This is a genomic window from Nocardia sp. NPDC004711, assembly GCF_053601595.1.
This window is the reverse complement of sequence record NZ_JBSGCB010000008.1, coordinates 167635-225305: the sequence shown is the minus strand read 5'-3', so window position 1 is coordinate 225305 and position 57671 is coordinate 167635. Positions and strand designations below refer to the sequence as shown.

Genomic DNA, 57671 nt, shown 5'->3' with positions numbered 1-57671 from the left:
GTGGTAGTGGACCTGCTGCGCGCCCTGCGGTCCGGCTCGGCGGAGCTCTTCGCCAAGGCCGCCGTCGACGCCGACCACCGCGTCCGCATCCAGGCCGTGCACGCCCTGGTCTCCCTGGACGACTGGACCGCCCTGACCGCTGCCGCGCACGACGACAATCGCGAGGTCAGGATTGCCGCCGCGCGCGGTCTGGCCACCATCGGTCTCGGCGGCGCCGACACCGTCCGCGCGCTCACCACGGACCGCGACCCACTGGTCCGCGCGGCCGCGTTCACCGCGCTGTCGCGACTGGGCGCCGACTCCGATGCCGCGACACTGACCGCCGCACTGGGTGATTCGGCATGGCAGATCCGGGAGGGGGCGGCGCGCGGCCTGGCCGCGGTCGGACCGGATCGAGCGGTCGAACCGCTGAGCCGGGCCCTCGCCGATATCCACCCCGACATTCGCAAGGCCGCGGTGCTGACCCTCAGCACCTGGCCGGAATCCGCCGCCGCCCTGGCCGCCCTCGAATCCGCCCGCGCGGACAGCGATGCCGATGTGCGCGCCTACGCCCGGCGTGCGCTGGCGGTGCATGCCGGCGGCTAGGCCGTCGTGCGGGTCAGCGCTGGTCGGCGGTCCGGAACAACCCTTCGACGGCCGTGATGAAATACGGGAAATGCGCGCCGAAACGCTGCAGCGCGCGATCGCCCTCGAAGCCGCCGAACCAGTACAGGCCCGGGCTCCCGTCCGCTGTCGGATCCAGCTCGCGGAACGTGCGCACCCACTGGTCGCCGCGGCGCGCGGCCACCAGGAACGGCAGCGCCCGGGAGAACACCAGCTCCTGATCGGCGGCCGGAATGCGCTGCGGCGCAATCGCGTCCAGCCCGCGCTGCATGGCCTGGACCCGACCGGTCAGCTCCCGGCCCAGCGCCGTGCGGGCGGGCAGATAGCGCGGCAGCAGCAGCGCCGCCACCCCGCCGAGCGCGATGGCCGCGCCGACCAGGGCATGCCGCTGCGGGCCGAAGGCCAGCGCCACGGTCGCGATGACCCCGAGCAGGATCAGCCCGACCCCGAGCCAGAACTCGAAACCCCGGCGGGTCCGGTCGATGAAGACCCCGGCTGCCACGGCATCACCGATCAGCGCCGCCCGCACCGCGCCCGCATCCACCCGGCCCTTGCGCTCGGACAGCAGCACCGACTCGACGCCCTCCGGAATCAGCGCCGCGTACACCGCGCGCTCGTAGGCGGTCAACTGCCCGTCGGGCGGATTCACCCGGGAGAAACGCCAATCCGAATCGCCGACAGCGCTCACCCACAGATAGTTGCGCACCGCCAGATCCACCACGGTCGACGCCATATCCGGTACGTCGGCGTGGCCGTCGAGCAGCAGCCCGGCCGTGCTCGGGAGCATCCCGTCGGGCGAGGTGAACTGCACGTGGTCGCCTGCGCGCACCAGCGGATCGAGCACTTCGGTGCCCGCCGGCGCCGACCGGCGCGACCACACCACATACCCGGCCGCCGCCGCCAGCGCCGCCAGCAGCACGCCGAACGCGGCGAACACCGGACCGGTCAGCGAGAAGGCGCCGGGCGCATTGTCGTCGCGCACATCGGCATTCGCCTTGACCGTGCTCGGCGGCAGCTGCAAGGTCACATCCAGGATGTCGCCCTTGTGCAGGTCCGTCTTCTCCAGATGCGCGAACCCGTCCGGCTCCACGCGAATATCCGCGCAGTCCTGGGGATTTCCGGGCGGGCCCACCGTGCACCTGGTGATGCCCATGCGGAAGCTCGGGCTCGACACCGTCGCATTGATCGACGCCACATCGGTATTCAGCACGCCGGTCCACTGGAACACCTGCGCGCCCGAAGCTTCACTGACGGTGTTGTGCACCGTGTACTTGAAGGTGGCCGAACCCGGCCGGGCCTCGATGGTGAACCGGTCGTCGGCGACCTTGGCATCGCCATCCCCGTCGGCGGACACGTCGGTCACCTGGAAATTGCGCTGCACGCCCGCGCCCACCTGCACCCGAAGCGGCAGCACCTGCCGAAACTCGCCGCCCTCGGGCACTTTCACGGTTTCGGTGATCCGCAGCAGACCGTCGTCGCCCAGATTCACCTCGGCGGTGATATCCACACCGGCCGGCTGCGCCACCGCGGCCGGCGCCGCCACACCCGCCACCGCGAGCAGCAGCGCGACCAGGGCGGCCCCCCGAAAAATCTGCATGACTGGCTACTCTAGCCAGCTTGCTATCCTTCCTCAGCGGCAAGTCGCAGGTCTATGGAGCCGGCAGGTTATCTCTGAGGAACGAGGGGGTGCGGGGGAGATGACTCGCCCACCGTCCGAACACGGACCGACACCCCCGGGCCGGCGTCCCGTGCCACCGCGCGGAACCCCGCCGGGCGGGTCGCAGCAGCCGCCCGGATACCAACGGCCGCCGGGATATTCGCCGCAGCCGGGCCGGCCCACTCCGCCGCCGCCCGGCTATCCATCCCCGCGCCCGGGATATCCGCCCCCGCCCGCTGCGGGTGCGCCCCGGCCGGGATATCCACCGCACCAAGGCTTTCCGCCGCCCGCCTACGGCCAGCCGCCCGCCTACGGCCAGCCGCCGGGCTACCCGGCCCGGCCCGCCTACCGCGCGCCCATGCCGCCGCCCACCGCCGCCCCGCCGACCGGCGCGATCCCGATGACCCGGCCCGCGCCGCCGCGCCGCGGCCGGATCGGTGTGCTGGTGGTGATCCTGGTCCTGCTGGTGACCGGCGTGCTGCTGCGCACCGCCATCACCACCGGCCTGAATTCCATCAATGCCGGCTCAACCGTCAAGACCAGCTACCCGGGGGATGCCGGTGAGAACCACGGCGTAGCGGCCACGGCCGACAACCCGTTGCTCACCGATGCCGATTACACGCTGCTGCCGGCCAAGTGCGCGTACACGCCGTGGGGCACCCAGGTCGAGGTGGCGCGCAAGTTCTTCGAAACCGCGGCGGACTGCCTGCACTCCACATGGAAACCCTTGTTCGACAAGATCAATCTGCCGTTCGAGGCGCCCAAGCTGAACGTGTCCGCCGACACCACCGGAATCACCACCCTGTGCACCGGGAACAGCACCAATTTCGCGGCCTTCTACTGCTCGGCGGACATGACCATCTACCTGCCGATCAGCCAGCTGCAAACCGATCTCTTCGGCAACAACTGGGTCGTCTACCTGTCCGTCTTCGCCCATGAATACGGCCATCACGTCCAGGCTCAGGCCGGCATTCTCGGCAAGGTGCACCAGCAGCGCCGCGACGCTGGTTCCCGCAGCGACACCGGCCTGGAACTGTCCCGCCGCACCGAATTACAGGCCCAGTGCTTCGACGGCATGTACCTGTCGTCCTCCAGCAATGGCGGCTCGCTGACCAGCGCCCAGATCGGCGTGGCCCGCAATGACGCCTATCACCGCGGCGACGGACCCGGCGACATGCGCGACCACGGCACCGCCCAGAACATGGGCGGCTGGTTCGAGATCGGGTACGACAAGGACCGCACCCTCCAGTGCAATACCTTCAGCGTCCCCGCGAGCAAGGTGAACTGAACCGGACCGCAAAAGCATTCGAGCCCCGCTGCGAGACGCAGCGGGGCTCGAAATATCGCACAGCTCAGTGCCCGTGCGGCTTGGCGATCCGGCTCGGCGCGTGCCCGTGCACGCCCTCGGCGTAGGCGGTCTCCGCGTGCAGCGCGAAGTCGATACCGCCGATCTCGTCCTCCTTGGTGATCCGGAAGCCGATCAGCTTGTCCAGCACCTTGCCCAGCAGGAAGGTCACCCCGAAGGCGAAGGCCGCCACGGTCAGCACGCCCACGGTCTGCTTACCCAGCTGACCCAGTCCGCCGCCGTAGAACAGGCCCTTCGGCCCACCGGTCATGACCGCCGAGGCCAGGAAGCCGATGAGCAGCGTGCCCACGATGCCGCCCACGAAGTGCACGCCCACCACGTCCAGCGAATCGTCGTAGTTGCCCTTGAACTTCCAGCTCACCGCGAACGAACACACCACGCCCGCAACCAGACCCACGATCACCGCGCCGATGGTGTTCACCTCGCCGCAGGACGGCGTGATCGCGACCAGACCGGCCACCGCGCCCGAGGCCGCGCCGAAGGTGGTCGGCTTGCCGTCACGCCGCGCCTCGACCACCAGCCAGCCCAGCATGCCCAGACAGCCCGCCACCAACGTGTTCAGGAATACCGCGGCGGCAATGCCATTGGCCGCCAGGGCCGAACCCGCGTTGAAGCCGAACCAGCCGAACCACAGCAGGCCCGCGCCCAGCAGGACGAACGGCAGATTGTGCGGCCGCATGGCATCGGTCTTGAAGCCCACCCGCGGTCCCAGCACCAGCGCCATGGCCAGTGCCGAAGCGCCCGAGGCGATCTCGACCACCAGACCGCCCGCGTAATCCAGCGCGCCCAGCTTGGCCAGCCAGCCGTCCGGCGTCCACACCCAGTGCGCGATCGGCGCGTACACGATCAGCGCCCAGGCCGGCACGAAGATCATCCACGCCGAGAACTTGGCGCGGTCGGCGATCGCGCCGCTGATCAGCGCGACGGTCAGGATCGCGAAGGTCAGCTGGAAGGTGACGAACAACAGCTCCGGCACCGCCGCCCCGCTCTTGGTGTCCACCACGTGCAGCGTGTTCGGATCGATTCCGGCCAGCCCGAAGTGCCCGAGATCGCCGATGATCCCGCCGCCCGCGTCATCCCCGAAGGCCAGGCTGTACCCGAACAGCAGCCACGCCACCGCGACCAGCGGAATCGAGATGAAGCTCATCATCAGCATGTTGAGCACACCGCTGGACCGCACCATGCCGCCGTAGAAGATCGCCAGTCCGGGTGTCATCAGCAGCACCAGCGCCGTGGCGGCCAGCAGCCAGGCCGTCGCCGCCGGGTCGAGATGAGGTGTCATGCGGTAACTCCTTCCACGCGGTGATCGCGTTGCGTGGAAGTTACCGAATCCTCACGTTAAGGCGCTGTTACAAAAATGAGGCTTCGGATACCTGCCGTTAACAGCCCTAGCTGCGACGATCCTTGACCTTTTTGGTCAGCGCGCGCAATCCGCGCGGGCCGGGGACCGGATTGCCGTCGTCGAGCGCCATCCATTCGGCGGTCACCAGCCACTGCTGCTGGGCCCGGGCGTCGGCTGTGTCGTTGAACACGCGCCGTCCCCGATCGTCGCGCAATTCGTAGGCCAGCACCGACCAGCGCGGCGGGCGGCCCTGCTCGGCCACCTGGTCCCGCAGATACGCCGCCACCAGCGTGCCGATGGTGTTCACCGGTCGCAGCGACACCCGGTTGCCGTACCGGGCGGCATGGAAGCGCCTTCCGGCACACAGGGATCGGGGCGCGGCGTTGTAGGCGATCCAGCCCGCGCGCTGGGCGCGCTCGATCAGCCACAGATGCTTGATGGCGGTCGGCTGGATATCGCCCACCCGATCGCGGATCAGGGCGATCGACGGTTCGGAGAGCAGAATGTCGCGCCGGGTCGGACCGGTGCCGTGCGCGATCCAATAGTTGTCGGTGAGTTTCGCCAGCACCCGTCCGAAATCGTCGATGCTGCGCTGCGCCCGCCGGCCCAGCCGCTCGATGCGCTCGGCCTCGGCCCGCATGTCGTTCTGCACGATGAGGGTGTGGATCGCCGCCAGGGTCGGCACCTGGCCGCGCTGCAGCAGTTCCAGAATCGCGCCCGCGGTGGCCGGATCGGCAGCGGCGGACACCGGTAGGGAATCGCGCCGGATGTCGTAATCGTGCGGGCTGATGGCGCGGCTGAGCAGTCCGACCGCGGCGGAATCGCCGGCGAATTCGGTACTGGAGAGCCAGGCTGCGGCGATGTCGTCATGCGACTGCACGAGGCATGTCCTCCGGGGGATTTGGTTGTGCTCCGGCCGGGATGAGGGACCGGCCGGGGCGACCAACCTGATGAAGGTTTGGCTACCGAAGTTGCCGTCGTCCACGGTAGCCAAGCGATTGCGATCTTGCCGCATCGATTGACTGGATCGTTATGTCGGATCTCTGGAGTTGAAACAGAACGTAAGTCTGTATCTGGTGACATAGCAGGTCAGAGGTCTTGGACAAATGGCCGCTATGGGCACGCTGAGAATTTGCTGTGGGAATTGTCGAGATGTCCGTTCGGGACGGTCGGTTCTGACCGGGCCTCAGGAATGAGTGTGATCTACGCCATAGTTCGAGTGGACGACCGGACACCAGCGGAGTACCGGACGACCGGCCCGGCGGCGCGGCACCGCCTGTCGGTGCGCCCCGGTAACCTCTCCCCGTGGCTCTGTACCGGAAGTACCGACCGGCAACGTTCGCTGAAGTGGTGGGTCAGGAGCACGTCACCGATCCCCTGAGTATCGCGCTCGACACCGGGCGGATCAGTCATGCCTATCTCTTCTCGGGACCACGCGGCTGTGGCAAGACCTCCTCCGCGCGCATCCTCGCGCGCTCGCTGAACTGCGTACAGGGCCCGACCTCCAAGCCGTGCGGCGTCTGCTCGTCCTGCGTGGCGCTCGGCCCGGGCGGATCCGGCAATCTCGACGTCATCGAGCTCGACGCCGCCAGCCACGGCGGTGTGGACGACACCCGCGAACTGCGCGACCGCGCCTTCTACGCCCCGGCCGAATCCCGGTACCGCGTCTTCATCGTCGACGAGGCGCACATGGTCACCACCGCGGGCTTCAACGCGCTGCTCAAGATCGTGGAGGAGCCGCCCGCCCACCTGATCTTCGTCTTCGCCACCACCGAGCCGGACAAGGTGCTGCCCACCATCCGCTCACGTACGCACCACTACCCCTTCCGGCTGCTCCCGCCCGCCACCATGCGCGGACTGCTCGGCAAGATCTGCGACCAGGAGGGGGTGCAGGTCGAAGAGTCGGTGTACCCCTTGGTGATTCGCGCCGGCGGCGGCTCCCCGCGCGACAGTCTCAGCGTGCTGGACCAGCTGCTGGCCGGCGCGGGCCCCGAGGGCGTCACCTATCCGCGTGCGGTCTCGCTGCTCGGCGTCACCGATGTCGCGCTGATCGACGACGCCATCGAGGCGCTTGCCGTCTCCGACGGCGCGGCCCTGTTCGGCACCATCGACCGCGTGGTGGAGGCGGGTCACGACCCCCGCCGCTTCGCCACCGACCTGCTCGAGCGGCTGCGCGATCTGATCCTGCTCCGCGCCGTCCCCGACGCCACCGACCGCAACCTGGTCACCGGCCCCGGCGACGTCATCGACCGCATGCGCTCCCAGGCCGAGCGCCTCGGCGCCGCCACCCTGGCCCGCCACGCCGAACTCCTGCACGAGGGCCTCGGCGACATGCGCGGCGCCACCAACCCCCGCCTGCTGCTCGAAGTCGTCAGTGCCCGCATGCTTCTTCCGGCCGCTTCGGACGCCGAAACCGCCACCCTCCAGCGCCTCGAGCTGCTGGAGCGCCGAATGGCAAGCGGCGCAATCCCCGCCGCCCCGCAGCAGGCGCAGGCCGCTCCGGCCGCATCCGCGTCCGCCGCTCCCGCCGTGCCCCCGGCCGGCGGTGACAACCGCCGGCGCGGAGCCGCGGCCCTGGCCGCGCTGCGCGCCGAAAAGTCCGGCACGCCGGCAGCTCCCGTCGCCGAGACGGCATCCGCGCCGATCGCTCCCGCGCCGGCTGCCGATCCCACACCGCAGGCCGTCGCCGGCGGCACCGCGGTCCGGCCGCCTGAACTGAGCCCGGTGGGCAGTGCCGCACCGCAGGTTGCGGCGACCCCGGTAGCGGAAAGCCCTGCACCGCAGCAGGTTCCGGCCGCTGCGGAACCCGCGCCCGCGCCGGTGGCCCCCGAGCCGGGGCCGGTGGCGATCGAACCCGTTGCGCCGGTTGCCGATCCGATCGCGGCCGCGCCGGTCGTGGAGCCGGTGGCCGCGCCCGAGCCGGTCGTGATTCCCGCGCCGGAGCCTGTCCCCGCGCCCGAGCCGGTTGCTGCGCCTCGACAAACCGCCCCGGCCGAGCCGGTCGCGGCACCGGCCGAGGTCGCTGCTCCGGCGGCCGCGGCGCCCGTGGGTGACGCCGTGCTGCAGGAGATCGAGGCGGCCTGGGCGGATATCCGGGCCAAGGTGCGGGACTTCGGTGCCGCGGTGCAGGCCCTGCTGACCGGCGCCAGCGTGGCGCGGGTCGAAGGGGAGACGATCGTCTTCGCGCACCTGCACGCACCGCTGGCGCAGCGGTTGTCGCAGCCGCAGAACCTGGACGCGGTGCGGTCGGCGGTCCGGGCCGTGCTGGGGCGCGACCACGATGTGCGGTGGGAGGTCGGGGGACCGGCCGCCGGTGGCGGATCGGCGGCCACGGCGGCGGGGCGGGCCCCGGCGGGCGGGCAGCCCGCGCCCAAGAAGGCCGCACCGAAGTTCTCGCGCCCGAGTCAGGCCAAGGCGGCCGCGGCCGCACCGGTCGCCGAGCCCGCGGCGGCCGCTGGGTGGGGGAGCACCACGCCCGCGGCGCCCGCCGCTCCGGCGCCGGCCGATCCGGGGCCGGCGGGCGGGGATCCGTTCGATGCGAACAGTGCCCGTTTCGCGCCGCCGGAGGACGATATTCCGCTGCCTGACGGGCCGGATCTTCCGGACGATCCGGGGCCGGGTGACTACTCGCCGGTAGGTTATGACGGCGTCCCACCTGCTACTACGCCGGAGGAGGAGCGGGAGATGCTGGCGGAGTCGGCGAAGCCGGTGCCTCCGGAGGAGCGCCGCGACCCGGATGAGGTGGCGCTAGCACTGCTGAGGTCGGAGTTGGGGGCCACACCTCTCGAGGGTTGACAGTTCCCCTGCGGGGCAACTTAAGTTAACCGGAGTTCGCATAGTTCGGTACTATGATCGGGTGGCCGTGAGTATCGGTTTCGCGAGGTTCTAAGGTATGGCCCGGGCGTACGGGCTACCGGAGCGTCAACGAGCCTGCTCGGGACGTTGTTTGTACAGCGTCTAGGCGATCGGTCGTGGGGCCGGTCGGCGAGGTTATAGCCATGGCACTGCCCGCACAACGCGGTGACGGCGCACCCAAGAGAGGAAAACTCCGATATGACCACAGAGGCCTACATTTACGAGGCCATCCGCACCCCGCGCGGCAAGAACCGGAAGGGCTCGCTGCACTCGGTCAAGCCGATCGACCTGACCACCGGTCTGGTCGAGGAGCTGCGGAACCGGTTCCCGAACCTGGACGAGGACCGCATCTCGGACATCATCCTGGGCGTCGTCTCCCCGGTCGGTGATCAGGGCGCCGACATCGCCCGCACCACCGTGCTCACCGCGAACCTGCCCGACACCGTCGGCGGCGTGCAGATCAACCGCTTCTGCGCCTCCGGCCTCGAGGCCGTCAACATGGCCGCCCAGAAGGTCCGCTCGGGCTTCGACGACCTGGTGCTGGCCGGTGGCGTGGAGTCCATGTCCCGCGTGCCGATGGGCTCCGACGGCGGCGCCATGTTCATGGACCCGTGGACCAGCTACAACGCTTACATTGTGCCGCAGGGCATTTCGGCCGACCTGATCGCCACCATCGAGGGCTTCTCCCGCGACGACGTGGACGCCTACGCGGTCCGCTCGCAGAACCTGGCCGAGCAGGCCTGGAAGAACGGCTACTTCTCGCGCTCCGTCGTCCCGGTCAAGGACATCAACGGCCTGACCGTCCTGGACAACGACGAGCACATGCGTCCCGGCACTACCGCCGCCGACCTGGGCAAGCTGAACCCGGCCTTCGCCGGCATCGGTGACATGGGCGGCTTCGACGCCGTCGCCATGCAGCGCTACACCTACGTCGAGAAGATCGACCACGTCCACACCGGTGGTAACTCCTCCGGCATCGTCGACGGCGCCGCGCTGGTGCTGGTCGGCTCCGAGGAGGCCGGCGCCGCTTCGGGTCTGACCCCGCGCGCCCGCATCGTCGCCACCGCCACCTCCGGCGCCGACGCCACCATCATGCTGACCGGTCCGACCCCGGCCGCGCACAAGGCGCTGGCCAAGGCGGGCCTGACGGTCGATGACATCGACCTGTTCGAGATCAACGAGGCCTTCGCCTCCGTCGTCCTGAAGTTCCAGAAGGACCTGAACATCCCGGACGAGAAGCTGAACGTCAACGGTGGCGCGATCGCCATGGGCCACCCGCTGGGCGCCACCGGCGCCATGATCACCGGCACCATGGTCGACGAGCTGCACCGCCGCAACGCGCGCTACGCGCTGGTCACCCTCTGCATCGGCGGCGGCATGGGTGTCGCCACCATCATCGAGCGCGTCTGACGCCCACCGACTTTCATCTTCAGGAGAATCGAAAACAATGACCGAGAACATGATCGGCTGGGAAAAGGACGCCGACGGCATCGTCGTGCTGACCATGGACGACCCGAACCAGGGTGCCAACACCATGAACCAGCTCTACAAGGACTCCATGCGGGCCACGGTGGACCGCCTGGTCGCCGAGAAGGACGACATCACCGGTGTCGTCATCACCTCCGCGAAGAAGACCTTCTTCGCCGGCGGTGACCTCAAGAACATGATGCAGACCACCCCGGCGGACGCCGCGGCCATCATGGAGGAACTGACCTTCATCAAGGACGACCTGCGTCGTCTGGAAACCCTTGGCAAGCCGGTGGTTTCGGCCATCAACGGCGCTGCCCTGGGCGGCGGCCTGGAGATCACCCTGGCCACCCACCACCGCATCGCGGCCGACATCAAGGCCGTGCAGCTGGGCCTGCCCGAGGTCTCCCTGGGCCTGCTCCCGGCCGGTGGCGGCGTCACCCGCATCACCCGCATGCTCGGCATCGCGAACGGCCTGATGGGCGTGCTGCTGCAGGGCCAGAAGTTCAACGCACAGAAGGCGAAGGCCACCGGCCTCATTCACGAGACCGTCGCCTCCGTCGAGGAGCTGGTCCCGGCCGCCAAGGCGTGGATCAAGGCCAACCCCGAGGCGGGCGTGCAGCCGTGGGACGTCAAGGGCTACAAGATCCCGGGCGGCACCCCCTCCACCCCGTCGCTGGCCGCCAACCTGCCGGCCTTCCCGGCCAACCTGCGCAAGCAGCTCAAGGGCCAGAACATGCCCGCCCCCAAGGCGATCATGTCCGCCGCCATCGAGGGCGCGCAGGTCGACTTCGACTCCGCCTCGCTGATCGAGTCGCGCTACTTCGTGTCCCTGCTGACCGGTCCGGTCGCCAAGAACATGATCCAGGCGTTCTTCTTCGACCTGCAGCACATCAACAACGGCGGTTCGCGTCCGAAGGACGTGCCGAAGCGTGAGATCAAGAAGGTCGGCGTGATCGGCGCGGGCATGATGGGCGCGGGCATCGCGTACGTCACCGCCAAGGCCGGCATCGACGTCGTCCTGAAGGACGTCACCATCGAGGCCGCCAACAAGGGCAAGGACTACTCGGTCAAGCTCGAGGAGAAGGCGCTCTCGCGTGGCAAGACCACCGAGGAGAAGTCGAAGACCCTGCTCGACCGCATCAAGCCGACCGCCGACGCGGCCGACTTCGCGGGCGTGGACTTCGTCATCGAGGCCGTGTTCGAGAACCCGGAGCTCAAGGCGAAGGTCTTCGGCGAGATCGAGGACATCGTGGACGCCGACGCGCTGCTCGGCTCCAACACCTCGACCCTGCCGATCACCCTGCTGGCCAATGGCGTGAAGCGGGCCGAGGACTTCATCGGCATCCACTTCTTCTCGCCGGTCGACAAGATGCCGCTGGTCGAGATCATCAAGGGCGAGAAGACCTCCGACGAGGCGCTGGCCCGGGTGTACGACTACACCCTCGCCATCCGCAAGACCCCGATCGTGGTGAACGACTCGCGCGGCTTCTACACCTCGCGCGTGATCGGCAAGTTCATCAACGAGGCCATCATGATGCTCGGTGAGGGCGTCGACCCGCAGACCATCGAGCAGGCCGGTCTGCAGGCGGGCTACCCGGCGGCGCCGCTGAAGCTGTCGGACGAGCTGAACTTCACCACCATGCAGAAGATCTACAAGGAGACCGCCGAGGCCATCGTGGCCGCCGGTGGCGAGATCGACGCCGCCTCCGGCGCGACCGCGCAGATCCTCGACAAGCTGGTGGACGAGTTCGACCGCAAGGGCAAGGCCGGCGGCGCGGGCTTCTACGACTACGTCGACGGTAAGGCCACCGGCCTGTGGTCGGAGCTGCGCTCCACCTTCAAGACCTCCACCGAGCTGCCCGAGGGCGTCTCGCTGCAGGACCTGAAGGACCGCATGCTGTTCGCCGAGGCCATCGAGACCCAGAAGTGCTTCGACGAGAACGTGCTGACCTCGACCGCCGACGCCAACATCGGCTCGATCTTCGGCATCGGCTTCCCGGCCTGGACCGGTGGCACCCACCAGTTCATCGTGGGCTACCCGGGTGGACAGCAGGCCTTCGTGGCCCGCGCCGACGAGCTGGCCGCCAAGTTCGGCAGCCGCTTCGAGGTTCCGGCTTCGCTGCGCAAGTAACAACGGCGCTCCAGCGCTGAAACACCCGGCCCGGGTCGCGAATACGCGGCCCGGGCCGGGTGTTTTACAGGTGTGTGAAGAGGACCGCACGGGACGCCCGGAGCTGAGTGAAAGGTCCACACGCCCGTGCGGTCCGCGCTACGTTGGAAGATGCGCGGGAGAACACCGGAGGCAGGTCCAGATGAATCCACAGGCGCGCCCGGGCGGCTCGCGGAGTGAGCAGGCCCCTCCCGAAGACTCCACGCAGTCCTACCTTCCCATGACCCTCGACGACGAGCTCGAGGCCATGGGCCTGTTCGACGCGGAGGAGATCGGCCGGGGCGGTTTCGGGGTGGTGTACCGCTGTGCCCAGCGCGCCCTGGACCGGGTGGTGGCGGTCAAGGTGCTCTCCACCGAGATCGACGACGAGAGCCGGGAGCGGTTCCTGCGTGAGGAACACGCCATGGGCCGGTTGTCGGGGCATCCGAACATCGTCGACATCCTGCAGGTGGACGTCACGCCCAGCGGGCGGCCCTTCATCGTGATGCCCTATGCCACCCGCGGTTCCCTGGAACAGGTGGTGCGGGACAGCGGGCCGCTGTCCTGGACGGATTCGGTGCGGGTCGGGGTGAAGCTGGCGGGGGCCATCGAGACCGCGCACCGGGCCGAAGTACTGCACCGGGACGTGAAACCGGCGAATGTGCTGCTGAGCCGCTACGGGGAACCGCAGCTCACCGACTTCGGAATCGCCCGTATCCCAGGGGGTTTCCGCACCTCGACGAGTCTGATCACCGGCTCGCCCGCGTTCACCGCGCCCGAGGTGCTCAAGGGTGACGAGCCGACCGTGCGCTCGGATGTGTACGGGCTGGGCTCCACCCTCTTCGCGCTGCTGACCGGTCACGCCGCCTTCGAACGGCAGGCCGGGGAGAAGATCGTGGCGCAGTTCCTGCGCATCACCAGCCAGCCGGTGCCGGATCTGCGGGAGCTCGAGATTCCGCCCGACGTGGCGGCGGCCATCGAGGCGGCCATGTCGCCGGATCCGCGTGACCGGCCCGGCAGCGCCGTGGAATTCGGGGAGCTGCTGCGGACCGTGCAGGGCGAGCACGGGCAGGTCCCGGACGAGATGGCGCTGCTCGAGAGTGAACAGCCCGGGGTGGACGGCACGGATTCCACTGCCACCCGGACATATTCGCGCCGGCGCACGCACACCGTGGTCACCGCCCCGCGTGCCCGCTCGCTGACGCTGCGGCCGCAGGGCAATCCCAGCGCCGTGTTCGCCGCCTCCGGCACCACCGAGTTCGGGGCCGTCGGCAATACGCTGCCGCCCACGGCCGCAACGAAATTCCTGCCCCCGACCCCGGCCCGCGAGCCGATCCCACGCCCCCGGCTGCTGGAACCGCTGCGCGCGGGCGGTCGCCGCCGGCTGGCGGTGATCCACGCCCCGGCCGGATTCGGCAAGCGCACCCTCGCCGCGCAGTGGTGTGCCGAGCTCACCGATCGCGGGGTGGCGGTCGCCTGGATCAGCATCGACAGCGACGACGACAACGAGGTATGGCTGCTGGCCCACATCATCGCCGCCATCCGCAAGGTGCGGCCGGAGATCGGCGTGGGGCTCGAGCAGCTGCTGGAGGAGCGGCCCGCCGAGGCGGTGCCGTACGCGGTGTCGGCGCTGATCGACGAGGTGCACGCGAGCGGGAGCCCGGTGGTCGTGGTGGTGGACGACTGGCATCGGATCACCGACGCGGGGGCGCAGCGGGTAATGGAGTCGCTGCTCGACAACTGTTCGCACGACCTGCGTTTCGTCATCACCAGCCGGGAGCGGGCCGGGTTGCCGCTGAGCCGTCTGCAGGTGGCCGACGAACTGGTGGAGATCGGATCCGGTCAGCTGCGGCTGACCGAGGCGGAGACCCGGCAGATCCTGGTCGAGCGCATGGGGCTGGAATTGAGCGAGCGGCAGGTGGAGCAGATCCACACCGCCACCGACGGCTGGCCTGCCGCGATCCAGCTGGCCGGACTGTCGCTGCGGTCGGCCGATCGCGACGTGGACCGGCTGATCACCGGACTCTCCGGCGACAACAAGGCGATTCGCGAGTACCTCGCCGAGAACGTGCTCGACACCATCGAGCCGCACATGCTCGAATTCCTCAGTGCCATAGCGGTTCCCGAACGCGTGAACGCCTCGCTGGCCGAGGCGCTGTCCGGCGCGAAGGACGCCGCCGATCTGCTGGATCAGGCCGAGCGGCGGGAACTGTTCGTGCACCGGCTCGCCGACGATCCGAATTGGTACCAGATGCAGCCGATGGTGGCCGAGCACCTGCGCGCCCGCTTGGACCGGGCCCAGCCCGGGCAGCTGAAGAAGCTGCACGGCAAGGCTTCCCGCTGGTTCGCCGAGCACAATCTGATCAAGCAGTCGGTCGATCACGCGCTCGCTGCTACCGATCTGAAGTACGCGCTGGACCTGGTCGAGAAGGGCGGCATGGACCTGATCGACAGCGCTCGGCTGGCGACCCTGTTCGGCACGGTGTCGAAACTGCCGGTGCAGCAGGTGACTTCGCGTAGCAAGCTGCTGATGGCGTTGGCCCGGGCCAATGTGAACCTGCAGCAGTCCGGTGCGGCCCGGACCGCACTGGGGCGGTTGTCGAACATGCTGGCGCGCAGTGGCACCGACGACGCCGAGGCGGTGAATCAGCGCTGTCAGGCGGCGGTGCTGGCCGCGGCCGATCAGGTGGCCCGCGACCGCACCGAGGGCGTGCTGGACAAGATCACCGAATGCCTGAAGCTGGCCGACGACCTCCCGGCGTGGACGGTGTCGACGGCCGCGAATCTGGCCTCCTTCGTGCGCCTGTGCGACTTCGACTTCGAGGGCGCCCGGGACATGCAGGAGTGGGCCGCGCCCTATCACGTGCGGTCGGCCGATCCGCTGGGCGAGGTGTTCGGGCGCTGCGCGCAGGGCGACGCCGCCTACGAGCAGCTCGATATCGACACCGCCACCCGGTGTTTCGAGCAGGCCTGGCAGATCGCCCGCGACCGCGCGGGGTCCCGCTCGAACTCGGCGCGGGTGGCGGCCGCGCTGCTGGGCGAGGTGGCCTACCGGCGCGGTGACCTCGACAGCGCCGAGCGGCTGCTGGATCAGAGCCACGAACTGACCGCCCGGGTCGGCCCGGTGGACTTCCTGGTCACCATCTTCGTGAGCGGGGCCCGGGTGAAGGCGGTCCGCGGTGACCTGGAGACCGCCGCGGCGCGCCTGGACGAGGGCGCGCGCATCGCCGCCGACCGGCGGCTCACCCGCCTGGCCGCCCAGGTTCGGGCCGAGCGCCTGCGGCTGGGCCTGCCCGCCGATGCGCTGACCGCGGGCCTGGTCACCGATCCGATGGCCCGCGCGTTGCGGCACGCCACCGGCGCGGCGGCGCTGGCCGCGGAGGCGGAGGAGATCGCCACCATCCGTGCGCTGCTGGCCCGGCACTACCGCGGCGAGGACCGTGCCACCGACGACCTGGCCCCGCTCGGCGCCGACGACACCGCGGTCAAGCGCGCCCGCGCCCTGTATTCGCGCATCCGCGAGCAGCGCCGGCCGCGCGCCGAACTCGACGCGGCGCTGCTGCTGGCCGAATGCCTGTCGGTCTCCGGCTGGCTCGGGGAGTCCATCGCGGTGCTCACTCCGGTGGTGGTGCGCTGCGCCGGGCTGGGCTGGTCCCGGCCGCTGCTCGACGCCGGGCCGGGCGTGGTGAACATCCTGCGCACCATGCGCCACGAGATGCCGCTGGACGCCGATACCGAGGCGCCGGAGCTGCCCCGCCGTTTTCTCGATTCGCTGCTCTGAACAGCGGATTCGGCGGTACGGCCAGCGAATTCGGGCGAGTTCGCCCAGCATCCAGGCTTCATGCAGCCTATTCACAGGGTTTCTCGAGGAATGGTGTCGAGAATCGCCGACGTGCCTGTGACGACGATGCTGCAGTCCCCGCCCGCCGTGCCTCCGGCACCGCAGTTGCCCGCACAGACCCAGACCGGGTTCGGGGGCGGCTTCCATCACGGGGTTTCGCTGCTGCACGGCTGGCTGCCCCAGGTGATCACCTTCGTCGCGGTCTTCCTGCTGGTGGTGGCGTTCGCGCGATTCACCCGCCGGTGGTGGCTGCTGTGGGTGCCGGTCTGCGTGGTGTTCGCGCTCGGGGTGGTGTGGGCCGCCTGGATGTACACCAACGACGAGGGGCTGGCGTCGGATCCGGCGCCGGTGCTGCTGTGGATCGCGATCGGCTTGGCGGGGGCGGCGCTCGCCGCCGCGGTGGTCGGTATCCGAACCGGTGGCTGGTGGCAGCGGATCGTGGCCGTGCTGGCGGTGCCGGCGGCGCTGCTGAACGTGGGTGTCGTGCTGAACCAGTGGGTGGGGTACTACCCGACCGCGAACGCGGCGTGGGCTGCCATGACGGCGGAACCGCTGCCGCATCAGACCAGCCTGGATTCGCTGGCGTCGCTGCGGAACACGAATGTGGGGACCGGGCGGATCGTGCCGGTGGATATTCCGGAATCGGGTAGCCACTTCAATCACCGCACCGAATACGTGTACCTGCCGCCGGCCTGGTTCCAGGGCGACAAGCCGCCCACCCTGCCGGTGGTCATGATGATCGGCGGCGAGTTCAACACCCCCGCGGACTGGGTGCGCAGCGGTCAGATCATGCCCAGCGTGGACGATTTCGCGAAGTCCAACAACGGCCAGACGCCGATCCTGGTGTTCGTCGATTCCGGCGGCAGTTTCAACAACGACACCGAATGCGTGAACGGCCCGCGCGGCGATGCGGCCGACCACCTCACCAATGATGTTCCCGCCTACGCGGAATCGACCTTCGGCGCGTCCGCGGATCCCGCCAAGTGGGGGATCGTCGGGTGGTCCATGGGCGGGACCTGCGCGGTGGATCTGGCGACCATGCATCCGGAACTGTTCGGCACCTTCGTGGATATCGCGGGCGATCTCGGTCCGGCCGCGGGCAACAAGGAGCAGACCGTCAAGCGGCTCTTCGGCGGCAGCGAGCAGGCCTGGGCGGCCTTCGATCCCACGACCGTGATGCAGAAGCACGGCCCGTATGCCGACACGGTCGGCCTGTTCGACGATCTGACGCCGCCCGCGTGGCAGAAGAAGATGGCCTCCGACCCCAAGGCGAAGGCCTACATGCAGCAGCAGTCGATCGACGAGAGCAAGGTCGGCATGGGCGGCAAGGACGGCGTCTACGACACCGGCGAGGTCGGCGCGGCCGAGGCGCTCTGTGCCCAGGGGCAGCAGGTCAATATCAACTGCACGGTGCACACCACCGAGGGCGGGCACACCTGGCAGTTCGCGGCGGCGGCCTTCACCTCGTCATTCCCGTGGATGACCGCGCGCCTGGGAATTCCGGTGGCGGGCCTGTCCTCGTAGCAACGAGAGCAGGCGTGCGGCGAAAGCCGCGCGCCTGCTTCGTGTTACGAGGGTTCCTATGCCTTCCACCAGGGGCGTAGCGGCACGGTCCAGGCCTGGTCCGCGCCGAGCTTGACGCCCAGGATCTGGTGCAGCTGCACCACATTGCGCTCGAAGCCGAGCTGACAGCCGGCCATATAGAGCCCCCACACCTTGGCGGTGCCCTCGCCGACCTCCTCGACGGCGGCATCCCAGTTCTTCACCAGGTTGTCGCACCATTCGGCCAGGGTGAGGGCGTAGTGCCGGCGCAGGTTCTCCTCGTGCAGCACCTCGAGGCCGACGTTCTGGACCTCGGAGATGATGCGGCCGGAGCCGGCCAGTTCGCCGTCGGGGAAGACGTAGCGGTCGATGAAGTCGCCCGCCTTGGTGATGCGGGTGTTGTCCGGCCGGGTGATGGAGTGGTTCAGGAACAGGCCGCCGACCTTCAGCTTCGACTTGATGAATTCGAAGTAGGCGGGGTAGTTGTGCACGCCGATGTGTTCGGTGAGCCCGATGGAGGAGACCGCGTCGAACTCGCCCTCGTGCACGTCGCGATAGTCGCTGTGGCGCACCTCGGCGAGGTCGGACAGGCCCTCCTCGGCGATCTTGGCCCGCGCCCACTCGGCCTGCTCGGCCGACAGGGTGGCGCCGATGACCCGCACGCCGCGCTTGGCGGCGTAGCGCACCATGCCGCCCCAGCCGCAGCCGATGTCGAGCAGCCGGTCGCCGGGCTTCAGGTTCAGCTTTTCGAAGACCAAGCGGTACTTGTTCTCCTGGGCCTGCTCCAGTGTCCAGGCCGGGTCCTCGTAGGCCGCGCAGGTGTAGGTCATGGACGGGCCCAGCACGTACTCGTAGAACGCGTTGGAGACGTCGTAGTGGTGGTGGATGGCCTCGGCGTCGCGAGACTTGCTGTGCCGCAGGCCTTCCAGCGCGATGCGCCGCCAGCGCGGCATGGCCTCCTGCGGCGGCGGGGGCACCGGCTTGAGCAGTTCCCAGCCCAGCGAGCGGGCGATGACCACCAGCTGCAGGGCGGTGGGGCGGCGGAACTTCATGCCCGCCATGGCCTTCAGCAGCTCGTAGGGGTCGCCGGGTTCGACGCCGTGGGTGATCAGGTCACCGGAGATGTAGGCGCGGGCCATGCCGAGGTCGCCGGGCGCGGTGGCGATGAAGTTGACGCCGCGCGGGGTGGTGATCTCGAGACCGAATTCCGAGTCCTCCGGTCCGGCGCTGCTGCCGTCGTAACAGGTCAGGCGGATCGGTACGGGTCCGTCGAGGAGGGTCTCGAAGATCTCGGCAATGCTGAGTTTGGTTCCCAGCTCGGCGAATACGTCGGAACGGTCCTTGTACGTGGTCACTTGCGTTGCACCGCCTTCGAATACAGATCCAGTAGACGAGAATCCGGGTCGTAGCGTTTCTTGAGGGTGAGGTAGGTATCGCCGCCGTAGTAGAGGGAGGCGAATTCATCCTGGTCGTAGAAGGAGTCCGAATACAGGGATTTATGACCGTCGAGTTCGGACACCTTGTGCTCGATGGCACGGTTGGCCGCGCCGCCGGGCTGTCCCGGCACCGTCGGCACGGCCGACCAGAAACCGACATTGACATAGGTGCGGCCGGGCTCCAGCGGATAGAGCGGCCAGGGGCGTTCGGCCGCGTCCTGCGCTTCCGCGCGGTTGTCGCGCAAGCGCAAGGGGCACAACCAGATCGGCTCGATGGGAACCTCGCGCAGGAACCATTCCACGAAATCCGCGGTGTGGTCGATGGGCACCTCGATGTCCTGCACCACTCGTTCGCGCGGCGGATTCCCGTGCCGCGCCTCGATCTTGTCGCCGATCGCGTACCGGTGATCCAGCGCGATCAGCTTCCAATAGAAGCTGGAGCGCCGGTACTGCTGGGGCCAGAAGCGCCGGATCCGCGGGTTCTGCGCCCCGAATGCCCGTGAGCACCAGAACCAGTCGGTGTCCCAGCGCCACAGGTAATCGTGGATGGTCAGCCGATCGCGCTTGGGCCGCGCCGAATCGTGCTGGATGGATCGGTAGTAGATGTCCATGCCGGTGTAGTCGCTGACCGGGCCGGGCTCGTCGGTCTGGCGGCCCAGGATCAGGTAGCTCTCGTCGGCGGTGAAGACCACGCCGTCGAGGTAGTCGACCGGTTCGCCGTCGTGGGAGCGGTCCGCGATGATCTGTGTCATCGTCGCCTCCAGCTCCCGCAGATCGTGGAACCGTATGTGCCGCAATGCCACGTAGGGCAGCACCGGTTCGAGTTCTATCTTCAGCCGGGTCGAGTACCCGAGCGTGCCGTAGGAATTCGGGAATCCGCGGAACAGATCCGCGTGTTCGCCGTCCCGCGTGGCGGTGACGATCTCACCGGCGCCGGTCAGTACGTCGATCTCGAGCACGGATTCGTGCGGGAGACCGTTGCGGAACGAGGTGGATTCGATGCCCAGTCCGGTGACCGCGCCGCCCAGGGTGATGGTCTTCAGCTGCGGCACCACGAACGGGGCCAGCCCGTAGCGCAGGGTGGTGGCGACCAGGTCCTCGTAGGTGGTCATGCCGGCCACGTCGGCCGTGCGGGCTTCCGGGTCCACCGCGATGACCTGCGTCAATCCGGACACATCGAGGCCGGGCGCGGTGCTGCGCGCCCGGGCCCGGAAGAGGTTGGAGGTCTTCTTGGCCAGCCGTACGTTCGCATCCGGCGGGATGGCGCGGTACGAGGCCAGGAGGCGATCGACTCCGGCCCGATGCGCGGCGAAACCTGATTCCTGTGCGGCCGGTGCGCGGCCGGCCTTCCCCAACAGACTCACTGCCACCTTCGGAAACCTAGCGTGCACCGACCGGTACGGCCAGCAGGGGAGCACCGGCGGGGCGGGTTTTCACGCACAGTTTGCATGCGTGTCGGCGGGTACGACCTGCCGTGTAGCGAGGGTATTCCCGTCCCCGGCGTGATGATTGTTACTTCAGCTAACAATTGGGTTACGGTGCGGCCGAGCTCTTTACAGCGGGTCGTCGAGCTCCAGCTGCCGGATCTGCGGCAGATACGGATCCAGTTCGCCCGCCTCGAAACGGCACAATCCGATCACGTGCCAGAACTGGCCCGCCGTCAGGCCCTCGGTCTTGTAGCGGCCGTCCGGTGTGAAGGCCACCCAGCCCTTGGGCAGCCCGAGCAGGGTGCCGCGCGGCTGCGGAGCCGCGGCCGGATCCGTCAGCGACCACAGCATGATCGAACCGTCGTTCCCGGCGCTGGCCAGCAGCCGGCCCGACGGGGCGAAAGCCAAGGACCGCACCCGGTTCCGATGGCCGTAGAGGGTGTGCAGGTGCCGGCCGCCGGTGATGTCCCACAGGTTGATGACCAGATCGTCGCCCGCTGTGGCCAGCGTGCCCGACACCGGATCCACCGCCACGCACCACAGCCGCCCGCGGTGCAGGTCCAGCCGATGCAGCGGGGGACCGCCGGTCAGACTCCAGATCCGCACCGTGCCGTCCCAGGAGATGCTGGCCAGCCGGTCGCCATCGAAGACCACCCCGTAGACCCGGTGGCCGCTCGCGCCGTCGCGGACCGGGTCCGACAGCGTTTCCAGCAGCTCCCCGGACGCCACGTCCCAGAGCCGGACATGGCCGTCGTCGCAGCCGGTGGCCATGGTCGCCCCCGCCGCGTCGAAGGCGATCGAGCGCACCCGGCCGCGATGCTCGGCGCAGACGGCGTGCTCGCCGCCGGTCTCGCGGGTCCACAGGGTGACGGTGTCGTCGTCATTGGCGGTGGCGATGTAGCGAGCGGTCGGGTCGTAGGCGATGGCCCACACCGGGGCGGAGTCGACGGTGATGTCGCGTTCCGCGGTGGCGGCGTCGATATCGAACACCCGCAGCCGCCCGGCATTGCCGACCGTCACCAGCTGGGCGGGGTGGGCCGGGCTGAAGACACCGGACTCCAGGGTGATCAGCCCGTCCGCGGTGCCCTGCAGGCGCTGCGCCAGCCGTCCGGTGGCAGCGTCCCAGAGCCGCACGCTGCCATCGTTGCCGCAGCCCGCGAGCAGGGTGCCGTCGGCATTGAAGGAGACCGCGCGGACATGGCGGCCGTGCCCGTTGAGGGTGTGCAGGCGCTCGCCGGTGGCGGGATCCCAGATGCGCAGCGCGAACTGGTCGTCGGCGACGGCCAGCTGGGTGCCGTCGGGGCGGAAGGCGAAGGGCCAGATGGATCCGGTGTGGCCGGTGAGCCGGTGCAGCGGCGCGCCGGTGCGGCCGTCGCGCACGTAGACCGCGCCCGTGGTGTCGCCGGAGGCGAGCATGTCACCGGCCGGATCGAAGCCGAGCCAGTGGATGCGCGCACTGCCGTGTTCGGTGCGGGTGTGCACCGTCTCGCCGGTGCCGGTGTCCCACAGGCGAATTCCGCCCGCGGTGTCGCCGCTGGCCAGGATGGGCTCGACCGGGTGGAAGGCCATGGTGTACACGACGTCCCGGTGCCCGGCGAGGTCGCTGATCCGCTCGCCGGTGGCCGGATTCCACAGGCCCAGTACGCCGTCCGCGCCGCCGGCGGCGAGCAGCGCGCCCGCGGGATCCCAGCAGATGCGGCGGATCGGGCCCGGCGCGCCCCGGAAGCCGGCGACCTCGGCGCCGGTCGAGAGCTGCCAGATGCGCACCGCGCCATCGTGATACGCGGCGGCCACCCGGTCGCGGTGGAAGGCGATGCTGTAGATGCGTTGGGGTCGGCCGTCCGGCGGCGGGAACTCGTGCAGCTGTTCGCCGTCGGGGAGCTGCCGGATGCGCAGCACCCCGGCCGCGTCACCGGTGGCGAGCAGCGTTCCGGCCGAATCGGTTTCCAGCGGCCACGGCCAATTCGCATGGCCGGACAGAATCTTTCGCACCGCCCCGCTGGCCGCGGCCCAGATCCGGACAGTGCCGTCGGCCGAACCGGTGACCAGGACCTGCTCGGTGTAGGCGACCGCGAAGGTGCGGGCGCGATGTCCGTGCAGGGTGCGCAGCGTGCGCCCGGTGTCGGCGCCGTAGACGACCACACTGCCGGAATCGCAGCCGACGGCGACGGTGCCGCCGTCCGGACTGTAGGCCAGCGGGCGGGGCAGCCGTCCGCTCTGCGCGTCCACCCCGTGCTTGACACCGATTGCGGCCGGGGCGAATTCGGTCAGCGGTGGGGTGCCCGGCACCCGCCCGGACCCGGCCAGTCCGGTGCCGATCGGGCTGCCGATCACGTCCAGCAGGGCGGCCCGGGTCCAGCGGCTGCCCTCGCCGCGTGCCCCGGTGAGATCGGTGCGGGCCAGTCGCGCCCCGGTCAGGTCGGCGCGGCCGAGGTTGGCGCGCACCAGGGAGGCCTGATCCAGGTGCGCCCGATGCAGGCGGGCCCCGCGCAGGTCGGCGTTCTGCAGGTTGGCGCTGGTGAGCTGGACCTCGGTCATATCCGCTCCGCGGAGATCGGTGCCGACCAGAGAGGCCTGGTCGAGTTGCGCGCCCACCAATCGCACGCCGCGCAGGACCGCCTGGTCCAGCACCGCGCCGGTCAGCCGGGTCTCGGTCATGTTCGCGCCGGTGAAGTCGAGCTGTTGCAGATTGCGGAAGGACAGATCCTCTCGCGACAGGTCCAGCCCGCGCAGGTCCTTGTCGGGCGAGATGCGCAGCCGGGCCGCGATCCTGGCGGCATTGGTCCGGGTGATCTCGTGCTCGTCCGGATCGTCCAGGGTGCGCTCCACCCAGGCCTGCAGCAGCTCGACCTCGCCCAGATCACAGAGGAATTCGACGGCCAGCGGTTCCAGCTGCGCCTGCGCCAGCGGCGCGGGGGCGGTGACTCCGGTGCTCAGCTGGGCGGCGACCTGTTTGGCCACCAGCCAGTCCCGCACCGATGAGTGGATGAAGCCGAAGCGGTTGTCCTCCGCCCGCACGATGAGGCTGCGGGAACCGAGGGTGTGCACGAACTGCGCGACATTGAGCCGGCCGTCGTCGATCTGCTCCACGGCGGCGTGCGCGACCTCGGTCAGCTCGGCCAGATTCAGGTACGGCCGCCCGGTCTCCCACACCCGCAACGCGAAATACGTGACGGCGAGCCATAGTTCGTCGATGCGCAGAGTGGGATGCGAGCCGGCGCGCTCGGGGGAGCGTTCGATCTCGTAGCCGAGCCAGCTGGTCAGGATCTCCTCGTAGAGCCGGGTCGGCCCGATGATGCGGCGGGCCCCGGCCGCGGTGCGCAGCCGCTGTTCGTCCAGATCGGCGATGAAGCTCAGCATGCGCGGGTTGCAGGCCAGCTCGAACAGGCCGGGAATGCCGCGCAGCAGCCGCATCCGGGCGTCGGCCGAGGGGCCTTCGGTGCCGTAGCGATTGACCAGGAAGGCGTGCACCTGCTCAGCGGTGAAGTTCTCCACGCTCAGCAGGTAGCGATCCGGATGGGGTTCCTCCTGGGTCTGCAGCGCGGTCGCGATCTGGTCGTAGGACTTGAAATGCTGGGTGCGCCCGGCCACCACGACCTTGGCCCGGCCCACCGCGGCCTGCAGCAGGGTGGCCATGTGCTCGGCGGCGCTGTCGTAGTTGAGGCGGGTGAGCAGTTCGTCGAAGCCGTCGAAGAGCAGCACCACCCGGCCCTGTTCGAGCATGTAGCGCAGGGCGCGCAGATCGATGCGGGATTCGCCGTTGTTGGCCAGGTGCGCGGCCAGCAGGGTGTCGAGGGAGCTGGTGCGGTCCAGGTCCCGCAGTTCGATGAGGATGGGGACGAGCCGGCCGGCGTTCGCGGTGATGCGGCGGGTCAGCTCGCGCAGGGCGAAGGTCTTGCCGAGCCCGAAATCGCCGAGCAGCAGCACGAATCGGCCGTCGTCGGCGGTCACCAGGCGCATGAGCTCGGCGACCAGGTCGCTCTGCACCTCGCGGCCGTGCGGGGCGAGCATGCGGAAGCGTTGCGGCACATACAGATCGGGCGCGTAGGCGGGGTCGTCGTGCAGGCGCGCCGACTGTTTGCGCAGGTAGTCGCCGAGATTGGCCATGCCCTGGAAGTCGGGGAAGCTGCGGATCCGCACGCCCTCGGCGGCCGCGCGGTCGAGCAGTTCCCGGCTCGGCGCGGGACCCAGGTAGATGAGCTGGGAGCCGGGTTTCGGTTCCGGGCCGAGGAATTCGTCGAGGACCTGGCCGGTCACCTCGCCCACGTGCACGCCGATGATGAGCTGCTCGATCACCGGCTCGGATTTCACGGTGACCAGCAGGTACGGCGGGTCGGAGGCGATGCGGCGGATGCGCGCCCCGGGATAGCGAACCTCGCACACCTCGGCGACCTGCTCCAGCAGCATGTCGTGCGGCCGGGCGGTCTCGCTCGCCCGGAGCTCGGGCCGGCGGGGTTCGGGCGGGGGTGGCGGCAGCTCCGGGGGCGTGGCCCGGCTCGACAGCGCGACAGCGCAATTCGTCCAGGTGAGCTGTTGCAGGGCGGGGGTCTCGAAGGATTCGTCGCACCGGTGGCGGGTTAGTCCGGCGGCGGTGATGTGGAGGAGTTCGGCCTGGCCCGGGGCGGGAGCCGGCAGCACGGGCAGGGTGCCGGTGGGATGGGCGAGCGAGCGGCCCGCCCGGCCGGGGCCGCGCAGCAGCAGGTTCAGGCGCGGGCCCAGGCGGCGGAAGGTGCGTTCGGCGTCGCGGAGCACGCCCGGGTCGTACGGGGAGACGTTCGGGCCGGGTGCGGGATCGTGGCGGACGACGCCCAGCCGGAACCAGCCCTGCGCCTCCTGGACGCGCAGGTGCTCGGCGAACCAGTCCTTCTGCTCGGTGCCCACGGAGCCGTAGTCGTCCTCGGGGCGGTGCGTGGCAGCCATGGTGGAGTTCAGACCGGCCACCACGAGCCGCAATTCGGGCACCGGGAACAGGGTCCAGGGCTGGCCCACATCGAAGACCAGATGGTCGAGTCCGCGGTACAGGGTGTTGAACATCTGCTCGAACAACCGCAGTTTCGCGTAGTAGGGCGGCCGGGGGAGGCGGTCGTTGGCCTCGCAGTCGAGGAAGTGGGCCCGGCAGAGGAGTCGGGAGATGTCGTGATTGCCGGGGACTACGACCAACCGGTCGGGCTCCAGCTTGAGCAGGACCCGCAGTCCCGTGAGAAACGAGACGGCCTTGCGGAATTCGGCCGGATGGGCGGACTCGGTGAGGTCACCGCTCACCACGATCAGATCCGGCGCGGGGGCCTGCCGGTCGATGAGCTCGGTGACCGCGCCATAGATATGTGACTGCAGGCCTTCGGGATCGGCGGGAACATCGGCGGACGACAGGGTGCGGCCGAACCGCGGGCCACCGACATGCAGGATCGACAGCCCCGCATGCGGACGACTCGCCGCCGTGTCCCCCGGAAAGGCCGGCGGCGACAGCGGGCGCCGGCGGACCGGGGTGGATTCCGGTGCCGGAGACCAGATGTCGTCCGCGCGCGGGTCCGGCTGCCGCCGCGGCGCCCACCGGTCCGAGAGCATCCGCTCGACCCGGTCCACTACCGTCCGCCGCATCTCGGTCGCATCGCTCACTCCGAGCAGATCGAGGGACGCGACACCCGTGGGCAGCCACTCCAGCGCACACTCGCTGACCCGAACCGCCAGCAGCTTCCCCGGATCCACATCCAGCGCGGCCTGCCACTCCCGGTTCGCGTGCCGCGAGGACACATAGTCCCGCGTCAGCACCGCCACCACCAGATCGGACTCCCGCACCCCGCGCTGCACGAAGTCCGCATAGTTGGTCGCCGGATCGAAATCCCACGACGACACCACGGTTCGATACCGCGCCTCGGCATGCTCCAACTGCCAGGCCAGCCAGATGGCCCACCGCTCGTCGGCCGGTGAGTAACTCGTGAAGAGCATCCGCGACCGCCCACCCCACAGCGTCACCCTGCCAGTATCCCGCCATCGAAAGCGTCGCGAGGCCAATCGAATTGACCTCTGTGGGATTCCTTGGCCGCGCGACAGTTCTCAGCCGGTGCGACCCTCCCGCCGATCCTGCGATCATTGGCCAATGCCCGAACAGCTGGAATCCGATCACCGATGAGCGCGTTCCAAGTACTCGTTCCAGCGGCCGCCTGCGTGCAGGCCGTCATGGCCGTGGCAGCAGCAGTGATCACTTTGGCCGCGATTCGTGGCGTCGAGCCAGGTCAGCGCCCTGCGGTGATCATCACCGTGGCGGAGTTGATCTCGGCGCTCCGCGGTCGAAAGCGGCCTCACCCCAAGGGAAAGCGACATGCGTAGCGCGGAAGAGGTGGAACGGCCGACGGGCTCGTGGCGGCCAAGTGTGCTGGATTCAGTTCGAATCGGGCTGCTGATCATCGGCTTGCTCTGTGTGGCAACGGGACTGCTGCCACGACATGAGGCGGCGGAGAACATGCGGCGGATCGCGCCGTTGTTGTTGTTTCTGGGCAGTGTGATCGTGCTGGCGAATCTGGCTCGGCGGGCCAAGGTGTTCGATGTGATCGCGCATCGGCTGGCGATCATTGCCGGTGGGAACTATGCCGGGTTGTTCCTGCTGTGCGTGCTGTTCGCGTCGACCACGACGACGGTGCTGAATCTGGATACGACCGCGGTACTACTGACACCGGTGATGATCGCGCTGGCGGGGCCGGCGCGGATTCCGCCGCTGCCGCTGGCCATGACGACGCTGTGGCTGGCGAATACGGCGAGCCTGTTGCTGCCGGTGTCGAATCTGACCAATCTGCTGGCGGCGGATCGGGTAGCACTGGACGCGACCGGTTTCGCAGCCAGAATGTGGCTACCGCAACTGCTTTCGATCGCGGTGACCATGCTGTGCCTGTGGTGGTGGTACTGGCGGCGGTCGCAGCGCGGGGCCGACCGGTATGTGGTGCCGGAGCCGATCCGCCCGGCGGATCTGCGGGAACGGGTGCTGCTGTACGCGTCCGGGGGCGCGTGTGTGCTGTTCGTGCTGGCCATTCCGTTCGTGGGGGATCGGATCGGGATCGCGGCCACGGTGGCCGCGGCCATCGCGGTGCTGGCCTTCGCCATCTGCGACCGGTCGGCGCTGCGCCTGTCGTTGTTTCCCTGGCAGCTGCTGGTTTTCGTGTCCGGGCTGTTCCTGGTGGTGCCCACGCTGTCCGCGCACGGCCTGTCGACGGTGATGGATCATCTGATCGGGCAGGACTCCAGCGGTCCCAGCGTGTTCCGGGCCGCCGGTGCGGGCGCGGCGCTGTCCAATGTCGTCAACAACCTGCCCGCCTACACCGCGGGCGAGGCCGTGATCTCCCCGGGTGAGCGGAACCAGTTGCTGGCCTTGCTGATCGGCACCAACGCGGGCCCGGTGATCACCCCGTGGGCCTCCCTGGCCACGCTGCTGTGCCTGGAGTTCTGCCGCACCCACGCGGTACGGGTCCCCATGCGCCGGTTCCTGCTGACCGGCCTGGTGCTGGCGGTGGCCGCGACCGCCGCCGCCACCGCGGGGCTGCTGCTCACCGGCTAGAACGTATGCACCGGGCGCAGTGCGTATTCCACGATCTCGATGACGTCGTCGTCGGTGTACACGGCGGGCAGGGGTAGGCCGAGGCTTTCCAGCAGTCTGCGCACCTGCCCGATCGTCGGCTCGCTCGGCGGCCGCAGATCGGCGTCGCGATTGAGCTGCACCGGCTGGGCCTGTTTGAAGCTCACCGCCAATTCCCGGGTGAAGTCCGAATACTGGGGCTTGCCGCGCTCGAACAGCAGCGCCGGGGTTTTCGAGCCGCGCTGATTCATGATCACCACGTTGTCCGACATGTCCCAGCGGTAGGTCGACAACGTCGACGACAGCCCGAGTTCGACGGTCAGGAACTCCGACTGCTGCCGATACCAGGCGCAGGCCAGCGCCGTGGCGTAGGACTGCTTGCGAATGCGGTCGGCCGTCCACGGCCGCCCGCCGGCATCGCCCTGCGGCTGGAGCGAATTGCGGTACTGCGCGTCCGCCAGGCACAGCTGCTCATTGCCCGGGTCCAGGACCTCCACCCGCAGATTCAGCAGGTGGCTCTCGTCCCGCGCCCGCCCGAGGAAATACGGCAGCGTCACCGCGCGCAGATAGGTTCCGGTGCCGCCCTTGTAGATCCAGTTGTCGGTGTCCCGCCGGGCCCGCGCGTGCGCCTGATCGATCTCCGCGCCGTGCAGCAGCCGGACCGCCGCCAGTTCCCGGACCAGCCGGGAGGTCCGATTGCGGTCGCGCAGCAGGGTGAGCGCGAGCAGGCTCAGCACGAGCAGCGTCGCTCCGCTCACCGCGTTCAGATTGGCGAACTTGTCGAAGGTCTCGACCACAATGGCCGTGGCCGCCACGACCAGCGTCACGACACCGTCGATATTGAGCCGGATCCAGGTCACGAACCGCGTCATCACCGCGTCCTCCCCCGCAGTAGTGCACCCAGGATAGGTGGCCGACCCGACACGGCGCAGCGAACCGGCGCACCCGGATGCGGCGTAGCATGACCGAGCGGTAACAGGGCAGAGTGCCGGTCGGCCCGCGCAATCACTAAGGAGCACATGGTGGGACAGGTCAGCGCCTCCAGTTCGATCGTCGTCGCGGCGGATCCGAAGCGCACCCTCGACGCGATCGCCGATTACGAGACAGTGCGGCCCAAGATCCTCTCCGCGCACTACCGCGACTACAAGGTGGTCGAGGGCGGCCAGGGCGCCGGCACCCTCGCCGAGTGGACGCTGCAGGCCACCGAGAAGCGCTCCCGCAATGTGCGCGCGGCCGTCTCGGTCTCCGATTCCATGGTGACGGAACGGGATTCGAACTCCTCCATGGTCACCGCCTGGACCGTGACCCCCTCGGGCACCGGCTCGCTGGTCACCGTGCGCACCACCTGGAAGGGCGCGGGCGGCATCGGCGGCATCTTCGAGGGCATCTTCGCGCCGCTCGGCCTGAAGAAGATCCAGGCCGAGGTGCTCGAGAACCTGAAGCGCGAGCTCGCCTAGCGAGCGGGGGTCAGCCCTCGCCGCCGATATCGAAGAGGTTGCCCTCCGGGTCCGCCAGCGTCGTCCACTTCACGCCGTATTCGTCGAAGTCCGCGAGATGTTTGGCCCCGAGGGCAACCGCGCGCTCGACCTCGGTGGTCAGGGCGCTGCCCGCACTCAGGTCGACGTGCACGACGTTCTTGCCCGGGTTCTTGTCCGGCACCTGGACGAACATGAACGTCGGGGTGGCGGCGGCGTCGCCGATGGTCGCGAAATGCTCGTTCGCGCCCTCGTCGACCGGGCGGTCCAGCAGCTGCGCGTAGAAGCCCGCGAGCGCGGCGGCGTCGTGGCAGTCGAAGACGATATTGCCGAGGGACAGTGCCATGGATTCTCTCCTTCTTCAGAGCCGGCCGATGGGCCAGCAGACTTCGGTGCGGTAGTCGGCGGGCTCGGCGTCACCGGGCCCGACCAGGTAGATCTCGCGCACGGGTTCGGCGAGCGCGGTGTCGTGGTCGGCCACATGGCTGCCCAGCGCGCCATAGGTGCGGTCGAATTCGGTGAACGGGCCCGCATGGACAGCGATGGCGAACCGGCGGGCGGGCAGGTCGAGCACGGTCCCGGCGTCGACGCGGTCCCGGTGCCGCTCGTCGATGGGCACGAAGGTGACGACTTCGCCCCGGTCGTATTCGAAGAACTCCGGCGCGTAGGTGGCGCCGCCCGGTCCGGCGGGTGCGAGGTTCGCGGCGGCCAGTTGCGCGTACATGGTTCCGTAGCTGTGCTCACACCACGCATCGCAGTCCTCGCGCGCCACCTCCGCCGTCATGGCCAGCGCCGGATAGCTTGCGACGGAACGGTATTCGACGCTGATCCCGGTCGACGGCAGCAGCAGCGCCCGGAGCGAGGCCACCACGTCGCGGGTGCGCACCAGCTCGGCCTCCATCCGCTCGAGATGCGCCCGGATGGCCGCGTCCCGCGCCGCCTGATCCGGGGCGGCCATCACCGCCTTGATCTCCGGCAGCGGCATGTTCAGCTCGCGCAGCCGCTTGATCAGGTGCGCCTGGTCCACCTGCTCGGTCGAATAGAACCGGTAGCCGGAGCCCGGGTCGATCGCCACCGGGGCCAGCAGGTCGATCTCGTGGTAGTACCGCAGCGTCTTGATGGTCAGGTAGGTGAGCCGGGAGAACTCGCCGATCGGAACCGTTGCCGTCATGCCCTTAGCGAACACCCTCCAGCGAGGGGAGAGTCAAGCAGCGCGGCGCGCGTCGCCGACTAGGCTGGGGAGCGATCACCATCCCCCAGGAAGGACGCGCCGTGCAGCCCGGTGAAGGTTTCGATTTCCAGCAGTTGATGGCCCAGGCCCAGCAGATGCAGCAGGCCGTCATGGCCGCGCAGCAGGAGATCGCGGAGTCGGAGGTCGAGGGCGAGGCGGGCGGTGGCCTGGTGCGCGCCCGGATCCGCGCCACCGGCGAGGTGCTGGCGCTGACCATCGACCCGAAGGTGGTCGATCCCGAGGATGTGGACACGCTGCAGGATCTGATCATCGGCGCGCTCAACGACGCCATGGAGACCGCGCAGAACCTGGCCGCCGAGCGGCTGGGCCCGCTGGCCGGCGGTCTCGGCGGCGGCGCGCTGCCCGGACTCTGATCGGGGCTGGGTAGGTGTACGAGGGTCCGGTTCAGGATCTCATCGACGAGTTGGGCAAGCTGCCCGGCGTCGGCCCGAAGAGCGCGCAGCGCATCGCGTTTCATCTGCTCTCGGTGGAGCCGCCGGAGATCGACCGGCTGCAGGCGGCCCTGCAGAAGGTGCGGGACGGCGTGCGGTTCTGCGCCGTCTGCGGCACCGTCTCCGACGGTGAACTGTGCCGTATCTGCGCCGATCCGCGCCGCGACCGCACCATGATCTGCGTGGTCGAGGAGCCCAAGGATGTGCAGGCCATCGAGCGCACCCGGGAATTCCGCGGGCGCTATCACGTGCTCGGCGGCGCGCTCGACCCGCTGTCGGGTATCGGACCGGACCAGTTGCGTATCCGGGAATTGCTGACCCGCATCGGAAATCAGGACGACGGCGTGGATGTCACCGAGGTGATCATTGCCACCGATCCGAATACCGAGGGCGAGGCGACGGCCACCTACCTGGTCCGCATGCTGCGCGATTTCCCGGGACTGAGCGTGACGCGCCTGGCCTCGGGGCTGCCCATGGGCGGCGATCTGGAATTCGCCGACGAATTGACCCTGGGCCGCGCCCTTTCCGGGCGGCGCGCCCTGTAAGTGATGTACCGGGATCGGGTTATGTCCAGGTCGGCGGCGCGGGGAGCGCCGCCGGCTGCGGGCAGGGAATGTGCTGAACGTTCCTGGGGATATCGGCTCCGGCCCCGCTGGCGTGCAATGCCACGGCGATAGCGAAAGTAGCCGCCAAACCGGCCACGACTGCCAAGCCCTTACGCAAGGTCCCGTTCTTCAAGGATGGGCGTAGCTTCGACAAACGTAGCTTCATGTTTCGCTCCTCGCCTCGGTGAGTAATGCGTACAAGCTCGGAAACACCGCGTGCAATTAGCGAAATGCTAGCTTTCCTGCGCGTGCGCAGCCTTCATTCCGGGGGGTTGGAAGTGGAAATTGAAATCGGTCCGTTATTCGACGGTCAGAACGTGAGACGCTGCCAATCCAGTGCGGCGAATCCCGAACGATCTCCGGTGGCCCATCCCCAGATGAGATCGGCCACAATTCTCGGGTCGTTCGCGGTGGCGGCGAAATGCTTGTCGGCGGACCCGTCCCGGTATTCCAGGTCGTAATGCCCGTCCTGATGCCGATAGGTCTGGATGTAGATCTGATCTCCGGTTTCCACGATCAGATACGGACCGGGCTGTTCCAGCTCCGGAATCCACAGCTCCACCAGTTGCCGTGTCAGGTACGGGAATTCGCCCGCCCCGCCGTGCGTGACGGCGGCCGTGACCGATTCGGCCGGATCCACCAGCCAGGCCAGCTGCGGGTCCCACAGCGCGTAGTCGTGCGGGGTGCCCAGTTCGAACAGCAGCCCGCGCACATGGCCGATGGCGTCGTAGGGGGTGGAGACGAACAGGGCGTCGCCGAGCACGCCGTCGCCGGCGGGCGAGCCCAGGAAGCTGTCCGCCTCGGGCAGTTCGCCATTGCGCTCGTCCAGCTCGGCCGCGATCTCGGTGACGGCGTCACCGGCCGGCCTGCCGTCCTGCGCGGTCAGATACGTGTCCACCTCGGCGGGGGACACGGCGGCTCCGGAGGGCAGCAGAACGAGGTCGTAGCTCACCCGGCCAGGCTAGCTGTCGGAGAAACTCCAGCGTGTCCCGGCCTTCGCATGGTGAACTGGACAGATGGGGATCAAGGTTTCCCTCGAACATCGCACCACCTATTCCTTCGACCATCCCGTGCGCGTCCATCCGCACGTGGTCCGCCTGCGGCCAGCCCCGCACACCCGCACCGCCATCGAGGCGTACTCGATGCGGGTGAGCCCCGGGAACCACTGGGTGAACTGGCAGCAGGACGCGTTCGGGAATTTCCTGGCGCGCTTGATCTTCCACGAGCCCACGCCGGAACTGTCCATCGTGGTCGGGCTGATCGCCGATATGGACGCCATCAATCCCTTCGATTTCTTCGTCGAGGAGCACGCCGAGCATTTCCCGTTCGGGTATTCGCCGCAGTTGTCCGCGGACCTCGAGCCCTATCTGCGGCCGGTGGACGAGGGTGAATCCGGTTCCGGCCCCGGCGCTTCGGTACGGGACTGGGTGCGCCGCCACACGCCGGCGGATCGGCCGCGCACCATCGACTTCCTGATCGCGGTGAATCAGGCGCTGCGCCACGATGTCGCCTACACCGTCCGGATGGAACCGGGCGTGCAGTCGCCGGATCACACGCTGCGCGCCGCCCTCGGCTCGTGCCGGGATTCGGCGTGGCTGCTGGTGTCCGTCCTGCGGGAGTTCGGGCTGGCCGCCCGCTTCGTCTCCGGGTATCTCATCCAATTGGCCCAGGACGTACCGTCTCTGGACGGACCCTCCGGGCCGCCCGCCGATTTCACCGACCTGCACGCCTGGACCGAGGTGTACCTGCCCGGCGCGGGCTGGGTGGGCCTGGACCCCACCTCCGGCTTGTTCGCGGGGGAGGGCCACATTCCGCTGGCCGCCACCCCGCATCCGGTCTCGTCGGCGCCGATCACCGGATCCACCGACCCGGTCGCCGCCAGCCTCGACTTCTCCAATACCGTGCGCCGGATCCACGAGGATCCGCGCGTCACCCTGCCCTACACCGATTCCCAGTGGGAGCGCATCCGCGCCGCGGGCGCGGTCGTGGACGCCCGCACCGAGGCCGCCGGGATCGGGCTCACCATCGGCGGTGAACCCACCTTCGTCTCCCTCGACGATCAGACCGGTCCGGAATGGACCACCGAGGCCGACGGCCCGCGCAAGCGCGAACGCGCCGCCGACCTGGCCGAGCGCCTGCGCCGCATCTACGCCCCGACCGGCCTGGTGCAATACCGCCAGGGCAAGTGGTATCCGGGAGAACCCCTGCCGCGCTGGGAAATCGCCATGACCTGGCGCGACGACGACGAACCACTGTGGCGGCACCCCGACCTGCTCGCGCATCCCTGGCTCCCGCAGGCCGGCGACGCGGGCGAGGCCGCCGCGGCGACACCCGGCACGACCGAACAGCGCCGGGCCGCGCGCGCGGTGATCGCCCACATCGCCCGGGGCTTGGGCCTGCCGGACGGTCAGGTGCGGCCCGCCTACGAGGATTCGCTGGTCCGGATGGCCGCCAAGGCCGCTGTGCCACAGGGTGATCCGGTCGGTGCCGACGAGGATCTGGACAGCGGCGGGGATTCGGCGTCGGCGCGCAGCGCGCTGCTGGCTCGGCTGGATGCCGCCGTCGGCGAGCCCGCCGCCTACGTGCTGTCGCTCTATCGCCGGGACGACGAGGCCGGGTGGGCGAGCGCCGACTGGAAGCTGCGGCGCGGTCGAATCGTCTTGACGGAGGGCGATTCCCCGGCCGGACTCCGGCTGCCGCTGCGGTCCGTCACCTGGAACGCGCCACCGCCGCGACCCGAGGCGGACCCGTTCGCGCCGCGCCCGCCGCTGGCCGCGGATGAGCCGCCCGCGGTGGTGGAGTCCGCCGAGCGCGCGCCGATCACCGCGCTGGTCGCCGAGGTCCGCGACGGCCGGCTGTTCGTATTCCTGCCGCCCGTCGAGGAATTCGGCGCGTTCTGCGATCTGGTGCGCCGGGTCGAGGAGGCGGTCGCCGCGGCCGGGCAGCCGGTCGTGCTGGAGGGTTATCCGGCCCCGGTGGACGGCCGGTTGCCTACCTTGTCCCTGGCGCCCGACCCGGGCGTGATCGAGGTGAATGTCCAGCCCACCACCGGTTTCGCCGAGCAGTCGCGGCTGCTGGAGACGCTCTACGAGCAGGCCCGGCTGGCCCGGCTGAGCACCGAATCCTTCGATGTGGACGGCACCGACCGCGGCACCGGCGGCGGCAATCACATCACGCTCGGCGGCCGCACCCCGGCGCACTCGCCCCTGCTGCGCCGCCCGGACCTGCTGGTGTCGCTGCTCACCTACTGGCAGCGGCATCCGGCGCTGTCCTATCTGTTCTCGGGCCGCTTCATCGGCCCGACCTCCCAGGCGCCCCGCGTCGACGAGGGCCGTGCGGACGCGCTCTACGAACTGGAGATCGCCTTCGCCGAGATCGCTCGCCTGAGCCGGGCCGCCGATCGCGATGAGCCGGCCGCGCCGCCCTGGGCGGTCGATCGCGCGCTGCGCCACCTGCTCACCGATCTCACCGGCAATACCCACCGCGCCGAATTCTGCATCGACAAGCTCTACAGCCCGGATTCGGCGCGCGGCCGCCTCGGACTGGTGGAACTGCGCGGCTTCGAGATGCCGCCGCATTTCCGCATGGCCATGGTGCAGTCGCTGCTGGTGCGGGCGCTGGTGCTGCGGTTCTGGGAGCACCCCTACACCGCGCCGCTGCTCCGGCACGGCGCCAACCTGCACGGGCGCTACCTGCTGCCGCATTTCCTGCAGGCCGATATCGCCGAGGTGGCGGCCGATCTGCGCGCGCACGGCATCGAGTTCGACACCAGCTGGCTGGATCCGTTCTCGGAGTTCCGTTTTCCCCGCTTCGGCACGGTGGTACTCGGGGATATGGAAGTGGAACTGCGCGGGGCGATCGAGCCGTGGAACACCCTCGGGGAACAGACCACCGCCTCCGGGACCGCGGACCGCGACCGGTATGTGGTGACCTGCAACGGTTTCCCGCTGCCCCTCATCCCGGCCGGGCGGGCGGACGTGCAGGTCGCGGGCGTGCGGTATCGGGCGTGGCAGCCGCCGGAGTCCCTGCATCCGACGGTCACGGTGGACGCGCCGCTGGTCTTCGACGTGGTCGAGCTGCAGACCGGCCTGTCCCGCGGCGGCTGCACGTATCACGTGAGCCATCCGGGCGGCATGTTCTATGCCGGGCCGCCGGTGAATTCGGAGGTGGCGCAATCCCGGCGCAATCGGCGATTCGAATCCTCCGGGCACACCCCGGGCCCGGTGGATATCGCGGATTTGCGTGCCAAAATGGCCATACAGGCGACAGACGTCGGGGCGCCCGGAATACTCGATCTGCGCCGGGCGCGGACCGTGTGGGGCGTCGTCGGCGATCGATAGGCATACCCGGGGAAGTGGTAGCGGTGACAGTGCTCGACGCAGTGCCACCCGGCGAGGAGTTCGCGAATTACCGTGCCGCCGCGGCCGATACCGGCGCCCGCGACGCCTGCGGCCTGGCCACCGGCGGCTTCTACGACGAGCTCGTCGATCACAACGGTCGCTTGCGCGGCCTGTGGGCCGACCTGTCCGCCGACTTCCTGGAGCAGGGCCGGGCCGGACTGCACCGCATCGACGGCCGGGTCCGGCGGCTGATCGAGGACGACGGCATCACCTACACCGAACTGACCGGCTCCGACGGGGCCGCGACGCCCTCGCCGTGGCGGCTGGACCCGATTCCGCTGCTGCTCTCCGACACCGAGTGGGCGGCGCTGGAATCCGGTGTGGTGCAACGTTCCCGGCTGCTCGACGCGGTGCTCACCGACGTGTACGGCGCGCGCCGCACCCTCACCGAGGGGCTGCTGCCGCCGCAGGTGGTCTTCGCGCACCGCGGCTATGTCCGTGCCGCGCACGGTATTTCACTGCCGGGGCGGCATCAGCTGTTCCTGCACGCCTGCGATGTCAGCCGCTGGAGCGACGGCGGCTTCCGGGTGCTCGCCGACTGGGCGCAGGCCCCTTCCGGCGCGGGCTACGCGCTGGCCGACCGCCGCGTGGTGTCCGCCGCCATTCCCGAGGCCTTCGAGCTGGCCGGCCCGCGTCCGCTCACCCCGTTCGTGCGGGCCATGCGGCTCATGCTCATCGAGGCCGCGCCGCGGGGCGCCGACGAGGACCCGGTGGTCGTGGTGCTGAGCCCGGGCGTGCACTCCGAAACCGCCTTCGATCAGGCGTATCTGGCCTCCGTGCTGGGCTTCCCGCTGGTGGAGAGCGCCGACCTGGTGGTGCGCGACGGCCGGCTGTGGATGCGCTCGCTGGGCACGCTCGAACGGGTCGACGTGGTGCTGCGCCGCGTGGACGCCGAGTTCTCCGATCCCCTGGACCTGCGACCGGATTCGCGCCTGGGCGTGGTGGGCCTGGTGGAGGTGCTGCGGCGCGGCGCGGTCACCGTGGTCAACACCCTGGGCAGCGGACTGCTGGAGAATCCGGCGCTGGCCACGTTCCTGCCGCGCCTGTCACGGCGGCTGCTGGACGAGGAACTCATCCTGCCGGGCATCGAATCCTACTGGGGTGGAGACGATTCCGAACGCTCCCACCTGACGGCCAACCTGCACCGCCTGATCCTGCGCTCCACCGTGGACGGCACCACGATCTTCGGGCCCATCCTCACCGCCGTGCAGCGCGCGCAGTGGCGGGCCCGCATCGAGACCGAGGGCTGGAAATGGGTCGGCCAGGAACCGGCCCGCTTCTCGGTCGCCCCCGCGGTCGACGGCTCCGGCGGGCTCGCCGCGGCCCCCGTCGCCGTCCGCCTGTTCTCCCTGGCCGGACGCGTCGGATACCGCATCATGCCGGGCGGATTGGGGCAGCTGCATCAGCACGGCGGACCCGAGGGCACAGTGGGAGAGGCCGCCGCCAAGGACGTCTGGGTGCGCGCCGCGCCCGCCGCCGTCCCGGCGGTGCCCGCGGCCACCGCCGAGGTGCCCGAAGAGCACGAGCGCCGGGTCGTCGCGGTCGCCGCGATGGACGTGGTCAGCTCGCCGCGCGTGCTCAACGACCTGTTCTGGCTGGGCCGCTACGGCGAGCGCGCCGAGGTCACCGTGCGCCTGCTCAGCGCCATCCACGAACGCCACCAGGACTACCGCTACCGGCCGTGGCTGGAGGGCGCGGAGGCCATGCCCATCCTGATGGCCGCCCTCGCCCGCATGACCGGCACGACCCCGGCCGAGCCGAAGCTGCCTGCCGTGCCGAAACCGACCGCCGTGCAAGCGGATTCGCCGGAGCTCCGGCGCAGACGCCGCCAGCCGCAGGCGCAGTCCGCTGCGCGGACCCGATCCGGATCCCAGCCGCCGCGGCGTCGCGAGTACTCCGACGAGCCGACCGTCCCGATCGCGCTGCCCGGCGCGTCCCGCCGCGACCACGACTACCTGGTCTCGCTCACCGTCGACCGCGAGGTTCCCGGCTCGGTCGCGTTCTCCGTGGAGCGCTACGCGAAAGCCGCACGCGCCGTGCGTGATCAGCTCTCACCCGACACCTGGATGGTGCTCGGCTCCATCGATCGTGCCCTGTCGGAGTACCGGGCCGTGCGCGGCGATCGTGGCGCGGCGCTGTCGGCCGTGCACTCCCGCGCCCTGTCCGCCCTGCTGTCGCTGACCGGCATCGACGCGGAATCGACCGTGCGGGACACGGGGTGGCACGTCATGGACATCGGGCGGCGCATCGAGCGCGCGCTGGCGCTGTCGGCCCTGCTGACCTCCGCCCTCACCGACGCCTACCCGCCGGAGGTCGGCCGGGTGGTGACCGACGCGGTCCTGCAGGCCACCGTCTCCGCGGTGAGTTACCGCCGCCGCCACGGTGATTCGGTCCGCATCGCCGCCGTCGCCGGACTGCTGCTGTTCGACGGGCACAACCCGCGCTCGCTGGCCTACCAGCTGGAACGCCTCGAGGCCGACTTCCCGGCGCTGCCCGGGGCCTCCGGATCCTCACGCCCGCAACGTCTCCTGGCCGATGCCCAGCGCATGCTGCGCCGCGTCGACCCGGCCGAGCTGGAGACCGTCGCCGACGGCCGCCGCACCGAACTGGCCGAGCTGCTCGACGGCGTCCACCTGCGGCTGCGCAAACTCTCCGAATCCTTCGAGGCGAGCCGGCTGTCGGTGCCGCGCGAGATCCAGCCGCTGTGGGGCTCCGCCCGGGTGGTGGGCTGATGCGCCGCTACCGGGTGCTGCACCGCACCGTCTACCTGTACTCGGACGTGGTCAGCAGCTCCTACGGCCGCGCCTACCTGACACCGCGCGAGTTTCCGGGACAGCGGTTGCTGTCCCACGACATTCGCGTCGATCCCGTGCCGTCGGACCGATCGGTCGGCACCGACGTGTACGACAACACCACCCTCTACTTCCACGTCACCGCCGAACACCGCCGCCTGGAGGTGACCGGCGAATCCCTCGTCGAAGTCGGCGCGCCCGCCGCGCCGGCCGCCCAGCCGGCCTGGGAGCAGGCGCGCCCGAACGCCGAGAACGGCCCGCTCGCAGTGGAATTCACCCTCGACCTGACCCCGCCCGAGATCATCCCCGAGGTCGCCGCCTACGCCGCCGAATCCTTCCCGCCCGGCCGCCCGCTGCTGGACGCGGTGCGGGAACTGACCACGCGCATCCACACCGACTTCGCCTATGAATCCGGCTCCACCACCGTCAGCACCAGCGTCGCCGACGTCTTCGCCGCCCGCCACGGCGTCTGCCAGGACTTCGCCCGCCTCGGTATCGCCTGCCTGCGCTCCCAGGGTCTGGCCGCGCGCTATGTCTCGGGCTACCTGTCCACCGATCCGCCCCCCGGCAAGGAACGCATGGTCGGCGCGGACGCCACTCACGCCTGGGCGGCGGTCTGGCTCCCCGGCGCCGCCGGGCACTGGATCGGCTTCGACCCCACCAACGACCAGTTCGCCGACGACCGCTACGTCACCGTCGCCTGGGGTCGCGACTACGCCGACGTGCCGCCCCTGCGCGGCATCATCTATACCGATGCCAAGGAATCGACCATCACCGTGTCGGTCGATGTGGCACCCATCGGCGCCGATGAGTGACACGCCCGGGCTGTGGCGCCCGCCCTCCCCTGCTTCCGAGCATCTATTGCGCCCCTGTAAACTCGTCGCCATCATGCAGCGGGCACTTCTCCTCGGCCGCCGCGACGGGGTCTGATTCGGACCGGCTCCCGTCGCGGGGATCTGCCGTGCCGGTCTACCCCATACCTGGGATCCAGCCACACCCTCGGAGATAAATCGCCATGTCAGCCGCTGACGCTTTCGTATCCGGTACCCGGTCCATCACCGCGCCGTCCAAGCCCGCGCCCGCCGACCAGCCGGCCTGGAACACACAGAAGAACTCCTCCATGCCGGTCTTCCGGTATCGGCCCTTCGCCGAGGAGGTCGAGCCCGTCACCCTGCCCGACCGCACCTGGCCGGACAAGATCATCGACCGCGCGCCCGGCTGGTGTGCCGTGGACCTGCGCGACGGCAACCAGGCGCTGATCGACCCGATGAGCCCCGCCCGCAAGCGTCGCATGTTCGACCTGCTGGTGCGCATGGGCTACAAGGAGATCGAGGTCGGCTTCCCGTCCGCCTCGCAGACCGACTTCGACTTCGTCCGCGAGATCATCGAGGACGGCGCGATTCCGGCCGACGTCACCATCCAGGTGCTGACCCAGTCCCGGCCCGAGCTGATCGAGCGCACCTTCGAGGCCTGCGCCGGCGCCGCCAATGTGATCGTGCACTTCTACAACTCGACCTCGATCCTGCAGCGCCGCGTGGTCTTCCGTGCCGACCGCGACGCGGTCAAGAAGATCGCCACCGACGCCGCGAAGCTGTGCCTGGAGGTCGAGAAGCGCTACCCGGACACCAACTGGCGCTACGAGTACAGCCCGGAGTCCTACACCGGCACCGAGCTGGACTACGCCCGCGAGGTGTGCGACGCGGTCTCCGAGATCATCGCGCCGACCCCGCAGAAGCCGCTGATCATCAACCTGCCCGCGACCGTGGAGATGGCGACGCCCAACGTCTACGCCGACTCCATCGAGTGGATGCACCGCAACCTGGCCCGCCGCGACTCCATCGTGCTGTCGCTGCACCCGCACAACGACCGCGGCACCGCCGTGGCCGCCGCGGAACTGGGCTACCAGGCCGGCGCCGACCGCATCGAGGGCTGCCTGTTCGGCAATGGCGAGCGCACCGGCAATGTCTGCCTGGTGACGCTGGGCATGAACATGTTCTCGCGCGGCATCGACCCGCAGATCGACTTCTCCAACATCGACGAGATCCGCCGCACGGTCGAGTACTGCAACCAGCTGCCGGTCGCCGAGCGCCACCCGTACGGCGGCGACCTGGTCTACACGGCCTTCTCCGGCTCGCACCAGGACGCCATCAACAAGGGCCTGGACGCCATGAAGGCCGCCGCCGACGCGCAGGGCGCCGACGTGGACGACATCGTGTGGGAGGTCCCGTACCTGCCCATCGACCCGAAGGACGTCGGCCGCACCTACGAGGCCGTGATCCGGGTGAACTCGCAGTCCGGCAAGGGCGGCGTGGCCTACATCATGAAGACCGATCACGGGCTGGTGCTGCCGCGCCGCCTGCAGATCGAGTTCTCGCAGGCCGTGCAGAAGATCACCGACGGCGAGGGCGGCGAGGTCACCCCGAAGGAGATGTGGGACGTCTTCTCCGAGGAGTACCTGACCCCGATCCTGCCGCTGGAGCGCATGCGCCAGAAGGTCACCGCCGCCGAGACCGACGGCGGCGTCGACCACATCGACGCCGTGGTCAAGGTGGACGGCGTCGAGCACGCCATCTCCGGTGAGGGCAACGGCCCGCTGGCCGCCTTCGTCGACGCGCTGGCCACCATCGACTACGACGTGCGCGTGCTGGACTACAGCGAGCACGCCATGTCCTCCGGCGACGACGCCCAGGCCGCCGCCTACGTCGAATGCGCCATCGGCGATCAGGTCACCTGGGGTGTCGGCATCGCCACCTCCATCACCACCGCCTCGCTGCGCGCGGTCGTCTCCGCGGTCAACCGCGCAGCCCGTAGGGCCTGAGGGATTGCTCCCGATCCTCGCGAACGTGACGACCGATTTCGCGAGGATCGGGGTAACTCACCGGGTACGTCCAGAATCGGTTCGGCACCCGACGCAGGCACGCATGCAGGAGTGAAAACGGCACTCAGCCGTGCGCCGAAGCTGCGGGGAGGCGGCTCTGCCTCGCCGCGTCCGGAGGGGGCAACAATGCTAGCGTTGGGACGCATTAGCGCCGAGCTCTCTGTTCGAGCCGTCGAGCAGATGGGGGACACGTGACCACGAAAGATCAGAATTCGACCTCGAAGCCTGTGCAGGGCAAGGGGGTTACCGACGACGCCGTCGAGGTGGCCGATGTCGAGGCCGAGCAGGACGCGGTGAAGGCCGACGGACCGGCCGAGAACAACGGCGCGGCGAGCGATTCCGAGGAGCAGGTGGCCGGATTTTTCCCGCCGGTGCCGGATTCGATCGACCAGGCCCTGCCGCATCCGGGTGAGGGCCCCCACCCCTTCGCACCGCCCAACGGCCCCTTCCCGGGGCCCTACGGTGGGCCGGACGGCCACAACCCGTTCGCGGGCGACGGCCACAATCCGTTCGCGCCGAGCGGTCCCGGGCCGTACGGCCAGCCGGGCTTCCCGCCCGCCGGCGCGTTCCCGCCGCCGGATGCCGGGCAGTTCGCGCCGCCGCCGAATCCCGGTGTGCCGGGCGGTTTTCCGCCGCCGGGTGCACCGCTGGGCGAGGTGCGCGATCAGACGCCCTACGGCGAGATCCGGCAGGAGATCGGCAGCGACGGCATGGTGCGCCGGGTGTTTACCGAGCCGCCCGGCGTGCCGGGTGACAGTGAGAAGCCCGGAGCGCCGGGACATTTCGGTGGTCCGGGCCAGCCGGGGCAGTTCGCGCCTTCCAATGATCAACCGGGCGGGCCGATCTACAGCTGGTCGCCGCCCCCGGCCGCGCCGCCGCAGACCCAGCTATCCCAGCCGCAGCCCCAGGTGGGTTTCCAGCCCGGCTGGAATCCGCAGCCGCAGCAGGGTTTTCCACAGCAGCAGGGTGCTTTCGGGCAGCAGTTCGGGCAGCAGCCGATGCCCCCCGGGCATTCGGTCAATGATCTGAACCTGTTGAAGCGGGCCAAGCGGGCGCCGCGCAGCGGGTGGCGGCGGGCCGTGCACAAGGCGTCCGGCGGTGCCATCAACCCGGGCGAGTCGGCCGCGGACGTGGTGTACCGACAGCTGGTGGACCGGGTGAACCAGCCGGTCCGCGGGGACTACCGGATCGCGATCCTGTCGCTCAAGGGCGGCGTCGGAAAGACCACCACCACGGTCGGTCTGGGCTCCACCTTCGCCTCGCTGCGCGGTGACCGGGTGATCGCCATCGACGCCAACCCGGACCTCGGAACGCTGGCGCACCGCGTGCCCCGGCAGACCCGCTCCACGGTGCGAAACCTGTTGGAGGACGGGCACATCTCGCGGTATTCGGATGTGCGCGCCCACACCTCGCAGGCGCCCAGCCGACTGGAAGTGCTTGCCAGTGAACAGGATCCGGCGGTGTCGGAGGCGTTCTCCGAGGCGGACTACCGCAAGGCCATCGGCATCCTGCAGCAGTTCTACAACATCATCCTCACCGACTGCGGCACCGGCCTGATGCACTCGGCCATGTCCGGCGTGCTGGATATGGCCAGCTCGCTGGTGCTGGTGACCTCCCCGGCCATCGACGGCGCGCGCAGTGCCTCGGCCACCCTGGACTGGCTCGACCACCACGGCTACCACAAGCTCGTGGAGCGAACCGTGGTGGTGGTCAACGCCTCTCGCAAGGGTTCCTCCACGGTGGACCTGGACCAGCTCCGCAAGCTGTTCCTGGACCGCACCCGCGCGGTGCAGGTCGTCCCGTTCGACGACCACCTGGCCGAGGGCGCGGAGATCGACCTGGAACTGGTCGGCAAGCCGACGCGGCGGGCCCTGCTGGAACTGGCCGCCATGGTGGCCGACGATTTCGGCTATCAGGCTGCGCAGCAAGGGTTCCCGCCGCAGGGCGGCTTCCAGCAGCAGCCCCCGCAGGGCGGATTCGCGCCGCAGCAGGGCGGCGGTTACCCGCCGCAGGGTGACGGTGGCTATCCGCCGCACGGCGACGGTTTCCGGCCGCAGGGCTGATCCGGTATCGAACGACGAAATGCCCCGCAGTTCAACGGAACCGCGGGGCATTTCCTATGAGTCGGCCTCGGAAAGGGGAGCGGGTCAGCCCCGGACCAGCGGAGCCAGGGCGCGACCGGCGAGTTCGACCGCGCCGGCCTCGTGACCGTTGGTGACCATGTTCACGATGATGCCGTCGATGCCCTGGTCGAGCACCCGGGACTGAATCTGCTCGGCGACCTGGTCCGGGGTGCCGACGAACTGGCGGTCCGCCGGGGTGTTGCGCAGGGCCTCGTTCGGCAGCGCGCCCAGATCGGTGATCCCGATGCGGGCCAGCATCTCGGCCTGGCTCTTGCGGGCGCGGTCGCCGTCCTCGTCCACGATGACGAACGCCAGGAAGCTGGTCTCCAGCGTCTTCGGGTCGCGGCCCACCTCGTCCAGGCGCGCGTGCAGGGCCTCGAGCTTGCGGGGGATCTCCGAAGCATTGCAGATGATGTTGAGGTGGTCGGCGAAGCGGGCGGCCAGGCCGAAGGTCTTCTTCTCGCCGCCGCCGCCGAGCAGGATCGGCAGGTCGTCACGCACGCGCGGCTCGTTCATGGCGTTGTTCGTGCGGTACCACTTGCCGTCGAAGGTGGAGTGCTGCCCGCGCAGCATCGGGGTGATGATCTCGAGGGCCTCCTCGAGCTTCTCGAACCGCTCGGTGAAGGTGCCGAAGTCGAAGCCGTAGGCCTGGTGCTCGAGCTCGAACCAGCCCGCGCCGATGCCCAGCACGGCCCGGCCGCGGCTCACCACGTCGAGGGTGGTGACGGTCTTGGCGGTGAGCGCCGGATTACGGTAGGTGTTGCCGGTCACCAAGGCGGACAACTGGATTCGCTCGGTCGAGGCGGCCAGGCCGGACAGTGCGCTGTACGCCTCCAGCATGGGCTCCTCGGGCGCGCCGAGCAGCGGCAACTGGTAGAAGTGGTCCATGACGAAGGCCGCGTCGAAGCCGGCCGCCTCGGCCTCCCGTGCCTGCGCCACCACCGCCGGGAACAGGTCCCGCGGCGCGACCCCGTAGCTGAAGTTCGGCATCTGATACCCGAGTCGAATGCTCATGCCGCAAAGGTAGGACCTGGAGTGCGCTCCAAGTCAACCGCTGATTTCCGATTCCCGGTCGCACGGTCCGGCCGGGTTATTCGGTCCCGGTGGCGCGGCGGGCCGCGGCCTGGAAGGCGGCGATGACCATGGCGACGGCCGGGCGCTTGTCGGCGTGCGGGCGGGTGGCCAGGTCGTAGACGCGGGCGGCGCGGACGCCGGCCAGCCGGAGCATGACCAGGTCGGGGTGACGGACCGCGTGGCGGGGCATGAGGGCGACGCCGTAGCCGGTGGCCACCAGCGCCTCGATGACGCTGAACTCGTTGAGCCGCTGCGCGATTCGCGGCTGCACGCCGGTGACGGTCGCGATCGAGCGGAGCACGTCGTCGACCGGGAAGCCGGTGCGGACGCTGATCCAGGTCTCGTCGGACAGCTCCGCCGGAACCACCGCGCCCTGCCGGGCCAGCCGGTGATCGGGCGCGACCACCACATCGATCGGCTCGCGCATGAGCACCCGCGAGGACACCCGCGGCCCGCTGAGCGAGGGCGCCCGCTCGTCACGGTGGGTGAGCACCACGTCGTAATCGGCCAGCAAACGCGGCACCTCGCTGGGCGGCACGTCCTCGTCGCGCGCCACCATCTCCACCCCGCTGTCCGCCAGCTCGGCCAGCACATGCGGCAGGAGCAGCGCCGCCCCCGACGGGAACAGGGCCACCCGCACCCGCCCGCGCGGCGATCCCCGATACTCCGCCATCTCGCTGACCGCCCGTTCCATGGCCTCGAGCACCTCATCGGCCCGCACCACCAGCGCCCGTCCCGCATCGGTCAGCCGCACCCGCCGCCCATCCGGCTCCAGCAGCGCCACCCCCGCCTCCCGCGCCAGCACCTTCAACTGCTGCGACACCGCCGACGGCGTCATGGACAATGCCTGCGCCACAGCGGCAACCGTCCCGCGATCGGCCAGTTCGCGGAGCACCCGCAGCCTTTCGAGTGACATGAGCGGCCCCTCCGACCGCGCCATGCCGGACCCCTCGAGCTGTGCAGCGCCGACCTCCGCGGCTGCGCCCGTGCCTCGGCCGCCCTCGTGGACCGGGGCCGCGTCGGGAGGGCCCGGTTTGACGCGTCGCGCCCGCGTAGGGGCGGGGCCGGGCCGGGCTGCGCTCACCGGGGCGTCCGGGGTGGCATCGGCGCGAGTGTCGCGGGGGATGCGGCGTGGGGGTGGGACGGAGCGGGGTGGGTCGGGCTGGGGCATGGTTAAGTAGTACTACATTGTTGATGCAGAATTATTCGATTGTTCTTATTTATTAGCGTCAGCAAGATTTTCGGCATGACCAATCGCGATCGACTGCTCGGGCTCACCGTCGTGGTGCTGTGGGGGTTGAACTTCCTGGCCATTCACGTGGGGCTGGAGCATTTCCCGCCGTTCTTCTTCGCGGGGCTGCGGTTCGCTGTGATCGCGATTCCGGTGCTGCTGTTCGTGCCGCGGCCCAGGGTGCCGTGGAAGTGGTTGCTGCTGTACGGGATCGGGTTCGGGATACTGCAGTTCGCGTTTCTGTTCACCGCCATGCGGGCGGGGATGCCGACGGGTCTGTCCTCGCTGGTGCTGCAGTCGTCCGCGCCGTTCACGGTGCTGCTGGGCGCGGTGTTGCTGCGGGAGCGGCTGCGCGGCATTCAGCTGGCGGGGATCGCGGTGGCCATGGCGGGTATGGCGGTGATCGGGTGGGACCGTTCGCACCACGCGGCGCTGCTGCCGCTGGTGCTGACCCTGCTGGGTGGACTGGGCTGGGCCTTCGGCAATATCGGGTCCCGGCTGGCCGCGGCCTCGTCCGAGCGGGTGAACCCGCTGCACCTGACATTGTGGATGGCCGTGGTGCCGCCGATCCCCATGTTCGTGCTGTCCGCGCTCACCGAGGGGCCGGCCACCGGGTGGAACGACCTGATCGACTCCTGCTCGGCGACCGGTTGGCCCGCCTACGCGGCCCTGGCCTACATCGTCGCGCTGGGGACGATCGCGGGATCGGGGCTGTGGACCTATCTGATGAGCCGCTATCCGGCGGGCACGGTGGCGCCGCTGTCGCTGGCCGTGCCGGTGGTGGGAATCGCCGGCTCCTGGGCGTTCCTGCACGAGACTCCGTCCGCGTTGTCCCTGTTCGGGGCCGTCATCGTGATCGCCGGCGCCTTCACGGCCACCTCGGCGGGCCGCCGCGTCCGGGTGCCGGAGGCGGCGCTCGACACGCCCGGACCCGTCCGACCCGCCGGGCCGACACGCCGGTCAGAACTGGACCCGAATCTCGTCGAGGCCTAGCTGAGCAGTCCGATTTGCTGTAGTTCGCCCATCTTTCGGGTTTTCGGGATGAAATTTTCCACCCCAACCGACCATCTGTCTGCGACAGCTCCATAGGATGCGGACCAGGCGTGGGAGGTAACGGGTATGGCAGGACAACGTTTGTCCGTCACGCGGCGATCAGTGTTGCGTGGAGCGGTCGCAGCCGGGGCAATGGCGGGAGCGGTGGCGGCGGGGGCCGCCCGCCCCACCGCCGCCCGGGCCGAGACCGGACGGCGGGTCGTGGTGCTGGGCGGTGGGGTCGCGGGCCTGACCGTGGCGCACGAGCTGGCCGAACGCGGCTTCGAGGTGACCGTCTACGAGCGGCGGGCCCTGGGCGGCAAGGCACGCAGCATCGCGGTCCCGGGCAGTGGCAAGGACGGGCGGCCGGAGCTGTGGGGCGAGCACGGATTCCGGTTCTTCCCCGGCTTCTACCGCCACCTGCCCGACACCATGCGGCGAATCCCGTTCGCGGGCAACGCCAATGGTGTGTGGGACAACTTGATCGCCGCCCCCGAGGCGCGGTTCTCGCGCAAGGACGCGGACGACACCATCATTCCGATGGGCAAGTTCGGCAAGCCCTGGTCGAGTCCGGACGACTTCCGCGAGACCGTCGGGTCGGCCATTACGACCTCCACGAAGATGGGCACCAGCGATGCCCTGTATTTCGCGAGTCGCCTGCTGGTCTTCAACACCAGCTGCGACGCCCGCCGCTACGGGCAGTGGGACAACATGGCCTGGCGGGATTTCGTGGGCGCGGGCAGGCGCTCCAACGAATTCCGCATGCTGCTCTCGCGCACGCTCACCACGCTGCTGGTGGCCGCGCGCGAGGACAAGGCCAGCACCCTCACCATCGGCACCATGGGCGAGCAGTTCCTGGGCAATCCGCTCGAGGTCGGCAATGACGGTGCGCTGGACCGGCTGTTGAACGGGGCCACCAACGAGGCCTGGATCGATCCCTGGGTGAACCGCCTCCGGGATCTCGGCGTCACCTTCGTCAACGCCGAGGTCCGGGGTCTGGATCTGGAGGGCGCGCGCATTTCCGGTGCGCGCGTGGTGGATTCGTCGGGCGCGGCCCAGACGGTCACCGCCGACCATTTCGTGAGCGCACTGCCCGTGGAGGTGGCCCGCACCCTGTGGACGCCCGAAATCCTGTCGCTGCGACCGGAATTGGCAGGGATGAGCCAGCTGACGGTGGACTGGATGACCGGCATCCAGTTCTTCCTCCGCCGCCCCAGCGATATCGCGCGCGGGCACACCGCCTACGTCGACTCCCCGTGGTCGCTGACCTCCATTGCGCAAGCCCAGTTCTGGAACCGCACCCCGGTCACCGGCATGGGCGACGGCACCGTGCAGGACTGCCTGTCGGTCGACATCTCCGACTGGAACACCCCCGGCATGCTCTACGGCAAGACGGCCAAGGAGTGCACCCATGACGAGATCGCGCGCGAGGTGTGGGCGCAGCTGCAGGCACACCTCAACGATCGCGCCGACCTGCTGCGCGACGAGGATCTGCACTCCTGGTTCCTCGACACCGGCATCGCGTGGGACGCCGCGCAGCAGCGCAACACCAATGCCGATCCGCTGCTGATCAATACGGCGGGCTCCTGGGCGCTGCGCCCGGAATCGCATTCCGACTCGCTCCAGAACCTGTATCTGGCAGGCGATTACGTGCGCACCAATGTGGACCTGGCCACCATGGAGGGCGCGTGCGAGGCGGCCCGCGGCGCGGTGAACAAGCTGCTTGAGGTGGCGGGTTCGGATGCCCCGCGCTGCAAGCTGTTCACGCTCTACCGCGCGGAGGTGCTGGAGCCGTTCCGGCAGCTGGACATTCAGCGGTACGCGGCGGGACAGCCGAACATGTTCGACGCCTAGGGCGCTTCCGCACACCGGCGAAAAAGGCTGGTGTGCGGCCCGTACCGCGCGTTGAATCGGGAGCATGAGCGAGATCACGGACCCGGTCGAACTGCGTGAACTGCTGGGGGAGGTCGCGCCGCGGCCGCGGAACAAGGACCGGTACGCCCTGCATCACTGGGATCGGGAGTGGATCGCCCGCTCACCGTTCGTGGTGCTGGCCACCAGCGATGCCGACGGCAACTGCGACGCCTCGCCGAAGGGCGATCCGGCGGGCTTCGTGCGGGTGCTCGACGACAAGACGATCGCCATTCCCGAGCGGCCCGGCAATCGCCGCGCGGACGGCTACCTCAATATCCTGAGCAATCCGCATGTCGGCGTGCTGTTCCTGATTCCGGGCCGCGGCGATACCCTGCGGATCAACGGCCGCGCCCGGCTGGTCCGTGACGCACCCTATTTCGACGACATGGTGGTCAAGGGTCATCGCCCGATCCTGGCCATCGAGGTCGCCATCGAGCAGATCTTCTTCCACTGCTCCAAGGCGTTCATGCGCAGCGCGCTGTGGCAGCCGGAACAGTGGCCCGAGGACACGATGCCCAGCGTCGCGCGCCTGGTGAAGGATGTGCAGCCGGCCACCCCCGAGACCCTCGAGCAGCTCGAGGCGTACTACACGGGCGAGGGCTATCGAAAGATGCTCTACAACGGCTGAGTGCGGCGCGTATCACGCCGTGGGCCCCGATGCCGCCTGCACGTCCCGCCCGCCATCCCCATAAACTCGCGTCGTGGCAGACATCTCGATGCGCGGACAGCTGGCGCTGCGGGCGGCGACGGCGGCGTCGTGGGCCTCGCGGCGGGCCGGGCGCGGCAACGGCTCGATGATCGGCGGGCTGATCGCGCTGAAGATCGATCCCTCCCTCATGGCCCAGCTGGGTCGCGGCAAGCGCACCGTCCTGGTGACCGGCACCAATGGCAAGTCCACCACCACCCGCATGACCGCCGCGGCGCTGCAGACCCTCGGCGGCGCGGATCGCCGAGGACTCGGCAGTGTCGCGACCCAGGCCGACGGCGCGAACATGGACGCCGGGATCGTGGCCGCGCTCACCGCGCACCGCAGCGCGCCGCTGGCCGCCATCGAGGTGGACGAACTGCACCTGCCGCATGTCGCCGACGCGCTGAACCCGTCGGTGGTGGTGCTGCTGAACCTCTCCCGGGACCAGCTGGACCGGGTCGGCGAGATCAATATGATCGAGCGCCGCCTGCGCGAGGGCATGGCGCGGCATCCCGCGGCCGTGCTCATCGCCAACTGCGACGACGTACTGGTCACCTCCATCGCCTACGACCACCCGAACGTGGTGTGGGTGTCGGCCGGCAGCGGCTGGTCGGTGGACGCCACCAGCTGCCCGCGCAGCGGCGAGCCCATCGTGTGGGAGGGCGAGCACTGGTACAGCACGGGCGCGGACTTCCAGCGGCCCGTGCCGCAGTGGCGGGTCGGCGAGCACACGCTGTCCGGGCCGGACGGCCTGGAGATCCCACTCGCCCTTGCCCTTCCGGGGCGCGCCAATCGCGGCAACGCCGCGCAGGCGGTGGCCGCCGCGGTGGCGCTGGGCGCGGATCCGGCCGCGGCCGCGGCCGCCGCGGGCACCGTGCGCGAGATCGCGGGCCGCTATCGGACGGTCGAGGTGGACGGCCGCCGCACCCGCATGCTGCTGGCCAAGAATCCGGCCGGCTGGCAGGAGGCGCTGTCCATGATCGATCCGGCCGCAACGGGTCTGGTGATCGCGGTCAACGGCCAGGTGCCCGACGGCGAGGACCTGTCCTGGCTGTGGGACGTCCGCTTCGAGCACTTCGAGGGCACCCAGGTGGTGGCCGCCGGCGAGCGCGCCACCGATCTCGCGGTCCGGCTCACCTACGCCGGCGTCGAGCACATCACCGTCGCGGATCCGCTGGACGCCATCGCCTCCTGCCCGCCGGGACGGGTCGAGGTGCTGGCCAACTACACCGCGTTCCGTGACCTGAACCGCGACCTGGAGACGGGGACCCGCGCATGAGTGAATCGACCGTCCGCATCGGCCTGGTCCTGCCCGACGTCATGGGCACCTACGGCGACGGCGGCAATGCCGTGGTGCTGCGCCAGCGCCTGCGCATGCGCGGCTACGACGCCGAGATCATCGAAATCCCGCTCACCGAGCCGGTTCCCAACTCGCTGGACGTCTACACCCTGGGCGGCGCGGAGGACTCGGCCCAGCGCCTGGCCACCCGCCACCTGCAGCGCCACCCGGGCCTGCAGGAGGCCGCCGGACGCGGCGCTCCGGTGCTGGCCATCTGCGCCGCCATCCAGGTGCTCGGCCACTGGTACGAGACCTCCGCCGGGGAACGTGTGGACGGCGTCGGCCTGTTCGATGTCACCACCTCCCCGCAGGAGAAGCGCGCCATCGGCGAGGTGGCGACCCAGCCCCTCGTTCCGGGCCTCTCGCAGCCCCTCACGGGCTTCGAGAACCACCGTGGCGGAACCAAACTCGGCGGCGACGCCAAACCGCTGGGGCGCGTCACCAAGGGCGTCGGCAACGGGGTGGGCGACGGCCTCGAGGGCGTCATCCAGGGTTCGGTGCTCGGCACCTACATGCACGGCCCGGCCCTGGCCCGTAACCCGGAGCTCGCCGACTATCTGCTGACCCGGGCCCTGGGCGTGGATTCGCTTCCGGCGCTGGATCTCCCGGAGGTCGACCAGCTCCGCCGCGAGCGCCTGCGGGCCTGACAGCGGCCTGCCTGCGCCCGGTCCCGCGATGCCGGTGAAGTGTGGAAACACATAGCCGGCCCGCATATCTCGGTGGCGATCTCGCACCAACCTGTTGAGGCGTGGCCGACCGGCCGGTAATCTCGCGCGCGGCCATGCGTGATGAGGGAGGTGGCCGCTTGCGTAGGCGCGCCGTGTTGAAGGCTGCTGTTTCGGCGGCTCTGCTGGCAGGTGTCGGGATGGGTACCGCCGGTCGCGGTGCCGGACCGGCGTCGGCCAATCCGTTGTGGAACGCGCTGTACCAGGCGTGGGTACCGGAAATCTTTGCGCCGCTGCCGGATCCGCCGGAACACAGCGAGGCCATCGTCATCGGCTCCGGCTTCGGGGCCGCGGTGACCGCGCTGCGGCTGGCCGAGGCGGGCGTGCAGAACACCGTGCTCGAGCGCGGCTCGCGCTGGCCCAACGACCCGTGGCGGGAGATCTTCACCGGCGACGACCTGCCCGACGGGCGCGGCTTCTGGCATCGCACCAGCTTCACCGGCATCACCAAGGTGCCCATGCCGTGCTCGGATTTCGGTGGCGTGCTGGACGTCACGGAGTATCCGGGCATCGACGTGTGGCGCGCGGCCGCGGTGGGCGGCGGGTCCATCGTGTTCAGCGGCGCCATGGTCGCGCCGCCGCGGCGCCTGTTCGACCAGGTCTTCGGGGGCGTGGTGAACTACGACGAACTCGATTCGGTCTACTACCCGCGGGTCCGCCAGATGCTGCGGCTATCCACCATGCCGGCGGACGTGTACGACTCCACGCCCTTCACCCATTCGCGGGTATGGGATCGGCAGGTGCGGGCCGCGGGTTATGAACCGCAGGCCAATGATTCGATCTTCAACTGGGATGTGATCCGCGCCGAGCTGGCAGGCGCCAGCCGGGCCTCGGCCATCGCGTCGCGCAGCAATCTCGGCAATTCCAATGGCGCCAAGTTCGATCTGAACCAGAACTACCTGCGCTACGCCGAGGGCACCGGCCGCTCGGCCATCTACCCGGGCCACCGGGTGGACGCCATCGGCCAGGACGGCAGCGGCAAGTACGTGGTCACGGTGACCAAGCTGGCCCCGACCGGTCAGGTGCTCGGCAGCCGCACGCTCACCTGCGACCGCCTGTTCCTCGGCGCGGGCTCGGTGGGCACCTCCGAACTGCTGGTGCGCGCCCAGGCCACCGGCGCCCTGCCCAACCTCAACGAGCACGTGGGCGACGGCTGGGGCACCAATGGCGATGTGGTGCTGGCGCGCAGCGTCAGCTCGCTGTCCATGACCGGCGGTGGCGTGCCCAGCGCCAGCCGCATCTTCGACGACTCGGGCATGCCGCTGCACCTCGAAAGCTGGTATGTGCCGGGCATTCCGGTGGACACCGGCGCCATCGCCTCGCTCGGCATCACGCTGGATCCGACCCGGGCCCGCTTCGGCTACGACGCCGGCCGCAACGCGGTGGGACTGAGCTGGCCCAGAGCGGCCCAGGATCAGGTGGTCGCCGCCTGCCGCGCGGTCGATCAACGGGTGGCGCAGGCCGACCGCTCGCTGGTGAACTACACGCCGATCGGCTTTGACGCGCAAGGCTTCTTCACCGCGCATCCGCTGGGCGGGGCGGTGCTGGGGCAGGCCACCGACGCCTACGGCCGGGTCATCGGGCATCCGGGCCTGTACGTCACGGACGGTGCGGGTATCCCGGGCAGCACCGCGACGGTGAACCCGTCGCTCACCATCACCGCTGTGGCGGAACGCAATATCGAGGCGATCATCCGGGCGGGGAAGTAGCCGGCCCGGCCGCCCGGCCCCTCGAAGCCCGCCGCGCGGTCGTTTGCGCCGACTACGCTGGCGGGACCGTTCGATGAGGAAGGGGACGTCGTGATCGAGCTCGGCGCAGCGGATGAGGATGAATTCCCCCACAAGCCTCCCACGCTGTGGACCGATTTCGTCATGCTCGGGCTCGCGGTGGTCTCGGTCGCGCTCGTCAGCTGGGTGACCTTCTTCCCGGTCTCCGATCACACCTACCGGACGATCCGCATCACGGACTACAGCATCTGCGCGGTGTTCCTCGCCGAATTCCTGTGGCGCTGGCGGCGTGAGGGCTGGAGCTGGACCTTCCCCTTCATCTACTGGTACGAGGTCCTCGGCATGATCCCGGTGACCAGTCCGTTCTTCCGCGGTTTCCGGCTGCTGCGCATCGTGGTGATCGCGGTGCGGGTGGGCCGGGTGGCCGACCGCGCGTTCGGCGACCGGATCACCGCGGCCGTGGTGAACCGGTCGATCGGCGCCATCGTCGAGGCCATCGAGCGCCCGATCACGGTGGCCGTGCTGGACGAGGTCGCCGAGGTTTTGCGGTGTGGCCGATACACCCGCAATATCGCGAATGCGCTGGAGGAGAACCGTTCCGAGATCGATCAGATGATCCTCGAGGTGATCCGCAGTGATCCCCAGCTGGGGAAGGTGCGCTATGTCCCGTTCCACGAGGAGATGATTCGCGGCATCGCCGACGCCAGTTTCCGCGTCGTGCTGCAGGTGCTCGCCGATCCGCGCACCGACGAGCTGGTGGCGGATGCCCTGCGCGAGAACATCAATCAGATCCGCGAGGCCGTGAACTCGGGGGAGCGGGTGCCGGAGGCCATCGACAACCGGCTCGCCCCGCGGCCCTGAGCCGTCGCCGGCCGCGTGTTCGAGGGCCTCAGTCGAGCCCGTGCCGGATCAGATCGCGCGGCTGGGCATAGCGCACCACCTCGAACACGATAAGCGCCAGCAGGACCGCGCAGAGCACGCCGAGCGCGGCCAGTGCGGGCACCGCCGACCCCAGCGGGATCAGGGCCAGCAGCACCACCGCCGCCACCAGTCGCGGCACCAGCACCTTGCCGGTCGCGTAGTGCCGGAACCCGACCAGGGCGACCAGGTACGCGATCACACCGCCGTACAGCGCGAACAGCGGGATCCCGTGCAGCTCGTCGCTGAGCGAATGTCCTTGCGCCCCACCGACGTAGTTGAGCACCTTCTTCAAACCCAGTGCCATGGCCACGATTCCGGCGATCATCGGGAAGTGCCAGAAGGTGTAGCAGTTGCGCGCGATCTGGATGCGGCGCTCGCCGCCGGCGCGATGCATCGCGTGCTCCACGACCAGCGCGGCCACATCGAAGTACGCCCACCACAGCAGGCCCGCCACGCCCAGGCCCAGCATCGAGCCCACGGTGATGGACCAGGAGATCGGCAGCCCGGCCACGCCGACGCCGATGGACACGATGGATTCGCCCAGCGCGATGATGACGATCAGCCCGTACCGTTCGGCGAAATGCGAGGGCGAGTAGAGCCGCCACTCGTTGCCCGCGAAGAACGTCCAGCCCATGTCCCAGACCAGCGCCGCCAGCCACAGCCCCAGCTGCGCGGTCCCGGTGGTGAGCGCACCGGCCACCAGCAGCACGCTGGCCACGCTGAGTGAGCCTGCGGCCCAGCGGATCACCTGCCGGCGTAGCTGGGCGTCGTGGCTGCTGGCCATCCAGAACACGGTCAGGTGGACCAGCCGGACGGCCAGGTACGCGATGACGAATACCAGTGGCCCGTACCAGCCGCCGGGCAGATCGCGGAAGGACTCGGGAATGGTGAGCGCGATGATGAACGCCGCGCCCATGGCCACGAACATGGCCACCCGGGCGATGCCCTCATCGGCCTTGACCACATTGCCGAGCCAGGAGTAGCCGATCCAGCCCCACCACAGCATGGCCAGAATGAGCAGTGCGCGCAGCAGATTGACCGCGGTGGTCTCGTGCGCGGCGAAGTCGGTGACCATGGTGAAGGCGAAGACGATCACCAGGTCGAAGAACAGTTCCAGCTGCGTCACCGAGGCGTCCTCGGCGACGGGCATCATGCGGGTGCGTACGGGACCGGGCATGAGGGACATCCTGCCCAATGTGCGGCTCGAAAGGCAGTGCCGATCACGGCTGTTCGCTGTTCGCGATCAGCCGCGGGTGTTCGCGGCCGGCCTAGGCGGTGCCGAAGCCGGGCTCGAAATTGCGGCCGTAGTCCAGGCGCTGCGCGTAGCCCGGCTGGGCGTACCCGGGCTGGACCTGACCGGGCTGCTCGAAGGCGGCCGATTCGGCGTAGGGCGCTTCCTCCACCTCGCCGAGTCCTTGGACGCCGGTGACGGATTCGACGAATGCGATGAAGTTGCTGATCATCGCGTCGCCCTCGCGGCGGGCGCTGCGCTTGAGCAGCATGCCGGGCGCGGGAATCGGCAGGTAGACCTCGGAGTGGTACCAGACCTCGGTGGCGCCGTCCTCGGTTTCGCCGAGGTCGAACCAGCCCTTGCCGCCGGCGCCGGCGCTGGATTCGGAAACCCGCCATTCGACGCGGTTCTCGGTGCAGGTGTACTCGACGACCTGCCGGTCGGGGCGGCCCATGAGATTGGCCGACACGTAGACGCGCTTGGGGCGGCCGCGCTTGTCGCGGGTGGCGACCCGGACGTCTTGATGGGAGGGGGACCAGTCGGGCATTTGCTCGACCATGAGCAACGCATCCATCACCTGTCCGGGATCGATGTCGATGACGAACCGGTGATCAGTCTTCGTTCTCATATCTACCCTTCCATTCGGGCACCGATTGTGACCAGGGTCGCTCGGAGAGTCAACTGTGCTGCCCCTCGCTTCTGACCGACTGGTCGGTCTGGTAAGTCCCGATTTCCCTGCTCGGCAGGGCTATCCGGTCACGCCGGGGCGTGATCGGAAAATCTTGGGCTAACACGGCCGAAACGGGTTGTGACCGGGTGTTGTCAGCCCGGCTCCACCACCGAATCCGGGCCCGGGAACACCAGGCTCGTACGGCCGTCGGCAAACCGCACCACGTAGGGCGGCTCACCTTCCGCGCCGCGCACTTCGACGATTTCCGCGGTGTGGTCGGGGAGTCCGACATTGCGCCCATGGATGACCAGATGATCACCGACACTTGCATGCATACTTGGGATTATTCGCCCCTGGTGATGCTCGTCACAAGGTCGGAATGGCACGTTCCACCGCCATGCGCACCAGCCGGGCCGCCTCCTCGTCGGTGAAGATGTCCGGCAGTGTGAGTCTTTCGACGATCAGCCAGTTCAGGGCCAGGTAGAGCAGCGTCACCGAATCGGCGTCGCCGGGCAGGCCGGAGTCCAGATGGTTGCGGACATTGAAATCGAGGTCCGCGCGCACCCGCTCGGCGAGGATCGCCTGCAGCTCCGGGCGGCGGGTGGCCTCGAGCCGCAGTTCCAGCAGCGCGAGGTAGCCGGTGCGGAACGCGGTGATGCGGTTGACGGTCTCCGTCATCAGTTCCGCGATGGTCTCGCGGGTGCGCGGGCCGGTGAAGAGATGGTCCATCGTCTCCTTGCTGGGTTGTAGCCGCTCGTAGAAACGGTGCCCGGCCTGGATCAGGAGTTCGTCGCGATTGGCGAAGTAGTTGGAGGCCGTGCCCGCGGGCACCCGGGCCTCCTTGTCGACCGCGCGGAAGGTGAGTCCGCGCGCGCCGTCGCGGGCCAGGACCTCGATGGCCGCGTCGATCA

General features: G+C 69.5%; 39 protein-coding genes (2 of these 39 only partly in view). 23 read left to right on the top strand and 16 right to left on the bottom strand.

Features of this window, described 5'->3' with window-relative positions; genetic code table 11:
* Positions 1 to 585, top strand: partial view of a fumarate reductase/succinate dehydrogenase flavoprotein subunit gene (locus ACWEKS_RS10385; RefSeq protein ID WP_452339787.1) — the 3' portion only. It extends 2115 nt beyond the left edge of the window; 585 of the gene's 2700 nt are visible here — the last part of the coding sequence; its start codon lies beyond the left edge, outside the window; the stop codon is at positions 583 to 585.
* A 13-nt stretch (positions 586 to 598) separates the two neighbouring features.
* Here ACWEKS_RS10385 and ACWEKS_RS10380 read toward each other — a convergent pair whose 3' ends face one another.
* Positions 599 to 2200, bottom strand: a complete 1602-nt coding sequence (locus ACWEKS_RS10380) for a DUF2207 family protein (protein ID WP_452339786.1) — start codon at positions 2198 to 2200, stop codon at positions 599 to 601.
* Between the two features lie 100 nt (positions 2201 to 2300).
* On the opposite strand from ACWEKS_RS10380, the gene ACWEKS_RS10375 reads away from it, so the two are divergent.
* Positions 2301 to 3548 carry a neutral zinc metallopeptidase gene (locus tag ACWEKS_RS10375; protein ID WP_452339785.1) on the top strand — a complete coding sequence of 416 codons (1248 nt, stop codon included), beginning with the start codon at positions 2301 to 2303 and terminating at the stop codon, positions 3546 to 3548.
* Between the two features lie 64 nt (positions 3549 to 3612).
* Here the strand turns inward: ACWEKS_RS10375 and ACWEKS_RS10370 are convergent, their stop codons facing one another.
* Both ACWEKS_RS10370 and ACWEKS_RS10365 read right to left on the bottom strand, forming a co-directional pair.
* Positions 3613 to 4908, bottom strand: coding sequence for an ammonium transporter (locus tag ACWEKS_RS10370; RefSeq protein WP_452339784.1), 1296 nt, complete (start codon positions 4906 to 4908; stop codon positions 3613 to 3615).
* A 106-nt stretch (positions 4909 to 5014) separates the two neighbouring features.
* Complete coding sequence (locus ACWEKS_RS10365; RefSeq protein ID WP_452339783.1) at positions 5015 to 5848, bottom strand: hypothetical protein; 834 nt, start codon at positions 5846 to 5848, stop codon at positions 5015 to 5017.
* 425 nt (positions 5849 to 6273) lie between these two features.
* Here ACWEKS_RS10365 and ACWEKS_RS10360 point away from each other — a divergent pair, with 425 nt between their 5' ends.
* From ACWEKS_RS10360 to ACWEKS_RS10340, 5 genes are all read left to right on the top strand, one after another.
* Complete coding sequence (locus tag ACWEKS_RS10360) at positions 6274 to 8763, top strand: DNA polymerase III subunit gamma and tau (RefSeq protein ID WP_452339782.1); 2490 nt, start codon at positions 6274 to 6276, stop codon at positions 8761 to 8763.
* A 258-nt stretch (positions 8764 to 9021) separates the two neighbouring features.
* Complete coding sequence (locus tag ACWEKS_RS10355) at positions 9022 to 10233, top strand: acetyl-CoA C-acetyltransferase (RefSeq protein ID WP_364621314.1); 1212 nt, start codon at positions 9022 to 9024, stop codon at positions 10231 to 10233.
* A 37-nt stretch (positions 10234 to 10270) separates the two neighbouring features.
* Positions 10271 to 12424: a 3-hydroxyacyl-CoA dehydrogenase NAD-binding domain-containing protein gene (locus ACWEKS_RS10350; RefSeq protein ID WP_452339781.1), complete on the top strand. Its 2154-nt coding sequence runs from the start codon at positions 10271 to 10273 to the stop codon at positions 12422 to 12424.
* Between the two features lie 181 nt (positions 12425 to 12605).
* Complete coding sequence (locus ACWEKS_RS10345) at positions 12606 to 16223, top strand: protein kinase domain-containing protein (RefSeq protein WP_452339780.1); 3618 nt, start codon at positions 12606 to 12608, stop codon at positions 16221 to 16223.
* A 111-nt stretch (positions 16224 to 16334) separates the two neighbouring features.
* Positions 16335 to 17807 (top strand): alpha/beta hydrolase, encoded by a 1473-nt coding sequence (locus tag ACWEKS_RS10340; protein WP_452339779.1) that lies wholly within the window; start codon positions 16335 to 16337, stop codon positions 17805 to 17807.
* 56 nt (positions 17808 to 17863) lie between these two features.
* Here ACWEKS_RS10340 and ACWEKS_RS10335 read toward each other — a convergent pair whose 3' ends face one another.
* The 3 genes from ACWEKS_RS10335 to ACWEKS_RS10325 form a co-directional block, all read right to left on the bottom strand.
* Positions 17864 to 19180, bottom strand: a complete 1317-nt coding sequence (locus ACWEKS_RS10335; RefSeq protein WP_452339778.1) for a class I SAM-dependent methyltransferase — start codon at positions 19178 to 19180, stop codon at positions 17864 to 17866.
* On the bottom strand, positions 19177 to 20625 hold the full coding sequence (locus tag ACWEKS_RS10330; protein ID WP_452339777.1) for an FAD-binding oxidoreductase: 1449 nt from the start codon (positions 20623 to 20625) through the stop codon (positions 19177 to 19179). Before ACWEKS_RS10330 ends, ACWEKS_RS10335 begins: the two co-directional genes overlap by 4 nt.
* A 189-nt stretch (positions 20626 to 20814) precedes the next feature.
* Positions 20815 to 26661, bottom strand: a complete 5847-nt coding sequence (locus ACWEKS_RS10325; RefSeq protein WP_452339776.1) for a WD40 domain-containing protein — start codon at positions 26659 to 26661, stop codon at positions 20815 to 20817.
* A 346-nt stretch (positions 26662 to 27007) separates the two neighbouring features.
* On the opposite strand from ACWEKS_RS10325, the gene ACWEKS_RS10320 reads away from it, so the two are divergent.
* Complete coding sequence (locus tag ACWEKS_RS10320; protein WP_452339775.1) at positions 27008 to 28234, top strand: SLC13 family permease; 1227 nt, start codon at positions 27008 to 27010, stop codon at positions 28232 to 28234.
* On the opposite strand, the gene ACWEKS_RS10315 is transcribed toward ACWEKS_RS10320, so the two are convergent.
* Positions 28231 to 29124 carry a hypothetical protein gene (locus tag ACWEKS_RS10315; protein ID WP_452339774.1) on the bottom strand — a complete coding sequence of 298 codons (894 nt, stop codon included), beginning with the start codon at positions 29122 to 29124 and terminating at the stop codon, positions 28231 to 28233. The genes ACWEKS_RS10320 and ACWEKS_RS10315 overlap by 4 nt on opposite strands.
* 150 nt (positions 29125 to 29274) lie before the next feature.
* Here ACWEKS_RS10315 and ACWEKS_RS10310 point away from each other — a divergent pair, with 150 nt between their 5' ends.
* The gene (locus ACWEKS_RS10310; RefSeq protein WP_452339815.1) at positions 29275 to 29709 is read left to right on the top strand and encodes an SRPBCC family protein; all 435 of its coding nucleotides are present in this window, start codon (positions 29275 to 29277) and stop codon (positions 29707 to 29709) included.
* Between the two features lie 10 nt (positions 29710 to 29719).
* Here the strand turns inward: ACWEKS_RS10310 and ACWEKS_RS10305 are convergent, their stop codons facing one another.
* Entirely contained in the window at positions 29720 to 30073 is a 354-nt protein-coding gene (locus tag ACWEKS_RS10305) for a VOC family protein (RefSeq protein ID WP_452339773.1), read from the bottom strand.
* A 15-nt stretch (positions 30074 to 30088) separates the two neighbouring features.
* Positions 30089 to 30898, bottom strand: a complete 810-nt coding sequence (locus ACWEKS_RS10300) for a MerR family transcriptional regulator (protein ID WP_452339772.1) — start codon at positions 30896 to 30898, stop codon at positions 30089 to 30091.
* A 101-nt stretch (positions 30899 to 30999) separates the two neighbouring features.
* Between ACWEKS_RS10300 and ACWEKS_RS10295 the strand changes: the two genes are divergently transcribed.
* Positions 31000 to 31332 carry a YbaB/EbfC family nucleoid-associated protein gene (locus ACWEKS_RS10295; RefSeq protein WP_354838861.1) on the top strand — a complete coding sequence of 111 codons (333 nt, stop codon included), beginning with the start codon at positions 31000 to 31002 and terminating at the stop codon, positions 31330 to 31332.
* A gap of 14 nt (positions 31333 to 31346) precedes the next feature.
* Positions 31347 to 31955 (top strand): recombination mediator RecR, encoded by a 609-nt coding sequence (recR, locus tag ACWEKS_RS10290; RefSeq protein WP_033090831.1) that lies wholly within the window; start codon positions 31347 to 31349, stop codon positions 31953 to 31955.
* A gap of 370 nt (positions 31956 to 32325) precedes the next feature.
* Here the strand turns inward: recR and ACWEKS_RS10285 are convergent, their stop codons facing one another.
* The gene (locus ACWEKS_RS10285; RefSeq protein ID WP_452339771.1) at positions 32326 to 32967 is read right to left on the bottom strand and encodes a hypothetical protein; all 642 of its coding nucleotides are present in this window, start codon (positions 32965 to 32967) and stop codon (positions 32326 to 32328) included.
* A 64-nt stretch (positions 32968 to 33031) separates the two neighbouring features.
* Here ACWEKS_RS10285 and ACWEKS_RS10280 point away from each other — a divergent pair, with 64 nt between their 5' ends.
* From ACWEKS_RS10280 to ACWEKS_RS10260, 5 genes are all read left to right on the top strand, one after another.
* A complete protein-coding gene (locus tag ACWEKS_RS10280; RefSeq protein WP_452339770.1) occupies positions 33032 to 36355 on the top strand; it encodes a transglutaminase family protein in 3324 nt (1107 codons plus the stop codon).
* 23 nt (positions 36356 to 36378) lie between these two features.
* Positions 36379 to 39147, top strand: a complete 2769-nt coding sequence (locus ACWEKS_RS10275) for a circularly permuted type 2 ATP-grasp protein (RefSeq protein ID WP_452339769.1) — start codon at positions 36379 to 36381, stop codon at positions 39145 to 39147.
* Entirely contained in the window at positions 39147 to 40022 is an 876-nt protein-coding gene (locus tag ACWEKS_RS10270; RefSeq protein WP_452339768.1) for a transglutaminase family protein, read from the top strand. The genes ACWEKS_RS10275 and ACWEKS_RS10270 overlap by 1 nt, the downstream gene beginning before the upstream one ends.
* A gap of 200 nt (positions 40023 to 40222) precedes the next feature.
* Complete coding sequence (leuA, locus tag ACWEKS_RS10265; protein WP_452339767.1) at positions 40223 to 42025, top strand: 2-isopropylmalate synthase; 1803 nt, start codon at positions 40223 to 40225, stop codon at positions 42023 to 42025.
* Positions 42026 to 42276: 251 nt separating this feature from the next.
* A complete protein-coding gene (locus tag ACWEKS_RS10260) occupies positions 42277 to 44148 on the top strand; it encodes a MinD/ParA family ATP-binding protein (protein ID WP_452339766.1) in 1872 nt (623 codons plus the stop codon).
* A gap of 84 nt (positions 44149 to 44232) precedes the next feature.
* Here the strand turns inward: ACWEKS_RS10260 and ACWEKS_RS10255 are convergent, their stop codons facing one another.
* Entirely contained in the window at positions 44233 to 45222 is a 990-nt protein-coding gene (locus ACWEKS_RS10255) for an LLM class F420-dependent oxidoreductase (protein WP_452339765.1), read from the bottom strand.
* A gap of 76 nt (positions 45223 to 45298) precedes the next feature.
* Positions 45299 to 46198, bottom strand: coding sequence for a LysR family transcriptional regulator (locus ACWEKS_RS10250; protein WP_452339814.1), 900 nt, complete (start codon positions 46196 to 46198; stop codon positions 45299 to 45301).
* A 330-nt stretch (positions 46199 to 46528) separates the two neighbouring features.
* Between ACWEKS_RS10250 and ACWEKS_RS10245 the strand changes: the two genes are divergently transcribed.
* The 7 genes from ACWEKS_RS10245 (at position 46529) to ACWEKS_RS10215 (ending at position 54799) form a co-directional block, all read left to right on the top strand.
* Positions 46529 to 47506: an EamA family transporter gene (locus ACWEKS_RS10245; protein ID WP_452339764.1), complete on the top strand. Its 978-nt coding sequence runs from the start codon at positions 46529 to 46531 to the stop codon at positions 47504 to 47506.
* Positions 47507 to 47632: 126 nt separating this feature from the next.
* Positions 47633 to 49399: a hydroxysqualene dehydroxylase gene (locus tag ACWEKS_RS10240; protein WP_452339763.1), complete on the top strand. Its 1767-nt coding sequence runs from the start codon at positions 47633 to 47635 to the stop codon at positions 49397 to 49399.
* 64 nt (positions 49400 to 49463) lie between these two features.
* Positions 49464 to 50087 carry a pyridoxamine 5'-phosphate oxidase family protein gene (locus tag ACWEKS_RS10235; protein ID WP_452339762.1) on the top strand — a complete coding sequence of 208 codons (624 nt, stop codon included), beginning with the start codon at positions 49464 to 49466 and terminating at the stop codon, positions 50085 to 50087.
* An 88-nt stretch (positions 50088 to 50175) separates the two neighbouring features.
* Positions 50176 to 51426 carry a MurT ligase domain-containing protein gene (locus ACWEKS_RS10230; RefSeq protein WP_452339813.1) on the top strand — a complete coding sequence of 417 codons (1251 nt, stop codon included), beginning with the start codon at positions 50176 to 50178 and terminating at the stop codon, positions 51424 to 51426.
* Positions 51423 to 52133 carry a type 1 glutamine amidotransferase gene (locus ACWEKS_RS10225; RefSeq protein WP_452339761.1) on the top strand — a complete coding sequence of 237 codons (711 nt, stop codon included), beginning with the start codon at positions 51423 to 51425 and terminating at the stop codon, positions 52131 to 52133. Before ACWEKS_RS10230 ends, ACWEKS_RS10225 begins: the two co-directional genes overlap by 4 nt.
* 218 nt (positions 52134 to 52351) lie before the next feature.
* Complete coding sequence (locus ACWEKS_RS10220; RefSeq protein WP_452339760.1) at positions 52352 to 53920, top strand: GMC oxidoreductase; 1569 nt, start codon at positions 52352 to 52354, stop codon at positions 53918 to 53920.
* Positions 53921 to 54010: 90 nt separating this feature from the next.
* Positions 54011 to 54799 (top strand): ion transporter, encoded by a 789-nt coding sequence (locus ACWEKS_RS10215; RefSeq protein ID WP_452339759.1) that lies wholly within the window; start codon positions 54011 to 54013, stop codon positions 54797 to 54799.
* A 28-nt stretch (positions 54800 to 54827) separates the two neighbouring features.
* On the opposite strand, the gene ACWEKS_RS10210 is transcribed toward ACWEKS_RS10215, so the two are convergent.
* The 4 genes from ACWEKS_RS10210 to ACWEKS_RS10195 form a co-directional block, all read right to left on the bottom strand.
* Positions 54828 to 56036 carry a low temperature requirement protein A gene (locus ACWEKS_RS10210; protein ID WP_452339758.1) on the bottom strand — a complete coding sequence of 403 codons (1209 nt, stop codon included), beginning with the start codon at positions 56034 to 56036 and terminating at the stop codon, positions 54828 to 54830.
* Between the two features lie 91 nt (positions 56037 to 56127).
* A complete protein-coding gene (locus tag ACWEKS_RS10205) occupies positions 56128 to 56718 on the bottom strand; it encodes an SRPBCC family protein (protein ID WP_354838907.1) in 591 nt (196 codons plus the stop codon).
* A gap of 194 nt (positions 56719 to 56912) precedes the next feature.
* Complete coding sequence (locus ACWEKS_RS10200) at positions 56913 to 57095, bottom strand: DUF1918 domain-containing protein (RefSeq protein ID WP_354838910.1); 183 nt, start codon at positions 57093 to 57095, stop codon at positions 56913 to 56915.
* Positions 57096 to 57126: 31 nt separating this feature from the next.
* Positions 57127 to 57671: the 3' portion of a TetR/AcrR family transcriptional regulator gene (locus tag ACWEKS_RS10195; protein WP_452339757.1), read on the bottom strand. Its footprint extends 34 nt past the window's final position; only the last 545 of its 579 coding nucleotides appear in the window; the start codon falls outside the window, past its right edge; it ends in the stop codon at positions 57127 to 57129.

Excerpts from the sequence above, each read along its gene's own strand:
- ACWEKS_RS10380 (WP_452339786.1), bottom strand. The coding sequence starts at position 2,200 with ATGCAGATTTTTCGGGGGGCCGCCCTGGTCGCGCTGCTGCTCGCGGTG.
- ACWEKS_RS10370 (WP_452339784.1), bottom strand. The coding sequence starts at position 4,908 with ATGACACCTCATCTCGACCCGGCGGCGACGGCCTGGCTGCTGGCCGCC.
- ACWEKS_RS10280 (WP_452339770.1), top strand. The coding sequence starts at position 33,032 with ATGGGGATCAAGGTTTCCCTCGAACATCGCACCACCTATTCCTTCGAC.
- ACWEKS_RS10345 (WP_452339780.1), top strand. The coding sequence starts at position 12,606 with ATGAATCCACAGGCGCGCCCGGGCGGCTCGCGGAGTGAGCAGGCCCCT.
- leuA (WP_452339767.1), top strand. The coding sequence starts at position 40,223 with ATGTCAGCCGCTGACGCTTTCGTATCCGGTACCCGGTCCATCACCGCG.
- ACWEKS_RS10225 (WP_452339761.1), top strand. The coding sequence starts at position 51,423 with ATGAGTGAATCGACCGTCCGCATCGGCCTGGTCCTGCCCGACGTCATG.
- ACWEKS_RS10200 (WP_354838910.1), bottom strand. The coding sequence starts at position 57,095 with ATGCATGCAAGTGTCGGTGATCATCTGGTCATCCATGGGCGCAATGTC.
- ACWEKS_RS10235 (WP_452339762.1), top strand. The coding sequence starts at position 49,464 with ATGAGCGAGATCACGGACCCGGTCGAACTGCGTGAACTGCTGGGGGAG.
- ACWEKS_RS10320 (WP_452339775.1), top strand. The coding sequence starts at position 27,008 with ATGCGTAGCGCGGAAGAGGTGGAACGGCCGACGGGCTCGTGGCGGCCA.
- ACWEKS_RS10245 (WP_452339764.1), top strand. The coding sequence starts at position 46,529 with ATGACCAATCGCGATCGACTGCTCGGGCTCACCGTCGTGGTGCTGTGG.
- ACWEKS_RS10375 (WP_452339785.1), top strand. The coding sequence starts at position 2,301 with ATGACTCGCCCACCGTCCGAACACGGACCGACACCCCCGGGCCGGCGT.
- ACWEKS_RS10305 (WP_452339773.1), bottom strand. The coding sequence starts at position 30,073 with ATGGCACTGTCCCTCGGCAATATCGTCTTCGACTGCCACGACGCCGCC.
- ACWEKS_RS10250 (WP_452339814.1), bottom strand. The coding sequence starts at position 46,198 with ATGTCACTCGAAAGGCTGCGGGTGCTCCGCGAACTGGCCGATCGCGGG.
- ACWEKS_RS10205 (WP_354838907.1), bottom strand. The coding sequence starts at position 56,718 with ATGAGAACGAAGACTGATCACCGGTTCGTCATCGACATCGATCCCGGA.
- ACWEKS_RS10240 (WP_452339763.1), top strand. The coding sequence starts at position 47,633 with ATGGCAGGACAACGTTTGTCCGTCACGCGGCGATCAGTGTTGCGTGGA.
- ACWEKS_RS10220 (WP_452339760.1), top strand. The coding sequence starts at position 52,352 with ATGGGTACCGCCGGTCGCGGTGCCGGACCGGCGTCGGCCAATCCGTTG.
- ACWEKS_RS10300 (WP_452339772.1), bottom strand. The coding sequence starts at position 30,898 with ATGACGGCAACGGTTCCGATCGGCGAGTTCTCCCGGCTCACCTACCTG.
- ACWEKS_RS10230 (WP_452339813.1), top strand. The coding sequence starts at position 50,176 with ATGCGCGGACAGCTGGCGCTGCGGGCGGCGACGGCGGCGTCGTGGGCC.
- ACWEKS_RS10255 (WP_452339765.1), bottom strand. The coding sequence starts at position 45,222 with ATGAGCATTCGACTCGGGTATCAGATGCCGAACTTCAGCTACGGGGTC.
- ACWEKS_RS10350 (WP_452339781.1), top strand. The coding sequence starts at position 10,271 with ATGACCGAGAACATGATCGGCTGGGAAAAGGACGCCGACGGCATCGTC.
- ACWEKS_RS10210 (WP_452339758.1), bottom strand. The coding sequence starts at position 56,036 with ATGCCCGGTCCCGTACGCACCCGCATGATGCCCGTCGCCGAGGACGCC.
- ACWEKS_RS10315 (WP_452339774.1), bottom strand. The coding sequence starts at position 29,124 with ATGACGCGGTTCGTGACCTGGATCCGGCTCAATATCGACGGTGTCGTG.
- ACWEKS_RS10270 (WP_452339768.1), top strand. The coding sequence starts at position 39,147 with ATGCGCCGCTACCGGGTGCTGCACCGCACCGTCTACCTGTACTCGGAC.
- ACWEKS_RS10355 (WP_364621314.1), top strand. The coding sequence starts at position 9,022 with ATGACCACAGAGGCCTACATTTACGAGGCCATCCGCACCCCGCGCGGC.